This is a genomic window from Porphyromonas sp. oral taxon 279 str. F0450 (assembly GCF_000292995.1).
Lineage (GTDB): Bacteria > Bacteroidota > Bacteroidia > Bacteroidales > Porphyromonadaceae > Porphyromonas > Porphyromonas pasteri.
This window is the reverse complement of sequence record NZ_ALKJ01000016.1, coordinates 57,672-115,342: the sequence shown is the minus strand read 5'-3', so window position 1 is coordinate 115,342 and position 57,671 is coordinate 57,672. Positions and strand designations below refer to the sequence as shown.

Here is a 57,671-nt window from a genome sequence, read left to right as displayed (position 1 = left end):
CCGTCGCAGGACAGAGGACACGCTTCACGCTACGTGCGCCATCGAAGAGGTCATTGCCGACGCCGAGGCGCGACTTCTCGCCCTCGACGAAGAGCAGGTCACGATCCTTCCAGATCGCCTTCATACGCTCAATGTAGGCAGGATAGTCGCGGATATCATAGCGCCCCATATAGAAGCGGGTGAAGTTCGTATCGTAGAAGTCGTGTTCGCGGGTAAGCTTCTCCAGTGCGGGAAGGCGCATCAGAGCCTCACGCTCAAAGAAGATGCGGTTGTACCCGCGATGGGGGGAGGAGTCCTTGAAGGCGTAGGGCACGCAGTTCAGATGGCGCTCCGACGAGGGCACCTGCCACACCTCATAGAGGCGCTTACCGAGGGAGGCATCGTAGTGCTGGAAGGTATCCACCTCTTCGGCCGACGAAGGACGCTCCAGCTCGTCGAGATAGCGCTGCATGATCTGCAGCTCCCCGTCGCCAAAGCGGCTCACCGAGGCACCCGTACGGAGGATCTCATCGAGGGTCTCCCACGAATCATGCACACGCAGGGCACGACGGCGGTCGGCCGTAGCTCGATACTGCTGGCTATACTTACGTCCCTTCAGAAGCATCCAAAGCTGGACGCGCAGGGAGTCTTTGATCTGCTGCCAAGTCATATATTTCTTGTGGAAAGCTTATTGGTCTATAGGACAAAGATAGCGATATCTAAGGGGAAGCCTACGGAGGCGTGAGGACAGCTCCCTACGATTTACAAGAACGGACCTATATTGGTCGGCGGGTAAACCTCTATTAGGTCGTTGCTCCGCGTAGGGGTAAAAGTTGTGGACGAGTAGCAGATAAGTTTGGGCTACGTACGTGGCTCTAATATCTACGTACGTGGATATTTGGATTTACGTGCCTGGGCTTTAAGACCACGTGCGTAGACAGAGGAAGAGCACTATGGGAAAGCGCTTTTTTCTTCACGAGAATGGCATTTTTCCCTCCGCTGGATAAGAGGAATACGTGCGATCAGGCGAAGGGCTTGTGTGTCACTTCGGAGAGGCATATCGTGGGGCTGGGCATGCGAGGCCTTAGCACTCGAAATAGAGAACAGAACTCGCGGCAACAGTCTCCTATAGGTTCACCCGCCGACCCATATAGGTTCATATCACCCTCCCATACGGGGGCGAATCTTCCCCTTCAAGGATGGGCTATAAATGCATTCGGCTCCTCCACCCTACGTTGGGTGAAGGAGCCGAATGACTCGTATGGGGAGGAGGGACGTAGCCCTAAGGACTATTCCTCTTCGTTGGTGCGGGGCACGGAGGGCGTAGCGGGCTTCGCTGCGGACTCCTGGGCTTCACGCTGACGGGCAACAGCCTCTTCGTAGCTCATAGGACGAGCAGGACGCTCGGCAGGCTGAGCCACGGGGCGCTGCTCCTGCACTACGGGAGCGGGAGTAGCCGCTGGTGCAGGCGCGGGCTGTGGAGCTGGAGCAGGGGTAGCTGCGGGGGCTTCGGCAGGACGAGCTACGGGCGTCGCCTCCTGCTGGGGGCGCTGCTGGCGCTCCTGCTGACGGGGACGGCGATCCTCACGCTGCTGACCTTCGGCGGGCTGCTGCTGGCTACGCTCGGGGCGCTCCGTACGCTCAGCACGGGGCTGGCGCTCAGCGGGTGCTTCGGCAGGCGTCGTAGCTGCAGGTGCTACCTCAGGGGCAGGCTGCTGGGCAGCTTCATTGTTGCGCTCGGGACGCTCCTGACGCTCGGGGCGCTGACGGCGGTTGTTGCCGTTGTTATTGCCACCATTACCATTGTTGTTACCGCCGTTGTTGCCATTGCCACGACCTTCGCGAGCAGGGCGCTCGGACTGGTCGTTGCTACGCTCTTGGCGATTCTGCTCACGGCGTTCGCCGCGTTCCTGGCGGTCATTACGTTCTTGACGCTCACCACGCTCTTGACGCTGCTCACCGCGGTCATTGCGTTCGTTGCGCTCGCCACGCTCCTGACGGGGCTGACGACCACCACCCTGCTGACCTTGGCTGGGCTGCTTCTCCTGAGGCTGAGCAGGAGCTGCGGACTGGGAAGAAGCTTCCTTGCCCTCCTTATTGTCGCGGTTCTTCTTGCGCTTGCTGCGAGACTTCTCACGCTGGAGGGTCTCGTCATCGGGGCGCTGACGAAGTGAGCCACTGCGCTCACGACGGATGGACTGGAGGCTAAGGTTGAGGGCCTTCACCGAGATCTGGATCTCCCAGATGCAGACGCAGAGCGAGAGCGCCAGAAGAACCATACCGACGCCGAAGACGACGCCACCAGCGACGTTCCACTCCAGGTAGTAGAGGAACATAGCCACGAGCGAGACCAGCAGGCTCGACGCACCGAGCACCTGCATCCAGCGGATGAGGTCGAGACGGCGGTAGAGGTTCTCGATCTGCTTGAGGGAGGTAGGCTCACCTTCGGGGTTATTCTCATAGCGCTCCTTGAGGCTGCGCACCGTGGAGGCATAGGAGAGGAAGCGATTGGTATAAGCCAGGAGGATGAGAGAGATCGCCGAGAAAAGGAGTGCCGGTGTAGAGAGATTGAACTCAGTAGTCATAGGATATGATGTGAGTGATGGGGATGTAAAAGGGAGGGATTGGGAGGGGGGGGGGATTAGAAACGCGGAGGAAGGAGGGCCGCAAGACGACGATGGAGGATCGAAGCTAAGAGATGCTTAGCCACGGTGAAGTCCACCTCGTGACCCACTTCGCCAGCGATAGAGGCGACCTTGCCCTCCTTGAAGCCACAGGGATTGATGAGCTGGAAGGGAGCGAGGTCGGTGTTGACATTGAGGGCGAAGCCGTGCATCGTGACGTAGCGGCTGCTCTTCACGCCGATAGCACAGATCTTACGCTCGTGCTGGGGATCGCCGACATCGAGCCACACGCCCGTAGCGCCATCCTTCAGCCCCGCCTCGATCTTGAAGAAGGCGAGAAGCTCGATGACCGACTGCTCCAGCAGCTCGATATAAGCCTTCAGCCCAAGACCGAAGCGCTCCAGATCGAGGATGGGATAGCCGGTGATCTGCCCAGGGCCGTGGTAGGTGACATCGCCTCCGCGTTCGACGGAGAAGAAGTCGTAGCCATTCTCACGGAGGAAGTCCTCGCTCATCAGCATATTCGTCGCATCGGCATGGAGGCCCATGGTGAAGACGGGATTGTGCTCACAGAAGAGGAGGAAGGACTCCGTGGGGCGGTGCTCGTGCTTAGCCTTTAGCTGGGCTTCGAAGAGCTCCTTCTGCAGTGCCCACGCATCGGCATAGGCGATACGACCCATATCGCGGTAGCTATAGGGCTCTACATACTCTGGGAGGGGGAGGATACGGGGACCCGCTTCGTCGACCACGATATACTCTTGGTCGTAAGCAGGCTGCAGATCTTCGGGGAGCATCGCCTCCAGCTGGGCATGCGAAGGGGCATGGTGCGAGAGGTGCGTGAGAAGGGTCAGCTTGGGCCGAACGGCAAGCTCAGGTAGCAGGCGCTCGACATCCTCCACCGACTGGTGGCTGGGGTGCGGACGCTGATAGCGCAGGGCATTGATGACGAGGAGCTGTGAGCCACTGACCTTAGCCCATTCGCTGGGCTCGATGGTCTTCATATCAGTGATGTAGCTCACCTCGCCGATACGATAGCCTACGATAGGTAGCGAGCCATGCGCCAGAGAGATGGGCGTGACACGCTCACCGAAGAGCTCGAAGGAGGCATCACTCCCCTCCTCTATCGGGCAGAGGGTGAAGCGAGGCGTCCCTGGGTAGGGATGGTCACTGAAGACGTAGTGCATACGAGTACGCACCGAGTCGAGGACGCGCTGCTGGCCGTAGATGGGGATATCCTGACGCCACGCGATGGTACGCACATCGTCCAGACCGAACGTGTGGTCGTAGTGCTCGTGAGTCAAGAGGATCGCATCGATACGATCGATACCGAGACGTGTGGCTTGGTAGTGGAAGTCAGGGCCACAGTCGATGAGGATACGCTTCCCACCCTCGGTGATGATGAGGGCAGAGGTGCGCAGACGACGGTCACGAGCATCCGAGCTATGGCACACAGGGCAGCCACAGCCTACCTCGGGGATACCAGTGCTGGTGCCCGTACCGAGAAGAATTACCTTCATGTAAGTAGGAGGGAGAGCTACCACGGCAAAGAGATACCTTCTCTATCGAGTGAGAGAGGGTGCGTGGTAGAGCGAGTAGTTAGGTGAATAAGCAGCGAGGTGAAGGGTGGCTATCTAAGAGATGTACCTCACCTCAGGGGTGATCTGTAGGCCAAAGCGCTCTGCGACCTGCTCCTGCACATACTCTGCCAAGCGAGCGATGTCCTGCCCCGTAGCTTCGCCATCAGCATTGACGAGGACGAGTGCCTGACGCTCATAGACGGCGGCATGTCCGAGACGATAGCCCTTGAGACCACAGCGGTCGATGAGCCAGCCTGCAGGGACCTTCACTTGTCCGTCGGGGAGATCGTAGTGTGGCGCTTCGGGATAAGCTTCACGAAGGCGCTCAAAAGCCTCGGCCGAGATGATGGGGTTCATAAAGAAGCTACCAGCGTTGCCCAAGACCTTCGGGTCAGGGAGCTTCTCTTGGCGGATGCGGATGACCTCGTCACGTACATCACGGGCGGTAGGCGTCGCCGTACGAGCCTCCACGCGCTGACGGAGGTCAGCATAGTCGAGCTTCAGATGGGGGTGCTTGGAGAGGCGAAGGAGGACGTGCGTGACGATGTAGTCAGCCGCCTCGGGCTCCTTGAAGAAGCTATGGCGATAGCTGTAGTTGCACTCCTCGACAGCGAAGTGACGCACCTCACCCGTACGACGATGCACCGTGTGCACCTCGCGGATGACCTCGCAGATCTCAGCGCCATAGGCACCGATATTCTGCACAGCGGCAGCACCGACTTCGCCTGGGATGAGGGAGAGGTTCTCGACGCCGTAGAGCTCGGCTTCGGCCATCTGGGCTACGAAGTCGTCCCACTTGACGCCTGAGCCGACGAGGAGGTCGACCGTATCAGCCGTCTCAGCGAGACGCTCAATGCTTTGGATCACCGAGTGTAGTACGATCCCATGAAAATTGGTGAGGAAGAGCAGGTTGCTTCCCTCACCAATAGTGATACAGCGACACTCTTGGAAGTACTCGTCACGGCTCAATAGCTGTAAATCCTCGATGCTGGCGAAGGGGATGAACCAGTCTGCCTGGGCATCGATACAGAAGGTATTGTGCTCACGTAGCGAGTAGCTCTGTAGTATCTCCATATAGATATAGGTAGCCCCGCCCCAGGGATTGGGGCGGGGGCTATAAAGTCTGATTAGTTATCGTTTTCCAGGAGCCATGCATCCTTGAAGTCAGGAGCAAAGCGAGCCTTGATAGCGTCACGGCTTGCAACAGCTTCTTCGCGCGTATCGAAGCTGGCTACGATGACACGCAGCATACCTACGTCGTTGGTAGCGAGGACGGCGCTGTAGCCAGCCTGGACCATACGATCCTTGAGATTGCGAGCATTCGTAGGATTCTGGAAGCTACCTACGACTACGCTATAGCGCTTCAGACGGGTAGCATCTTCGCCCTGGTAAGTCGTGACACGCTCCTTGCGTACGGTCACGGGGACAGCAGGAGCAGCTGCAGGAGCTTCATACTGTACGGCTGGCGTGGTGCTCTGAGTAGCGACCTCACGCTGCTTAGCCTGCTCGTAGGCCTTACGATAAGCGCTCTTCTTCGCACCGCAGGAGCTCAGCGAAGCAACTGCCACAAGTGCCAGAGAGGCCAAGATGATCTTCTTCATAATTCTCATTCTATGATTATGGACGTGATACAATGTATTGTAGACCAATGGCTACAAAGATAACAATTTGTCAGGACTGGGTGGCGGGACGACGCAGCACATAGTGGCGCACGAGACCCCACACATAGAGGTAGTCTTCACGGGCAAAGAGGTAGACCAAGAGTAGATAGGTCAGCCCTAATACTGTACTCCCAATAGATAAACGCCAAAAGTCGGCAAGTGATGATAATGCATAGGTATCAAGTGCCCAGAGGACGCCACCAGCCGCAGCACTCATCAGCGCAAAGGGGAAGAGCTCAGCGAGCTGCTGACCGAGGGGATAGTCAATGAATCGCCCCGAGTAATGGCTATTGATAAAGAGGTAGATGACCTGCGTGATCGCCGTACTCCACAGTAGCCCGTAGATACCGAACTGCAAGCCGATGAAGGCTGCAGCGACCCCGATGATACGCCGAATAATCTCCAGACGGAGGTGCAGATCACTGCGGCCCTTTGCCTCAAGGAGATTGATATTATAGGAGTTGATGGGGAAGAGGATCCCACAGATACAGAGGATCTGGAAGTAAGGTGCAGCCGCCATCCACTTATCCCCGTAGAGGAAGTGATAGAAGGGGTTTGAGAGCACAATCAAAGCCACCATAATGGGGCAAGAAAGCTGGAAAAGGAAGCGCATCACACGACGATAAGTAGCCCGAAGGCGCTCCTTATCATTCTGGAAGCGGACCAGGATCGGAAATACGACCTTGTTGATGGGGTCTGCAAGGATCGAAACTGGGACAAGGTACAGGGCATTAGCATTCCCATAGAGCCCGAGAGTCCCCATCGAGAAGGAGCGCCCGATGATGATCGTCATCAGGTTATTGTACAGCGTCAGAAGTAGCCCAGCCCCGACCATACGAGAGCCGTAACCAAAATGAAGCTTGAGCTTCTCCATACTGAAGATCAGCTTAGGTCGCCAAGACGAAGAGCACCAGTAGCCGATGAGGCGCACGATGGAGTTTGCCAGTCCCATACCCACCAGCGACCAGTAGCCGAAGCCGAAGTAAGCCATCGCTACCCCAGTAAGCCCCGAGAGCACTCCCGAAGCGAGCTGGATGAGCATATCCTTTCGGAACTGCATCTGACGCCAGACCAAGATTCCCTGGATACCATACAGCGAGTTGATGACCACGCTCAGCGAGATCACACGCAGGACAGACACTAAGATGGGATTGCGGAAGTAGTCTGCGATCCACGGTGCTGCGATGAAGAGGATGAGGTAGAGCAGGCTACTCATCCCGATGTTGTAGTAGAAGATCGTCGAGAGGTCGGCATCATCGACACGCTCCGAGCGCGTCAGCGAGCTCCCGAAGCCAATGTCAGCTAGCTGAGTGGAGATAGCGAGGAAGATCCCCAGTACGGCGAGCGTACCGAAGTCCTCTGGCACGAGAAGGCGAGCCAAGGCGAGGTTCACCACAAAGGTGGTCACACGCCCGACGATCTGCTGGATCGTCGACCAGCCAAAGCCCGAGACGGACTTCGCCTTGAGCTCCGAGACGTCGTCAGGAAGTTGGCCTATAGCCTCCGGCTCAGGAGTGGGTATATTCTCTTCCATCTATTAATTAGGATATACTATTCTTCGGAATGGGTGGAGTCGGGGGCTTCGGGGAGAAGGGTCACCCCATAGAGTTGCTCCAGACGCGAGCGTAGCTCAGCGGCACAGCCCTGGCGCTGCTCAAGCTCGAGGAAGCAGGACTCTCGGAAGTCCTGCACGACGACGCGGGCCTCGGTCTCCTTGACTATACGCATCACGGACCCCATCAGCTCATAGCTGAAGGTCAGGCAAAGGCGCTCGGTGAGGATGCACTCACGGCGGGGCGCATCGGTGAGAGCCGCCAAGGCTGCTTCGCGATAAGCCTCGATGAGGCCACTCGTGCCGAGCTTCACGCCACCGAAGTAGCGCACGACAAGGACGATGACCTCCGTCAGCCCCAGCGAGACAAGGATACCATGAATGGGCTTACCTGCCGTCCCCGAGGGCTCGCCATCGTCATTCGCACGATAGGGCTCACCCGTAGGGCCCAGACGATAAGCCCAGCACACGTGGCGGGCATCGTAGTAGCGAGTACGTACTTCGCGCACACGCTCCAGCGCCTCCTCCTCGGTCGTCACGGGATAGGCGTAGGCGAGGAACTTACTTCTCTTCTCTGAGTACTCGCCTTCGCTGGGCTCGGCGAGCGTCCAATAGCTGTCGCTGATCTCTGTCGTCGGGCTCACTTAGGCAAAGAGGTGGGAGGCGTAGATGTCGAGAGCCTTGCGCGTCGAGTCAAGGCGCTCAGAGAGCTCGGGGCTCGCAGCGACCAAGGGCAGGCGCAGGCTATTGCTGTCGATGAGACGCATAAGGTAGAGCAGGGCCTTGATCCCGACGGGATTGCCCTCCTGGAAGAGCTGGGTATTGATGGCGCGCATCTCCGTCTGGATCATATCGGCCTCATTGATATGCCCCTCCATAGCCAGGTGCGTCAGGTGGGAGAAGAGGCGGGGATAGGCGTTGCCCACGACGGAGATGACGCCCACGGCTCCATTCTGGATAAAGGGCACGGTGAGCGCATCATCGCCCGAGAGGACGACGAAGTCCTCGGGCAGCTCACACGCGGTGATCTGTGCCGCCTGCTGGGGATAGCCCGAAGCCTCCTTGATCCCAATGATATTATCGAAGTCTCGCGCCAAGCGCACGGCGGTATCGGGCGCCATATTCACCCCGACACGCCCCGGCACGTTGTAGAGCACCAGCGGAAGTGGGCTCGCCTCGGCCAAGTGTGCGAAGTGGCGGTACATCCCCTCCTGCGAAGGCTTGTTGTAGTAGGGCACTACCGAGAGGACACCGGAGAGACCGCGGGGGTCAAGCTCCCGAAGGCGCTCTGCCGTCTCGCGGGTATTGTTACCCCCAAGGCCTATCATCAGCGGGCAGCGTCCTGCGACCTGCTCGACGACATGGTCGGTGACTCGCTGGCGCTCCTGACGCGTGAGGCAGGGCGACTCGCCCGTCGTCCCGTGGATGACGATAAAGTCCGTAGCCCCATCACGGAGCAGATGTTCGAGGAGGCGCTCCAGACTCTTGTAGTCGACCTCTTGCGATTCGGTGAAGGGCGTGACCAGCGCCACGCCCATCCCGCGGAAGGGATGCTTACTCATAGCTTATCGTTCTATGACAAATACGGGAGAGAGAAAAATTCCCTCACACAAAGTTAAGTATTTTACCTATCTATAAGTATGCAGCAGGCCCCGCACCCTAAGGAAGGGTGCGGTAGCGGTCTGAGGATCGACGAATGCACTTACCTCAGCATCGAGCTGGAGAGGCACATTGACGCGGGGGGCATTATCGACTGCCTCCGTATCGATTTTTTCCAACTGGGGTTCGTCCTTGGCGCAAGAGCCGAGAAGGAAGAGACCACAGAGCAGAGAAGTAACAGTGAGTAGATTAAACTTCATTTAGTCTGGGTCAAGAGGGTTTTAATTCAAAAATACGATGAAGAGAGGCGTCTTACTAGAGAGCTTCGCCTTCCTCGAAGTCATCAAAGTCTGCATCACTAGAGAACTGGACACAGATATCCATAGAAGCTGCAGAGATCTTGAAAGGATCAGCCACAGGGGCTTCGTAGGGGAGTTTGTTTACGTTCATATGATCTAATTTAGTTGAGCTAAAATTTGGTATTCGGAGCCTTCTCGTCTGCACTCGGCAAGCCTATAGAGTAGACCACTTGTCAGGAGGCAGAGGCTTTATATAGCATACATGGCCGAGGAACCATCCTAAAATTCGATGCAAAGACAGCAAAAAACACTAAATCATAATACCTACATAAATAAATTCGTCGTACGCATCATGCAGAGCTATTCTCTCCTCGCACAGAGGATTCAAACGCCTAATAACCAGCACCAGCCAGCCCACTGAGAGGGCATCGCAATGACTCTTGACACTCCGCGACTCACGCCCCGGAGCCTATGTACAATTTCACACAGCCCCCCCCCTTATATAGCTACCCGATTCACCCCTTTATGGAGGGAAAAAGTAACCTATATTGGTTCGCGCCGTGACCTATATTGGTCGCCGAGCCAACCTATATTGCTCCATTCTGCGACCTATATTGGTCCACGCGGCGACCAATATAGCTCCGACCAGCGACCAATATAGGTCGCAATACCATCCTCCAAAGATCCTCCTATCGCCCTCACGGAGAGCTCGATGCGAAGGGCCCGAAAAACAAGCAAATAGTGCAAACATCGGAAACCCCGCCGAGGCGAGCTTAGTCCCCAGCATAGCGCAAGGGAATCCAGCATAGAATCGTTATATTTGTAACAACGAGGGGAAGCTGACGCCCAGCCTCCCCGACTATCAAACAAATACCTATGGAACGGATCATCCCCCATGTCACCAACGAGACGGCTCGCCTACGAGCTGTCGTCCTCGGGCTCCCCGACAGTCTGGGCCCCATCCCCACCCTCCAAGAGACCTATGATGCCAAGAGCTACGAAGCCGTGAGCCGCGGGGTCTTCCCCAGCGAAGCCGATGTACGCCACGAGATGCAGTGCGTCCTCGACGTCCTCGATCGCTACGGCGTCCGCACGCTGCGCCCCGCCCCACTCACCGACTACAACCAGGTCTTCGCCCGTGACGTAGCCTTCACCATCGACGACACCCTCTTCATCTCCAATCTCATACCCGACCGCGAGCGGGAGACCGAAGCCTTTGCCAGCTCGATCTTCCCCCTCATCGACCCCGCACATATCGAGTCCCTCCCCGAGGCCGTCCACACTGAGGGTGGCGACGTACTCCTCTATGACGATATCCTCTTCGTCGGGGCGTACTTCGGCGACGACTACTCCAGCTTCAAGACCGCCCGCACGAACAGCTACGCTATCGACTTCTTCCGCGAGCGCTTCCCCCACAAGCGTGTCGTACCCATCGAGCTACGCAAGCACGACCGCGAGCCTGCTAAGTCCGTCCTCCACCTCGACTGCGCCTTCCAGCCCGTGAGCCGTGGCCGCGCACTCATCTATCGTGAGGGCTTCCTCCATGAGCGCGATGTCGCCCTCGTCGAGGAGATCTTCGGCCGTGACAACCTCTTCGGCGTCACCCCCGAAGAAGCTTACTATATGAGTACGAACGTCGTCTCCCTCTCGCCCGATGCCCTCATCAGCGACCGTCACTTCACCCGACTCAATGCCCACCTGCGTGAGGCGTGGGGTATGACCGTCGAAGAGGTGCCCTATCAGGAGATCTCGAAGATGGGTGGCCTCCTGCGCTGCTCGACGATGCCGCTCATCCGCGACTAAGCATCCGTAGCACCGCTCGCTACCCCACCCTACATACAGACAAAATGGCCGCCGCCCCGGCACTCCTCCGTCAAGAGGAGCACCGAGGCGGCGGCGCTTTTAGCTTAGAGCTATGCGGGTGGGCTTAGTTCTTCTTGTACTTAGACCAGTCGACGTTGCGCATATCACCCGAGGCTGCGATCTCCTGATGGAAGGCAAAGCAAGCATCAAGGCACTGAGGCGTCTGACCCTTCACACCGAGGTTGAGGTAGTCACGCAGCAGCTGCTTGTAGTCGGGGTGTACGCACTTCTCGATGATCTCCTCAGCACGCTGGCGGGGGCTCTTGCCACGGAGGTCAGCGATACCGTACTCGGTGATGATGATCTTCACAGAGTGCTCACTGTGGTCGAGGTGCGAGACCATAGGTACGAAGGCAGAGATCTTGCCGTCCTTAGCGGTAGAAGGCGTGGTGAAGATCGAGAGATAGCCATTGCGAGCGAAGTCGCCTGAGCCACCGAGACCATTCATCATACGCGTACCGTTGACGTGCGTCGAGTTGATGTTACCGAAGATATCAGCTTCGAGGGCGGTATTGATGGTGATGACACCGAGACGGCGCACGATCTCAGGATTGTTAGAGTATTCCTGGGGACGCAGCAGGAGCTTGTCCTTGAAGAAGTCGAGGTTGCCGTAGATCTCCTGGATGACAGGGCGCGTCACAGAGAGTGAGCAGCCGCTGGCGAACTTCACGCGACCCTTTTTCATCAGCTCGATGACAGCGTCCTGGATGACTTCGGTGTAGACCTCGAAGGCAGGGATCTGCTTGTTGTCTCCGAGAGCGCCGAGGACAGCGTTAGCCACGTTACCTACACCACTCTGCAGAGGGAGGAATTCCTTAGGCAGACGGCCAGCTTCCATCTCAGAGACGAGGAACTTAGCCACGTTGTCACCGATAGCCTTCGTGACATCATCGAGGGGAGCGAAGGCACCTTCGTCGTTGGGCTCGCTCGTACGGACGACACCGACGATCTTAGCAGGGTCGACCTTCACGAAGGGCTGACCGACGCGATCGCTGGGGCTATATACGGGCATATCACGGCGATGAGGAGGATCGAGAGGCTCAGCGATGTCGTGGATACCGCGGATTTCCTTGGGGTGCTTGTCGTTCAGCTCGACGATGATCTTGTCCGCCAGGCGGCAGATCGTGGGGAGGATACCGACACCAGAGGTGGGTACGATCTCACCGTCTTCGGTGACGTCAGCAGCTTCGACGATAGCGACGTCGATCTTGCCGAGGAAGCCATAGCGGAGCTCCTGAGCGAGCATCGAGAGGTGCATATCGAAGTAGGGGTGCTCACCGGCGTTGATGCCGTTGCGCATATCCTTGTTCGACTGGTAGGGCGTGCGGAACTTAACTGCACCTGCGCGAGCCAGTGCGCCGTCGAGACGGTCGCCCGTGCTGGCACCAGTGAACATACCTACCTTGAATGGGCGGCCTGCAGCGTGCTCTTCTTCGGCGCGCTTAGCGATAGCTCCAGGTACGACCTTGGGGCAACCTGCGGGGGTAAAGCCGCTGAAACCAATGTTGTCGCCGTCCTTTACGAGTGCGGCTGCTTCGTCAGCTGTGATAAACTTCAAAGCCATGATTCTTCGATTATAGTGTGTTATTTAGTGACTTATCTAAAGCGAAGCGACGGGCACACGAGAGGGTGCGGCCGCGGGCTTCCTACCCGAGGTCCCTCCGTAGTGACCCATCCTAAGGGCAAAATTAGGAATTAATTAGCTATTTCTCGTGCCCCAAGTGCTTCTTGTAGAGGTCGGGTCTCAGGCGCTTCGTACGCTCGAGGGCGCACTCCATCTTCCACGCTTCGATACGGGCGGCGTGTCCACTGAGGAGGACGTCGGGCACCTTCCACCCCTTGTAGTCGGCGGGGCGGGTGTAGATAGGTGGCGCGAGGAGGTCGTCCTGGAAGGTATCAGAGAGTGCACTCTCCGCGTCGCCGATGACGCCAGGCAGTAGGCGCACCACGGCATCCACCATGATAGCAGCTGGTAGCTCACCGCCCGTGAGGACGTAGTCCCCGACGGAGATCTCACGCGTGATGAGGTGCTCACGGATGCGCTGGTCGATGCCCTTGTAGTGGCCGCAGAGGATGATGAGGTTCTCCTGCAGGCTCATCTGGTTCGCGATGCCCTGATCGAAGGTCTCCCCATCGGGCGAAGTATAGATCACCTCATCGTAGTGGCGCTGGCTCTTGAGGTCGGCGATAGCGCGGTCGATCGGCTCGATCTGCAGGATCATCCCTGCCTCCCCCCCGAAGGGATAGTCATCGACACGGCGCCACTTATTCGTAGCGTAGTCACGGATATTGTGGACATGAAGCTCGAGGAAGCCCTGCTGCTGGGCACGGCCGACGATGGAGTGCTGGAGCGGGCTCTCGAGGAGCTCGGGCACGACGGTGAGGATATCTATTCGCACGTAGGGAATACTTATTTGATCGGGTTAGGCGGAGGGAAGGGGGATTAGTTCTTAGGTGTAGGGTCAGCGAAGTACGTATAGCTGATATTCGCCGTGTAGGTGGTCTTCGTCTTAGCGACACCCTTCTCGACGGTGACCTCCATCTTCGTGGGGAAGCCCTCGGTATTGGTCTGGGTATACTTCACCTCGTAGTAGTAGCGGTCGATGAGCTTGAGCAGGGGGAGCTTGTGCTCCTTGTCGGCATCATACTCAGCCTGCGTACGGGGGCCATGGGTCTCACGAAGCTCACGGACGATATCGCCCGTATCGCCATAGGTGTAGATCGAGACGGTAGCGCCATTGGGCTTCTTGAGATCCTGCTTAGCTACACCCACTGAGGTGTCGAAGGTGTGGATCTCTTCGAAGAGCTTACGCCCGTAGTAGTCCACACGCATACGCGCCTGCTCGTGGTAGAGCGCGCCCGTACCGCCGACAGCCTTGGGGTCGGTGACGAGGGTGAAGGTGCGGGACTCGATGATGGGATCCATGTAGGTGTAGTTCGTGCGCAGGACAGTCTCCTTGGGATTAGCCCCTCCAGCAGAATAATCATAGACGGTGCGGATGACACGGCTCAGGCGCGAGCCCTCGAGCTCATGCGTCACGTCAGCGACGAGACGACCTTGGGAGTCATATTCCTTGTAGTTGCTGACATAGCTGACCTGCGGGGAGAAGGGGCGATAAGTGTACTTCGTCTCGGTACGCTCCTTCGTGCCGGTGGCGGTGAGCTTCTCGACGACCTCACTGACGCGGTATCCCTGCTCATCGTAGGTATTCGTCGTCGTCTCGATGGGCTGCAGACTGCCCCCCGAAGCGGGGATGCCATAGACGACCTTCGTCAGAAGGCCACCCCTACGGCGGTAGACCTCTTCGGTGCGCTCCTCTTCGGTGCCTGCTGCAGAGAGACGGGTGATGACGCGCTTCTCTACCTTACCCGTGAGGGTGGAGAGGGGCTTGATTGATGGCACGTCGGGGGTGTTCTTTCCCTTACCAAGGCAGCTGGGCAGCATCAGAAGGGCTGCTGCCGACAGGGCGGTAAGGCGGCTGATGATTCTATTCATATCGGTCACATCATTGGGATAGGGATGCGGTGCTCTCGGGGAAAGGCTACACCCCTACATATTATACAATAGGTACTACAAAGCTAAGACAAAATGCACATATCGTCCTGTCACGCCCTCTGTGTGCAAAGCCCCCGAGCCACGGCTACTCTATGCAGGAAAAAGCGCTGCCTCACGATATGCGGGGAGACTTCGCGATAGCGAGCGAGGGGATAGCGAGCAGGCTTCGCTATCCCCTCGGCTCTATTTAGATGGAGTGTAAGGGCAGTATTCGTATTGAAGGGGTCGCGGGCAGAGAGCGTAGCACGTAGGTTGCCCATACGCTTGCTCACCGAAGCATCGATCCACCACTGGCGCTGGATGCGATAGAGCTCATAGAGCACTCCACTATAATAGGTCACACCGAGGTCGACCGTCCAATATGAGGGAGCACATTGCTGACACGCATGCTCCTTAACGCATTGAGTATGGCAAGTATGGTAACACCTACATCAGCAAACACGGCAGCCCACATGTTGACAACGCCCAACGCTCCCAACAGCAACATCAGGAGTTTGATGCCGATGGCGAATACGATGTTCTGTTTCACTATGCTTAACGTCTTGCGCGCTATCATCATCCCTTCGACGATATTCATGGGATTATCATTCATCAATACGATGTCGGCCGCTTCAATAGCGGCGTCACTGCCGACAGCCCCCATGGCAATGCCTATGTCAGCAAGTTTGATGACCGGAGCATCATTGATGCCGTCGCCGACAAAAGCGATGGGAGACCGAGCATGTTCTTTGCGCAGTGCTTCGACAAATCTCACCTTGTCTATCGGCAGCAGTTCGGCATGGAACTCATCTATGTTCACTTTTCCGGCAATATCTTTAGCCACATCACTACGGTCGCCTGTAAGCATGATTGTTTTTCCAACCCCGGAGGCTTTCAGCCTGGCGATGGTCTCGGCGGATTGCGGCTTTAGGTTATCGGAAACGACGATATGTCCCATATAAACGCTGTCTACGGCGACATGGACAATGGTGCCTATCTTTTCACATGACTGGGGGGGCACACCGGCACGCGACATAAGCTTTTCGTTTCCGGCATAAACCTTACGATTGTCGATGATTGCCATGACTCCTTCGCCTGCAATGTTCTCATAACCGGTCACTCTTGTTTTGTCCAATGGCAAATTGCAGGCATCCCGTATCGATGCCGACAAGGGATGGTCAGAAAAACTTTCCGCCAATGCAGCCAATTCTATAAGTTCATGCTCCGACATCATTTGGGAATATATGGCAGTGACCGAGAAATTGCCTTCTGTCAGAGTCCCGGTCTTGTCGAACACGACTGTTTTTATATGCGCCATCATTTCCAGATAGTTGGAGCTTTTTACGAGAATGCCCTTTCTTGATGCTCCACCTATTCCGCCAAAGAACGTCAGCGGGACAGACACGACCAGTGCGCAGGGGCAGGAAATCACCAGGAAAATCAGAGAGCGGTTTAACCAGACAAGCCATTCGCCGCCCACAATCAGCGGAGGAACCAAGGCGAGCAATGCAGCCACAGCCACGACAGCGGGTGTATAATAGCGTGCGAAACGGGTTATGAACTTTTCACTCTTCGCCTTGCCTGTATCCGCATTTTCTACCAAATCGAGGATTTTCGCAACGGTCGATTCTCCAAATGTCGCCGACGTACGGATATGCAGAACACCCGTGAGATTCAGGCTTCCGCTGATAACGGTATCGCCTTCGGAAACCTCACGCGGAAGGCTTTCACCGGTCAACGCCGCCGTGTCGAGAGTCGTACTTCCGGAGATTATCTTTCCGTCCAATGGTATTTTCTCTCCCGGTTTCACTACGATGATACTACCGACCGGGACATCCGATGGAGACACTCGTGTTAGACTTCCCTCTTTCTCGATATTAGCATAATCCGGACGGATATCCATCAATGCCGCAATCGAAGCCCGGCTTCGATCCACCGCTATATCGGAGAAAAGTTCCCCAATCTGATAGAACATCATCACTGCCACTGCTTCGGGGTATTCTCCGATGACAAATGCTCCGACGGTCGCAATAGTCATAAGGAAACTCTCACCCAAAAACTGCCCTTTGCACAAATTACGCAAGGCGGCATAAACGATGTCCGCACCGATTATGACATAGGCGATGGCACATAATCCGATGCGAATCTCTTCCGGAATAGCCGGAATATATGTCGCCATTAGCAAAACGATGCTCGCAATGATGCGTATCACTTTGATTTTTTGTTCTTTTTCCATAACCAATCATTTAATCCGCTGCAAAAGTACGGAATAAAAACTGCAACCAAGTTGCAAAGTCAGTCGTGTCGCTTGTTTCGGCAATCAGGGTAAAGACCTTTCAATAAATAATCGGCACTATACAACTCAAATCCTTTCGGATAATGCACCATCGGAATATAGGTATGGTCGAGACAGTATGTTTTATGGCAACTCTAACAGTAGAAATGACAATGTATTTTCCACTTGGAAGCGCAACACTTTGGTTGCAAATTCAGGTAGAAAACCTCGTGTGGCGTGTGGCAACCTAACTTCTTTCTCGGGCAGTTATTGAGGCTCCACTCAATCTCCTTAATCTCCTGCGCCGCCTCACGATATGCGGGGAGACTTCGGGATAGCGAGCGAGGGGATAGCGAGCAGGCTTCGCTATCCCCTCGGCTCTATTTAGATGGAGTGTAAGGGCGGTGTTTATACAGCTAATAGACTACTGAGCGGGGGTATTCATCCCTTCGCTTGCCCCCGTAGTGAGGCGCTTCAGGTCATCATACCGCGCACGCGTATCCTGCGCCTTGACGCTCTTCTTCCCCCAGCTGTAGGAGATGGTCAGCTCCAGGCGTGGGCTGTGCCAATTACGCTCGAAGGCCAGGCCGTTGACCTCCGGATTATAGCTCCCGCGCGCGATATTCGTATTGAAGGGGTCACGAGCGGAGAGCGTAGCACGTAGGTTGCCCATACGCTTGCTCACCGAAGCATCGACCCACCACTGGCGCTGGATGCGATAGAGCTCATAGAGCACTCCACTATAATAGGTCACACCGAGGTCGACCGTCCAATCCGCGGGGAGGCTGAAGCTATGGCGGTGCTGGACGAACTGGGTGTTGAGCGCGGCGCTGTAGTCGTTCGTCTCAATACGCCCCGCATCCCACTGGCGCTGGGCTGCTAGGATGGTGAGCGCCAGCCAGCTGAACTTCTTCTGGCTAACCAGCGGGAGGGGCAGGACCAGCAGTGCACGCAGCGTACGGCTGTAGTCGAGGTTGTACCGACGCAGGGTAATTCCACCCCCATACATCGGGGGTATAGCCTCTACGATGGGGTCCTCGGTATCGGTGTAGCTGAGCTCCAGCTGTGCCGCACGCATATAGGTATAGTTCAGACTCAGGCCCCTGCGATATGCTGTCCGCAGCTCAGAATTCCCCTTGCGCAGGAAGGCTGCCGAGGCTACGCTGGTATAGCCGAGGAGGTCACGGTAGCTCGGGCGCGTGTAGCTGGAGGAGTGGGTCAGGGAAAGCTCATGGTCGCGGGCAGGTGCGTAGCGGAGGGAGGCGGAGGTGAGAAGCTCAGAGCCTGAGCGGAAGAAGTCCCCCAAGCCACTGGCCAGGCTCCCCTTGCGGTCTTCGCCTGCGATGCGTAGACCCACAAAGCCAGAGACCTTAGGCAGACGGAAGCCCAGCTTCGTATAGCCCTCGATATTCCATTCTCTTAGCGTTAGCTCGTCCGCTCTACTGGTGAGGCGAGAGTCCACCGCTACACGGCTGACCTCGGCACCAGCGTAGAGAGTGAAGATGCTCGAGAGGCGATGCGCGAAGTCCAGGGCGATACGTGCGAAGCGGTTGTCATCCTTGGTCGCTACATCCATAGCTCCCTGATCTCGGCGCAGGTCGGAGCTCCCACGTGAGCCCTCGGCGGTCGTCTGTAGGCTCCAGCGACTGGCGCGGAAGGTATGGAAGAGCGTGGCGTAGAGGTTTGACCACTTTATGCGATTGCTCATCCCCTGCGAGAAGCGGAGACGCTCGTCGGCATAGTTCCCGAGGAATTGCGCCCCGAGGGAATGCCCCTTGCCCAGCGTGAGGTCCGTACCCAGACCGACCTGATGGGAGACTCTGGGATCGACACACAGGTCATCGACGACTCCCGAGGAGAGGGTCGTGGTCTCACGATAGCGCTTATTCCCCAGCGTGTAGGAGACGTAGGAGCGGCTGCGCCCATAGTTGAGATTGACCCGAGTGGAGAGCTGCTCGGAGAAGAGCTGATGGTAGGTACCGACCAGGCTGGTGAAGCCCTTGACCCCCTCGTCGGCTCGCGTCTTACGCTTGATATTCAGGATCGGCGTCGTCACTCCGCTGTACTCGACTCCTGGCTCACGGATGAGCTCGACCTGCGCGATTTCGCTCACAGACATCCCTTGCAGGAGGGCGATGACTTCGTCTTGTGACATACGCTGGGGACGACCATCGATGTAGACCGCCAGCGTGGAGATGCCGTAGAGCTTGAGCTTATTGGCGCCCTCTATCTGCAGGCCAGGGATGAGCTTCAGCCCGTCCAGCACACTACCCCCACGAGCTTTGGCGAAGGCGGCTTCACCGAAGATGAGGGTCGAGCCTTCGTAGCGCACAAGGGGAGTCTTCCCCTCTACGACGACCGCCTCCAGCTCGCGGGTCAGCTCTACGGGAAGCGTACCCAGCTGGAGCCGCCCCGCAGGGAGCTCCAGCGAAGGGCGAAGGATGATGGTCTGCTGGACGAAGGTGGCTGCAAGGCGATACGTACCCGTCGTAGCCTTGAGGAGAAAGTACCCCTTCTCATCGGTGATCGCACTAAAGGGCGTGTCCGCTCCGTCGGCGGTACGCAGTACGACGAAGGCATTCACCAGGGGAGTCTTGTCCGTCTTGCTGACGAGGGTCCCCTCCAGCCACGCCTCGTCGGGACTTTGGGCTCTGAGGACTCCTCCGAAGGCAAGGACGAGGAGGAGAAGTAGGATGTGTCTCATAGGCTTATCTTCTCTTTGCTTAATTCTCTTTCCCACGTGAAGCGTGGGCAGCGTGTGGATTTAGTTGATAGAGAGGACGCGTCCTCCCACGTGAAGAGCTTACGCTATGTAAAGGAACGAATAATCCACCATATATAGTAGGGCTCTCGCAAGAATCTGTGCGACAGCCCTCTGCAAGGTCAGTTTTTCGACCAGTACTGGTCGGTGAAGTGACCAGTACTACTTCACATCGCGACCAGTACTGGTTACCAGGGGTGACCAGTACTGGTTCGACCGCTGACCAGTACTGGTCGCTTTTGCCCCCTGCGGTACACAGCGGAGAGATAGCCCCTAAGCAGGTGCCTTTAAGTCGGAGCAATCCCCCTTACTACAACGACTAATACCCCCAAGCCGAGAGGGCTCAGTCTCCCCCCTCACGGAGAAGGGAGAAATGCCCCACCGCACCTCTTCGAGAGCAACCTATATTGGTCGGCGAGCTGACCTATATAGGTTCGCTTCGTGACCAATATAGGTACATACCATCGACCTATATAGGTCAGCCCGCCGACCAATATAGGTTCACACCACCCCCTCACGGAGGAAGGGCAAAAGGGCCTATACGACATAGCAGTTTGCCCTCAGCAAGAGACACAAAGAGACCACACGAAGAGGGCTCGACAGACAGCGCTTCGACCCCCACCGAAGTGGGCTGAAACGCCCTCCTTTTCTATAATATTTTAGGATGTCAAGCTGTATAGGTTAGTTCCGTAGAACTCCTTACCTTTGATGTGCAAGTACAGCTCACAAACTACATTAAAGCAACCAACATGAAGACAACTCCATTCACCGAGATCCACAAGGCCTTAGGTGCCAAGATGCACGAGTTCGCAGGCTATGATATGCCCATCGAGTATCCTACGGGGATCATCGAAGAGCACATGACCGTCGTCAAGGGTGTCGGCGTATTCGACGTCTCACACATGGGGGAATTCTGGGTCAAGGGCCCCAATGCCCTCCAGTTCATCCAAGATATCACCACCAACGACGCCTCTAAGCTCAAGGTCGGTGACATCCAGTACACCTGCTTCCCCAACGAACAGGGGGGTATCGTCGACGACCTCCTCGTCTACCACTACGAAGATGAGAAGTACCTCCTCGTCGTCAATGCCGCTAATATCGAGAAGGACTGGGCTTGGTGTCAGTCGCACAACGCCGCTGGCGCTATCCTCGAGAACAGCTGTGACAACGTCGGTCAGCTCGCCATCCAGGGCCCTCTGGCACAGCAGGTCCTGCAGCGCCTGACGGATGTAGACCTCTCTACCATCCCTTACTACACCTTCAAGGTCGGCACCTTCGCTGGCTGCCCTGAGGTCATCCTCTCCAACACGGGCTACACCGGTGCTGGTGGCTTCGAGATCTACTTCTATCCCCAGTACGGTGAGAAGATCTGGAACGCTATCTTCGAAGCAGGTAAGCCCGAAGGCATCCGCCCCATCGGTCTCGGCGCTCGCGACACGCTCCGCCTCGAAGTCGGCTTCTGCCTCTATGGCAACGATATCTGCGACACCACCTCTCCCCTCGAAGCTGGTCTCGGCTGGATCACGAAGCTCATCCCCGAGAAGAACTTCCCCAGCAAGGCATTCTTCGAGCAGCAGAAGGCCGAGGGCATCAAGCGCAAGCTCGTCGCCTTCAAGCTCTCTGACAAGGGTGTACCCCGCTCACACTACGAGATCGCTGACGCAGACGGCAACATCATCGGCGAGGTAACCTCCGGCACCATGTCCCCCACCCTCAAGACGGGTATCGGTATGGGCTATGTGAAGAAGGAATTCTCCGCTATCGGCACGCCTATCTACATCGTAGTACGTGGCCGTAAGCTCGCTGCCGAAGTCGTCAAGCCCCCCATGCGCCTCGTCGACTAAGCTCGCCCTCCCTTAGCCTGCACGGGATGTGGGCTACACGCAAAAGCCCCAGACGGCTCTCCCACCTCGCTCGGAGGTGCGATGAGCCGTCTGGGGCTTGTCTTTTGTCAGTCGGGGCTATCCCTTAGTGCTTGGGCTTCTCGCTCCGCCCGTCAGCATTCTTCTGCACGAAGTAGAGGACGCCGAGGAGGTTGATGACGCCGAGGCCTGCTGCCATACCGACGATCATACGCTGTGCCTCATTAAGGAAGAAGAGCGAGACGACCGCTGCGACGATGACGAGGATGATGAGCCCGATGATAATCTTCTTGATCAGCTGCATAGTGTGTCTATTAATTGTTGCACGGGCAAAGCTACGACAATTCTCCCGCACTGCCGCCCTCTCCCCGCGATAAAAAGGCTTCGCCCCCCGCTCACCCAAAGAGGCGAGCGGAGGGCGAAGTATCGAGAATTAAAAGAAGCGTCTACGATTAGTAGCGGCTGGCTACGACGTCCCAGTCGACGATAGCCCAGAGATCCTTGACGTGGTCAGCACGACGGTTCTGGTAGCTCAGGTAGTAAGCGTGCTCCCATACGTCGACACCGAAGAGAGGACGGAGACCCTGGACGACAGGGTTGCTACCGTTAGGCTCCTTCGTGATGACGAGTTCGCCGTCAGCCTTAGCAGCGAGCCAAGCCCAGCCCGAGCCGAAGAGCGTGGTGCAAGCCGTGAGGAATTCCTGCTGGAATGCCTCGAAGCTGCCCCACTTAGCTACGATAGCATCGAGGAGCTTACCCGTAGGCTGGCCACCCTTGTTGGGACCGAACTGCGTGAAGTAGAGGTTGTGATTCAGGAGCTGACCTGCGTTGTTGAAGATAGGGCCTTCGCTCTTGCGAACGAGTTCTTCAAGAGGGAGCTCAGCATATTCCGTGCCTTCGATGAGGCCATTCAGCGTATTGACATAGCCAGCGAGGTGCTTACCGTGGTGGAAAGAGAGGGTCTCAGCGCTGATAGCAGGCTCGAGGGCATTGGGAGCGTAAGGGAGTTGGATGAGTTCGTACTTCATCTGTGTAATTGTTTATTGGGCGTGATTAAATCGGACAAATGAGGGAGGGCATTCGCCCTGTCCTATACTGAACTAACCCAATTAAGTCCATTATTGTTTGCTTCGGGCCAGCGCACTATTGTAGTAGCGGGGATCGCCCGTCACCTCTTTGCCCACCCAGGGCGGTAGGTCGAAGGTCTCGTCTTCGCTCTTCAGCTCCAGCTCCGCCAGGCAGAATCCCTCGAGATGACCCGCAAAGAGGTCGACCTCCCACGTATGCCCGTGGTAAGGGACGAGGTAGCGCGTCTTCTTCAGACGGTGCCCTCCGCACAGCTCGAGAAGTGCCTCGGCATCCGCCAGAGGTATCTCATACTCGTACTCATCACGCACCAGCCCCTTGGCATCGGAGGGTGTCTTCAGCGTGAGGAAGCCCTGATCGCCACGGCGACGCACGCGCACCGTGGGCCGTGTCGAGTGGAGGTAGCCCTGATCAATATGCAGCGCATCGGTAGCCTCGGCGAGGAAAGCCAGCGAGGTCACGAGGAACTTACGTTCGATCTCTTTCATAGCCGCCGCTTAGCCGATAGTCACTTGCGTAGCGCCATAGCCGTACTCCTGGAAGGACGCATCCTGGAAGCGGCACGTGGGGTACTTGCGTCGTAGCTCACGCTCAATAGAAGCTCTGAGGACACCATCCCCCTTCCCATGGATGAAGACGATCTTACGCCCACGCTCCCGTATATGCTCCTGCATCGTGCGGTGGAAGTAGTCACGCTGATAGTCATGGATATCTGCGCTCGACATACCTGCCGTCGTCTCGAGGATCTCCGATGCATGGAGGTCGACGACGAGAGGCTCATCACGGCGAGGAGCAGAGGCCATAGCCTTTGAAGCAGGCTTCTTATCCTCCTTCTTCGTCTGCAGGGCAGAGGCCAAAGCAGATGTGTCCACCTCGGGCTGCGCCTGCTCAGCGCCACGCTCTACGATGGGGAGCATCAGCGCATCGTCGGTGAAGTAGTCGTTGGGGCGGAAGGAATGGAGCTTGAAGAACTTCGTCACTTCGAGCTTGAGGCGTACCGAAAGGGGGTTCTGCAGCTTCGTGATCACCCCGTCGTGGAAGGGAAGTATCTGTACGGCGAGCTGCTCAAGGTCATTGAGATCAGCCGGGGCAAACTCCTCTAGGAAGGCATCACCATGAGGCTCGATCGTACCCGTAGAGCGTACCTTATAGCCCGTACCCACGGCACTCAGATAGACGTAGTAGAGGGTGAAGCCGCTGTAGTTGACGAGGTAGGCTTCGTAGTTCGTCAGCCCGAGCTTAGCGCGATCCTGCGGGAGGAAAGCCAGCTGTACGGTCAGCTCATCTTCGCCAGCACGCAGGGGACGAGCAGGGCGAGGATCAGGAGCAGCGGGGCGACGCACCTCGCCGGGTGCGGGAGCAGCGGGCTCCGTACGCCCCTGACGGAGCTTCTCCTGAATGATCTTCGGAGGGCGAATCTCAGGGATGAAGGTGTCGCCCGCTTCGACGACGACGCAGTCCTTGAGCGGTGTGGGGATCTCGAAGCCGTCGGCATCTTCGACCCAAGCCGTATCAGCGGTGATGCGAGCCACACGCCCGCCCCCGACCGTATTGAGGAAGCGCACTTGGCTCCCTACCTGTACATTGTTAGGGTTATGCATAGAGGAGAGGAATAAGAGAAATGATAGAGCGCCTTAGCCTACCCGGCGAAAGAGCTCAAAGAACCCCAGCACATAGAGATACTGGCTGAGGAGCAGGACGAGGAGGATGGAGCGCAGGACGAGCGCCATACGCTGCGGGAGCATACCCATCCCTCGCGCGATGAGGAAGGCGATGGGTAGCAGGGTGAGCTGGAGGAGCGCAGCCGATTCGCCAGCCACGAAGGGCACAGCGAGAAGGAGGACGAGCGGATAGAGCTGCATCGTCGAGAAGAGGTCACGGTGCCGCACACTCTCCCGATAGTAGCGACGACGATAGAGCAGGTAGCCGACGAAGAAGGTGACGAGCACCACGGCATACGACGCGAGGGGCACAGCCTCAAAGCTCTTCAGCTCCTGGGGCATCGGGAGCGGGAAGGCTCTCAGCGCAAAAGCCCCATAGGCCTGCAGCGCCCCATTCCCCATCAAGAGAAGGACGGGCACGAAGAGCCACAGCGGGAGGATCACCCCGATGAGGAGCGCAATGATGGGTCGCCAAGCGATGGAGCGCAGGTGGTATTGGCCCCAGATGATGACGGGGACCAGTAGGAGGTAGACGGGAGAGACCAGCGAGAGGACACCTACGAGAAGCCCGATGAAGAGGCTGACGCGTGGCTGGTGCGTATCCTGATACGTGCCAAAGCTCAGGAGCAGGATGAGGAGCTGGAAGATAAGTGCCCCCGCCGAAAGGATACCTATAGAGGGCGTCGTCGTGAAGAGCGCCACCATGAAGAGTACCAGCAGTGGACGCTCCACACGCTCGATGAGCAGGAAGTATTCCCCGATATAGATAGCGAAGGCAGAGAAGCCAGCCAGTACCAAGAGCCCAGCCAGACGATAGGTCCATGCCGTCGCCACGGGAAGTAGCGGCACGAGGACACCCGCCCCTTCGCTTACCTCACCCGTAGCAGGTGGGAGGAGGTACACAAGGAGGAAGGTGAGGAGCCATAGAGTGAACTCCAGCCAATTGGTACGCTGTCGCGAAGAGGTGAAGCGAGACATATCAAGGGGATAGCTGGTGGGAGGGCAGAGATACCCTCACGAGGAGAGGGTAAAGAAATGCCTACGAGAAGGGGCTACCCGTTAGTAGTCATCCTTCTCATAGGCATCTTTATCTGTGGGAGCTACGAAAGCTTCAGGAGGTCTTGACCGATATCACGACGAAGCGTCTTACCGGTGTACTGCACGCGATCAGCGAGCTGGTAGCAGCGCTCCAACGCTTCGGCAAGGGTTGAGCCAAGACAGCTGGCGGTGAGGATACGCCCACCCGAGGTAACGAGATGACCCGAGTCATCGCACGAGGTACCGGCATGGAAGAGCAGCGAGTCGAAGGTCGGTGCGTGGGGATAACTGATGGGGATCCCCTTAGCATAGCTCTCGGGATAGCCCTCGGAGACGAGGACCACGGTAGCAGCATACTGAGAGGACTCCTCGAGCTGATAGTCGCCGAGATGGCCACGAGCCATACGCTCCAGGAGCTCAACGAAGTCAGAGTCAATACGCAGCATCACCGACTCGGTCTCGGGGTCGCCCATACGGCAGTTGTACTCGATGACGTAGGGGTCGCCACCTACGTTCATCAGCCCAGCGAAGATGAAGCCACGATAGTCGATGCCTTCGGCACGCAGCCCTTCGATAGTGGGGCGGATGACACGCTCCTCGACGCGCTGCATGAAGGCTTCGTCAGCGAAGACCACGGGAGAGACGGAGCCCATACCACCGGTATTCAAGCCCGTATCGCCCTCGCCAATGCGCTTGTAGTCCTTAGCAACAGGGAGCACGCGCCAGTCACTACCGTCCGTAGCGATGAAGACCGAGCACTCGATACCATGGAGGTACTCCTCGATGACGACACGCGTGCTGGCAGATCCAAAGCGCCCCGAGAGGAGCCCACGCAGCTCCCGCTCGGCTTCCTCGAGGCTCTCGCTGATGATGACGCCCTTACCAGCCGCCAGACCGTCAGCCTTCAGCACGTAGGGAGGCTGGAGGGTCTTGAGGTAGTCGATGGCCTCACTGAGAGTAGACTTATCAAAGGTACGGTAGGCCGCAGTGGGGATACCGTAGCGCTGCATGAACGCCTTGCTAAAGTCTTTACTTCCCTCGAGCTGAGCTCCCTTGGCATCGGGCCCCACAATAAGGAGGTCCGTCAGACCTGCTTCGCCATGCAGATAATCGACGATCCCCTCGACCAAGGGGACCTCGGGCCCTACGACGAGGAGCTCAATATGCTCCCGACGGATCAGGGCCGCGATGGCAGCGAAGTCCGTCACCCCGATACGCGGCATACACGTACCGTAGAGTGACATACCCGGATTGCCTGGCGCGATGAAGAGCTGCGAGAGACGGGGACTGCGAGCGATGCGCCATGCCAGGGCATGCTCACGCCCCCCCGAGCCCAATAGAAGAATGTTCATACAACTGATAAGATAATAAGTAGGATGATGGCGAGTGGACGACTACAGGTGATCCATGAAGTAGCGCGCCATCGTATAATTGAGGTGGACACGATCGACCCCGAGGACGTTGTGCTTATGTTCGGGGTAAATCATGTAGTCTGGATACGTCCCAGCCTTGACACAGGCATCGACGAAGAGCTGCGTGTGCTGCCAGACGACCGTGGGGTCAATGGTACCATGGATGAGGAGCAGGCGGCCCTTGAGGTTGCCCGCACGCAGGGAGAGGTTCGTCTCCTTGTAGCCCTCGGGGTTGTCCTGCGGGCTATCCATATAGCGCTCCCCGTACATGATCTCGTAGCGAGCCCAGTCGGTGACGGCACCACCAGCAGAGCCTACCTTGAAGACATCGGGGTAGGTCAGCATGAGGTTTGTCGTCATGAAGCCACCATAGCTCCAGCCAGCCACACCGATGCGGTCGGCATCGACGTAGGGCAGGCTCTTGAGGAAGTCTACGCCCTTCATCTGGTCGGCCATCTCATTCTTCCCGAGGTGGCGGTGGATGACCTGCTCGAAGGCTGCCCCACGGTGGGCTGAGCCTCGGCCGTCAACGGTGAAGATGACGAAGCCCTTGGTAGCCATATAGAGGTCCCAGCCGAGGCAACCTGCGTGGAAGCGGTTCTGCACGAGCTGAGCGTGAGGGCCATTGTAGACGTAGACGATCGTGGGATACTTCTTCGCAGGGTCGAAGTTCGTAGGCTTGAGGAGGCGGTAGTGGAGGTCCGTCACGCCGTCAGCAGCCTTGATCGTACCGAATGTGATCTCAGGATTGATGAAGCCAGCTTCGGGATCCTTCGACTGGTAGAGGGTAGCGATAGGCTTGCCCGTAGCGACAGAGAGGAGGCGGTTCTCCGTGGGGTTCTTCAGCGACTCATACGTATCGAGGAGGTACTTCCCATCCGAAGAGAGCTGACCGACGTGCCAGCCAGCCTGTGGGGTGAGGATGCGCATCTTGCGACCGTCGATGCTGACCGAGGCGATGACACGGTCAATGGGGCTCAGCTGCGTGGAGCTGTAGACGATGGTCTTACCGCCGTCAGCGAAGCCGAGGAAGTCAGTGATCTCCCACTCGCCACGGGTGATCTGCCCGAGGAGCTTCCCATCGACATTGTAGCGATAGAGGTGCGTGTAGCCGTCACGGCGCGTCTGCCAGACGAACTCCTTATCACGCCCAGGGATGAAGCGCATGGGCCACTGGGGCTCGATGTACTTATCGTTGTGCTCCGAGAAGAGGGTCTTGATGTAGTCACCCGTAGCAGGGTCGTAGGCCTTGAGGTCCATGTGATTCTGCTCACGGTTGACCTCTGCGATATAGACCGTCTTACTGTCGGGAGCCCAAGAGATATTCGTCAGGTACTTCTCCTTAGGCTCACCCGTCTTGATGTAAGTGGTCTTCCCCGAAGCCACGTCATAGATCCCGAGGGTCACGTGGTGGCTGGGCATACCAGCCATGGGGTAATAGAGCTTCTCCTCGGTAGCCTTGCGGGTATTGATATGAACGAGGGGATAAGGAGTCACCATGCTCTGGTCCATGCGATAGAAGGCCAAGCGGCTCCCGTCGGGGCTCCAGAAGAGCCCGCCATTGATCCCGAACTCATTCTGATGCACGCTCTGCCCGTAGACGAGTGTGGGCGTGCCATCGGTCGTCAGCTGCTTCGACGAGCCATCGGGGAGGAGGAGGAAGAGGTTGTTGTCTCGTACAGCCACAGCGTGCTTAGCACGAGGAGCCAGAGCGAAGGCCTGCTCAGCACGGCCAGCGCGCTCAAAGGCTGCGAGCTGCTTCTTCGTCTGTGGATCGATGAGGTAATGCTTCTTGCCGAAGGGGATAAGGAGCCCCTCATCTACGACGGAGAAGGGCGTGAAGTACTTAGCCCCCGCGCCCTTTGTTGCCTCGCCGATGATCGCGAGGAACTCATCCTGACTCAGCAGGGTCTTCTCTGGGTGAGCGGCTGTCGGCGTGCCGATCATGAGGCGCGTGCTATCGATGTACACATAGTCGCTACCGAGCCAGCGAAGGGAGCGGAGTGAGGTACGACGGAGCGCCTTGGGCGAGCCGAGCGTATATTCTTCGAGGGTGGGGCTACGGTGCTGCTCCTGCGCGGGAAGCTCAGTCACCGCGAGGGTGGTGGTCGCCATAGCAAGTAAAGCTAACGTACGGATGTTCATCATTGCTTAGTTATAGTGTGAGTAGTAGTCGATCCTATCTACAAAGATAGTCAATGTCCCGGCTTCTCTGGGGCACTAAAGCTGATAGGAAGCGGAGCACTTACGGGTCTCCTCGACGCGGCATGCCTCGAGTGTAATCCCTGTCCCCTCGAGCTGCTGAGGCCCGACGACGGAGACCAGGTGCATGGCGATCTGCTCAGCCGTAGGATTGAAGGGGACGACGCACAGATCCTCAGGTACCAGACGGCGTAGCTCGGGGAGCAGTGGGTCTTCAGCCCAAAGCACCATCTTGTGGTCCCAATTCTCCTCAAGCCACTGACACAGACGCTCCTTGATCTCGGAGAAGTCAATGACGCGCCCTACCCCATCCAGCTCGGGAGCCGTGCAGATGAAGTGGATGCGATAGTTGTGCCCGTGCAGATGACGGCACTTGCTCTCGTGCCCGACGACACGGTGGCCCATACTGATATCGTGGTAGCGCTCTACTGTGATCATATCTATCCTATTAGCTATACAAAGATACGGCATCTTGCCCATAGCCTAAAGGGCGAAGACCACCCAGAGGCAGGGCACCTCGGCCCCTATAATGGCGCACGGGCACGACATCTCCGAGGGAGACATCGTGCCCGTGGCTAATCAGTAGGTCGGACCTATGCTTACTTAGCCATAGAGTCAACAGCAGCCTTAGCTGCAGAAGCAGCTGAGTCGATAGCTGCGCCAGCAACGCCAGCAGCGCTGTCAACCGTAGAAACTACGCTTTCAACCATCGTAGCGCTGTCCATAGCCGTAGAGTCCTGAGCGTTCTGCTCGTTGTTACCTGCACATGAAGCAAAAGCAGCTGCTACAGCTACAAATGCGAATGCGAAAAACTTCTTCATCTTTCTTTCTTACGTTAATTAGTTATTGATTTCGAATTCGTAATGAATAACACTGCAAATATACGGCAACAATCCGTTTCGGCAATAAACCAAGACGTCTGAGCTACCGTGATCGCAGGGGATTTCTTCCGTTATCCACCCGCTGACAAGCGTCGTTGAGGGCCTTTTTCTCATTAGGCAACCTCCTGTGCGCCTTCGCAGTATTATACAGACAAGGGGCTGTGAAGCACCCTCAGAGCTGCGTGGAGTATAGCGGACTCGAACCGCTCACCTCGACACTGCCAGTGTCGCGCTCTAGCCAGATGAGCTAATACCCCATATAATATATAAGTGTGACGAGATCCGCTTGATCTTCATTGTCGGTGCAAAGGTAGTAAATATTTTATTTCAAAGTATCTTTGCCCCAATAAGAGAGCGAAAAAAAAATCTCGCACTCACCACCCTCTTTCCCCACAACGATCCCGATGATCCTATACAATACGACCTTCGTCCTTGCCCCTCAGACTCAGCAGGCTTTCCTGGCGTTCATGCGCGAGGTTTACCTCCCTGCACTCCATGCTGATAGCCTCGTACAGCACCCCCGCCTGCACCGCATCGTACCCCACGAAGAGCACCCCGAGGCACTCTCCTATGCCCTGCACTTCTACGCCGAGGGAGAGGTACACCTGCAGGACATCCTCTCGAATACGGGGCTCCGCCTGGCCGATCTCCTCACCAAGCAGTTCGGCGAAGCGGTCTTAGGCTTCAGCACGATCATGCATGTGGTCGACTAATCACCTGCCACCGAACTATACCTTATATAAGGAGTAGCTATGTCAGAGCGCATCATCATGGGCATCGACCCCGGGACCATCGTCATGGGCTACGGCCTCATCGAGGTCCGTGGGCAGGAGGCACGTCTTTTGGCTCTCGGGGTCATCAGCCTCAGCAAGTACGAGGACCATTACCTACGCCTCAAGCGCATCTTCGAGCGGGTGCAGGGCCTCATCGATGAATTCCACCCTGACGAGCTGGCTATCGAAGCCCCCTTCTTCGGGAAGAACGTCCAGAGTATGCTCAAGCTCGGCCGCGCCCAAGGTGTGGCGATGGCGGCAGCCCTCACGCGCGATATCCCCATCACCGAATACGTCCCTATGCGTATCAAGCAGGCCATCACAGGGAACGGCGCTGCCTCCAAGGAGCAAGTCGCGGGCATGGTACAGCGCTACCTGAAGATCCCTCAGGATCAGATGCCCCGCGAACTTGACGCCACCGACGGCCTCGCAGCCGCTCTCTGCCACCACTTCCTCACCTCCTCTCCCCTACGCTCCGCCTCTGCAGGCGCCACGAAGAACTGGGCAGACTTCGTCAAACAGAATCCCTCCCGCATCAAGGGGCTGAAGAAATAGCCACGCCCCCAATCCTCTCCCCCGAGAACACCACCAGCTCTGCGCCCAGCCTACCAGCGCAAAGCGCCACGCACAATCCCCCCCCACACACATACGCGTCACACCGCCCCTCGAGAAGGGTGTGGTGCGACCTATATTGGTCGATGAGCGAACCTATATAGGTCACCAATAGTAAGCTATATTGCTTCGCGCGCGGACCTATATAGGTTCACCCGCTGACCAATATAGGTTACTCCTACTCCCCTGCACAAAGGCATATACCTCCATCGCATAGAGCCCCGAAAACAAGGGCTATTTACCCTTAGAAAAGCACGAGTGAGAAGGGGGGACTCCAAGGAGCTCCCATCCCTTCACAATAGAAAAGCCCAACTCCATCCATTCGATGAAGCTGGGACACCCTTCGCTAAATATTTTAGTATTTTCCGAGCAAAACATCGCCCTATCTCGCTGATGCAAAGCGTAAAAAAGGATGGAGATACCCCATCCTTTTTACTATTAAACCCGCCTTTTTCTGGTTATCCGTGGGGACACTTGTAAAGGGAGATTAAAGTTTTTCGGCGGCGCGAAATTGCTTGTTTTTGCGCAAGAAACTTCACACCTTTGTTATACCAATTCGAAGCAATCTTATCGTGCCTCAAATCTAACGGTCACCTCACCGGACCAGCGCCTGACAAATACACATGGATTGTACGGCCTCAGCTCTTCCTCCTTCCGAGCTGAGGCCGCTTTCTATCTATAACGTCCACACTCATCATCTGGTTCATCCCCACCACTCATAGAGCGAAGCCCCGCACCACAGCTGATGCTGAGTGCGGGGCTTATACTTTACTCGGATGAATATGGGCAGCTACAGATGCGCCTCATGCGAACGGGTGACGACTGGCCTCACATGCACGACCGAGCGCAGGTCGCGCTCCTCAGTCAGGGGGCGCTGATCCTTCGACAGGTCAGGGGGCAGTGCTGAGCCAGGGCGCAGGATGCGTGTCAGGTGGATGCGGTACTCATTGCCACGCACCAGCCCGTAGCGCCCATGCGCTGTCTTCTCGGGAGCTTCGCTATCATCGAAGTGGCGGATGGGGATCGTATAGTAGCAGTAGCCACGATGATGGAAGCTAATCCCATGAGACTCAAAGGGTGCAGACAGCGAGCCCTCCGTCAGCGCAGCCTCTTGGACAGCCTGCTGGAGACGTGCATTATCCGCCTTCCCCGTCTTGATGATTTGGCGTAGCTCATGCTCTGCATAGTACAAGCCATCGAAGCTGAACCAGCCTTCATCGCCCTGCAGGCTAAGCCCCGCAGGGATATAGGGGAAGCGCAGGATGACCGTGGGGACACCTCCGACGAGGTAGGCCGTAGGAGGCACGGTCGTCTCGCGGATGTAATAAGGCTGACTCTTACGTGCCGCATCGAAGGCAGCTTCATTCGCGAGGAAGGCAGCACGTGGGAGCACCACCGCGGTCTTCCCGAGCACCATATCCTGAGTATAGTGAGCGAGGTACTCGCCGAAGTTCGTCGGGGCTGCGGTCGACCACTTCTCATAGAGGTAACTCGAGGGATAGCGGTCTGCAGCAGCCGAGCCATCGCCCGCCGTCTCCTTGACGCCCGAGCGCAGAAGTCCCAGCGGACGGAGTGGTGCCGTATAGCGCGTGACACCCGTCACCAGATAGTCCGCAGGAGCACTCCCCCGTGTGACACCCGAGGGGAGCTCGGGCTCACCATAGACGAAGACGCGTGCGAGAGCTGGCTCCAGAGTCACCTGCAGCTGAGGGGTCGACGCTCCGAAGGCGGAGGCAGGCACCGAGATCGCCCCCTGCTCATTGAGCTGGGAGACGGTGAGCTTAGAGCCCGAAGCAGTAGAGAGCCCATCTACAAAGAGGGTCATGTAGCCCGTGACGGCGCTCAGCGGACGGCCGATAGCTATCTGCTCCAGCAGCGGGCGGGTGGCATTCGCCACGACGACGAGCTTATAAGCCCCCTCGGGCAGAGAGAGATTGATGTCCTTCAGCTGCTCGGTAGAGGTAACCTTGACCTCACGAAGCTGAGTGGAGAGCTGAGTCGCCTCCGAATAGAAGGCAAAGTGAAGCGTGGAGATCTGGAGCATCGGATCCTCTTCGTCAAGTCCGCGCAGGGCAATGCTCCGTGGTGCACGTACCGAGAGGTGCAGGGTCGACGAGCCTTCTTTAGGCTGGGGATTAGGCAGAGGCAAGCCATTATCTCGGGCGCTACAGGCAGCGAGAAGCAGAAGGGAGAGGGACAAGGAAAGGGCACGCCGTATGGGCGCACCAAGGGGTAATGTGTAGCTCATGATGGATGTGTTTTGGTGTGGTAGAAGGAGGGAAAGCAATAGCCCCCGAAGAACTCCCAGGAGGGAAGGCTTCGGGGGCTGGTGCGAAAGGGAGGGGCAGTCTCTTAGACGAGCTCGTGGATGATGAGGCCTGAGCGGAGCTTAGGCTCGAACCACGTCGTCTTAGGAGGCATGATATTGCCCGAGTCAGCGATATCGATCAGCTGCTTCATAGAGACAGGGTAGAGTGCGAGAGCAAACTTCATCTCACCGCTATCGACGCGCTTCTTCAGCTCGCCAAGGCCACGGATACCGCCGACGAAGTCAATACGCTTGTCAGAGCGGAGGTCCTTGATGCCGAGGATCTCATCGAGGATGAGGTTAGAAGAGATCGTCACGTCAAGCACGCCGATGGGGTCGTTGTCATCGTACGTACCGGGCTTAGCCGTGAGTGAATACCAGTGATCCCCGAGGTAGAGGGAGAAGTTGTGCAGCCCCTTAGGCGTGTAGATTTCCGTACCCTTGTCCTCGACGATGAAGTTCTTCTCCAGCTTCTGGAGGAGTTCTTCCTTCGTCAGGCCATTGAGGTCCTTGACTACGCGGTTGTAGTCGATGATCGTCAGCTGGTCATCGGGGAAGCACACAGCCATGAAGTAGTTGTACTCTTCGTTACCCGTGTGGTTGGGGTTCTGCTTACGCTTCTCATCACCTACGAGGGCAGCAGCCGCAGAGCGGTGGTGGCCGTCAGCGATGTAGAGAGCGGGCATCTCGGCGAAGAGCTCCGTGATGCGCTGGATGTCGGCAGCATCATCGATGATCCAGAACTCGTGACCGAAGCCATCGAGAGGAGCGATGAAGCTGTAGACGGGCGTTTCCTTGGTGTACTTAGCGACGATCTTATTGATCTCATCCTTCGCGGGATAGGCGAAGAAGACGGGCTCGATGTTAGCGTTGTTCACGCGGACATGCTTCATGCGGTCTTCTTCCTTGTCGCGGCGGGTAAGCTCGTGCTTCTTGATGACACCGTTCATATAGTCTTCTACAGCGGCGCAGACGACGAGACCGTACTGCGTCTTGCCATTCATCGTCTGGGCATAGACGTAGTAGTTCTCCTTAGCGTCCTGTACGAGCCAGCCCTTCTCACGGAAGAGGCGGAAGTTCTCAGCAGCCTTCTGGTAGACCTTCTCTTCGTGCTCATCGGTGCCCACGGGGAAGTCAATCTCGGGGCGGATGATATGATAGAGAGACATCTCATTGCCTTCAGCCTCAGCACGGGCTTCTTCGCTGTTGAGTACGTCGTATGGACGAGAAGCTACACGCTCTACAAGGTCCTGTGGAGGACGGATACCACGGAAAGGTTTGATGATAGCCATGGAGGTAAGTCTTATCTAAGGTGGGAAGATAGTGACGTAAGGTAGTCGGACTACTTATTCAGACGGAAGCGTTCGTTGCCTTCCTTGATGAAGCCGACGATCTGACGAGCAGCAGCCAGACCAGCGTTGGTGTTGGCTTCAGACGTCTGAGCACCCATCTTCTTGGGGGTCGAGAAGTAGCGCTCGCCAGCAGCAGCTTCGAATTCTTCGTGAGCGCCTGGACGGATATCAGCGAAGTAGCGGAGGTCTTCGCGTTCCTTGAGGAGGGCGATGAGCTCGGGTTCGTTGATGACTTCCTTACGAGCGGTATTCACGAGGATACCCTTCTTAGGCATGAGGCTCACGAGTTCGCGGCCGATAGAGCCCTTAGTCTCAGGTGTAGCGGGGATGTGGAGGGAGACGATGTCGCAGGTAGAGAAGAGCTCCTTCTGGCTGGCGACAGCGTGTACACCTTCCTTCTCGATGACTTCGGCAGGCGTGAAGGGGTCGTAAGCATAGATATCCATGCCGAAGCCCTTAGCGATGCGAGCTACGTTGCGGCCCGTGTTACCGTAAGCGAGGAGACCAAGCTTCTTGTCCTTGAGCTCAGTACCAGAGGTGCCGTTGAAGCGGTTGCGTACGCCGAAGAGGAGCATAGCGAAGACGAGCTCAGCGACAGCGTTAGCGTTCTGTCCAGGAGTGTTCATCACGCATACGCCGTGAGCGGTAGCGGACTCGAGGTCTACGTTGTCGTAGCCAGCACCAGCGCGGACGACGATCTTGAGCTGCTTAGCAGCGTCGAAGACCTCGGCATCTATGATGTCGCTACGGATGATGATTGCTTCGACGTCGGCGACAGCTGCGAGGAGCTCGGCCTTAGTCGTGTACTTTTCGAGGAGGACTACTTCGAAGCCAGCTTCGGTGAGGATTTGCTTGATACCAGCTACTGCGGGAGCAGCGAAGGGTTTTTCGGTGGCAATAAGAACCTTTGACATGATGTATAGATGTGTATTTGAAGCGTGTGAGATGGGGTAGAGATAAGCGACGGCACAGACCACTCTTCGCCCACAGCGATGAGGGTCGGGGGTGGTCTGTGCCGTTACGTTTATCTTCTTAAAGCGAGAGGGAAGCTTAGTGCTTACGTTCGAATTCCTTCATCAGGTCGATGAGGAACTGGACGCTGCTCTTAGGCAGAGCGTTGTAGAGAGAAGCACGGAAGCCACCTACAGAGCGGTGACCCTTGAAGCTGTATGCACCGCGAGAGACAGCGAAGTCGTAGAATTCCTGTTCGAGCTCCTTGTACTCGTCGTTGAGGACGAAGCATACGTTCATGATCGAGCGGTCTTCGGCATTGACGGTACCGCGGAAGAGGCGGTTGCGGTCAATTTCATCGTAGAGCATGCCAGCCTTTTCGAGGTTCATCTGCTCGAGGACCTTGACACCACCGAGTTCCTTGTACCACTTCATCGTCTGCAGAGCTACATAGACGGGGAAGACAGGAGGCGTGTTGTACATAGAGTCCTTGAAGTGTACATCATACTTCAGCATGGTGGGGATGATGCGGTTGTCTTCGATGTGACCGACAGCGTCGCGACGTACGATGACGAAGGTAGCCCCCGCTGGAGCGATGTTCTTCTGAGCACCGCCATAGATGAGGTCGTACTTAGATACATCGACAGGGCGGGTGAAGATGTCAGAAGACATATCCCCTACGAGACGGACCTTTACATCTGGATCGTAGCGAAGTTCGGTACCATAGACCGTGTTATTACTCGTGATGTGGAGGTAGTCAACATCTTCGGGCACTTCGTTCTTTTCCCATGGCTTTGGATACCAGATGTAGTTGTCGTCCTTAGAAGAGAAGGTGACAACTTCCCCAAAGGCCTTAGCTTCCTTAGCAGCCTTATTTGCCCACGTACCTGAATCGACGTAGGCAGCCTTCTTCTTGAGGAGGTTCATAGGAACCTGTGCAAACTGCAGGCTGGCACCACCACCGAGGAAGAGCACTTCGTACCCCTCGGGTACATCGAGCAGTTCCTTCATGAGGTTACGTGCTTCCTCCATCGTTGCAGAGAATTCCTTAGCACGGTGAGAAACTTCGAGGATAGAGAGGCCAGTGCCCTGGTAGTTAAGGACTGCACCAGCAGCATCTCTGATTACGCTCTCGTCGAGGATCGATGGCCCAGCCGAGAAATTGTGCTTCTTCATAAGAGCAGATATTTGTGGATGAATATTTATAGGAGCATCTATATGCGAGCAGCTGGCGACCTGCACGCTGCGATCATCGCCTCTGCTCGTAGCAAAGTTATCAATAAAAAGATGAATAGCAAGCCCTTCGCTTAGCTTTTATTTACCCCTTCGGAAGTGCCTCAGATAAAGCATTAGAAGATAGCTTAATAAAATACTTAATGATGCGCACTCGCACCCTCCTTCCCTGCCACTTCGGTGTGTGATATTGACAGGATAAGCGCTACCCTATCCCCATATCGCACCTACAAATCAAGACAAACGACAGAGAACACCCCCCTCTCGGCAGCTCACTTTCGCACGAAGCGAAGTCGGCTGATCGCATCAACCGCCCCCTTCTTCGCGCCCTTAGTTCGGCCCTTCGAGCCACTTGAGACTGTTGCCGCGAGTCCTGCCCTCTACTTAGGGTGCTAAGGCATCGCACGCCCAGCTCCCCGATATGCCTCTCCGAAGTGATACATAAGCCCTTCTCCTTATCGCGAGTATTCCTTATCCAGCGGAGAGAAAAGTGCTGTTCCCGTGAAGGAAAAAGCGCCTTCACGTAGTGCTTTTCATCTGTCTATGCACGTAGTCTTAAAGACCAGGCATGTAAATCCAAATATCCACGTACGTAGATTTATCGTCCACGCACGTAGCCCAAACTTATCTGCCACGCGTCCACAACTTTTATCCCTACGCGGAGCAACAACCCAATATAGGTCACTTCACAATGCTATATAGCTTTCTTCGCCATCCTAATATAGCTCGACACACACCCGACAGGCATAAATAAAAGCACCCAGCAGATAGGCCTCATCGTGGCTACCTGCTGGGTGCTTTTTATTTCTCCTATGGATATGCGAGGCGAAGGGCTTAGCCTAAGACAAATGTCCAGTCGCGATCGGTCGACTCCTCGGGAGCGAAGACGAAGCCCTCGGGAGTGAGCATACGCAGGGCTTCCTCATCCTCGAGGCGCTGACGAATGACTTCGCCCGCCATCGCCCCACGCGCCATCTTCGTGTAGACGACGATTTGCTTGAGGCGTCCCGTAGGCTGGCGCACGAGGAAGGACGGCGTGATGACACGCACGGCACGCTCGACCTCCGCCCAGTGGAAGAGCCCACGCATCTCGTCACTCGCCAGGAAGAGGAGCGTACCGCCAGCACGCTTCACCGCCTCGATGAGGTAGGGCGTCAGGCGGTCACGCCAGTAGTCGAAGAGCCGCCCATCGAAGAGATCGGGTAGCTGTACCGCACCCTCCATACGGTCGTAGCGAATAGCCGTTTCGGGCGAGAGCAGCCCGTAGACGAAGGAGGTAATGTGTAGATGCTCGGCCGCATAAGCCCAGTCCTCCGCTGTGAACGTAGAGGGCGAGAGCTTACGGAAGACCATCCCCGTATAGCTCAGCGCGGCGGGCATCTCTGTGACCTCGGGATCGAAGAAGGTGCGCAGACGGGCATAGACCTCGTCACGGAGCTTGGGGCTGAGCTGGAGCATCGAGGCAAGCTCCTCACGGCTGAGGCGAAGAACAGAGGCCATGATCGTGCGCGCCTCCTCGAGGAAGCGGGGCGAGGTCATCGTGAGGTCACGAGGTACTTTAGCCTTTGTCGCAAAAGTCTTGGCGGGGGAGATAAGTAGGAACATACGCAGGACAAGCGGAGGGATAGTAAGAGAGAAGGATATAAGAGGCTACCTCGGCACACGAGCACGTAGCACCTCACGCTTCCCAGGAGGACCAGGGAGGCGATCGACGAGGAAGCCCGCACGCTGGAGACGACGGCGTACCTCGCCCTTGGCGCAGTAGGTCGTGAGTACGGCTTCGGGGAGGGCGACAGCGAAGAGACGAGCGAAGAGCTCCTCTGCCCATAACTCCGGCTGGCTATCGGGGGAGAAGGCATCGTAATAGATGACTGACAGGCCCTCGGGGAAGGTGCATTCGGTGAGGTCGCTGTGGAGCTTCTCGATGGTGAAGAAGGGACTAAGCGCCACTGCCTCGCCCCACGGAGCGGCATGGAGTGCACGCAGAGCTTCGGCAGGATCCAGTGGCCCCGTCACGCCCTCATAGTGGAGGGCTTCGTAGACCTCGGAGCCGACGGGATATTTCTCTATGGAATAGTAATGTACGGGCCTGCGCTCTGCCTCGGCTCGCTGCCAAGTGAGGAGCGCATTAAGCCCCGTGCCGAAGCCCACCTCGAAGAGTCTGAGGGGCTCCGTCGCACCTCGCTCCGCACGGAGACGCTCCTCGAGCGCCATACCTATATATATATGTAGGCTCTCCTGCACGGCGCCATGCGTCGAATGATAGTGTTCGCCAAAGGTCGGGGCAAAGAGCGTGAGGCTTCCGTCCTCGGTCGTCTCGACAAGGGGCGTAGCGTCGTGACTCATCGGCTGAGTGTGGGGAGCAAAGGTGCAGCGAGCTGCCAGAGGGCGATACCTGCTGCGACGCTGACATTCAGGGAGTGCTTCGTGCCGTGCTGGGGGATCTCCAGCGAGGTCGTGACCTCAGCCATCACCTCATCACGCACACCGCGCACCTCATTACCTAAGACAAGGGCATAGTGCACCCCAGGCTGTGGGGCGAAGGTCTCCAGCGACACGCTGTCGTGAGCCTGCTCCAGCGCCAGGACTTCGTAGCCCGCAGCACGAAGCTCGCGGACCGCCTCGACGCTGTCGGCAGCATAAGTCCAAGCGACCGAATCCTCAGCACCGAGGGCAGTCTTGTGAATATCGGGATGGGGAGGACGAGCCGTGATCCCGCAGAGGACGAGCCCCTCCAGACGGAAGGCATCAGCGGTGCGGAAGACCGACCCGACATTATTCATGCTCCGCACATCATCAAGGACGACGACGATAGGGAGCTTCGTTTCACGACGGAAGGCCTCTGTCGTGAGGCGCTCCATCTCCGTGACCTTTAGCTTCTTCATTGCCTGCAAAAGTAGTGAACTCCCACGTATCTCTCCCCCTATACGACGAAGCACCATGCAGCCGGGAGGGGTGCATGGTGCTTCGTCGTAGTCTTATGGGAGTGGAAGGGCGCGGCTTATTCGTCCAGCTCTTCGGCTCCACTCTTGAGCTCTCGGACGAAGGCGGGATCCGTCATCAGCGGAGCCAATGCCGCCTCAGTCTCCGCCTTGTAGACGAGGAAGCTCTGGAGCTTCACTGCGCGCAGGAGGGCAGCCTTCGCCTCTTCGTGACGTGAGAGACGGGTGAGACAGATCGCCTTGAGGTACTCGACCTTGCCGTTGGCACCGAGCTGATTGAGCACCATCAGGGCACGCTCATCTTCCTCCATACCAGCCAGCGCCAGTGCGCCATTATAGTCGGGGTACTTACGGAGGTACTCGAGGGCACCACGGTAGTCACGGGCGGCCATACGCTCCAGACCGAGCTTGTACTCGGCAGCCGCCTCGGGCTTCTCGTTGAGGCGATCGATGAGGGTAGCATCGACGAGGTCATTGATCCCCGAGATGACGAAGGTCAGGGTATCGACACCACGCTGCATCCACGTGCTCTGGTCGATAGCCGAGATACGCGAGTCGACGATGACCTTCATACGCTTCTTCATCTGTGGGGTCACCTCGAGGTCACGGCTATAGAGATAGACGAAGTCCTTGTCAGGGGTGACGCCAGCTTCATACTGCGTCTCCTCGATGAGGGGGAAGTGGACGATGTGGCGACGGTAGGTATCGGCGTTCGTGCGACGGCTCTCGTTGTGAGCGATAGCACGGAAGTTGTACGTATGCTGGGCTACCTCAAGGGAGTCCTTCTCGGTGAAGGACTTATTCTCAATGGAGTCCATCGTCCAGCCACGCTCGAAGAGCATACGGAACTTCCCAGGGACGTTCGTGCTGTCGAGCTGACGCTCGCCACGTGCCAGATAGGCGGCACGGCGCTCGGGACTATAGAGCATATCGAAGCCCTTACGCTGGCCGACGCTGTCGCGACCTGAGAGTTCGTCGCGGTAGGCCGCCCCGAGCATATCGAGGGCCTTCGCGTGGTACTTGGTGTCATAAGCCCCTGCACGAGCGGCATTGGCATTGAGGTAGCGCTCCTCCATGATACGGCGCCAGCGCTCATAAGCCAGCTGCAGGGAGAACTGACGACGGTAAGCCGAATAGTAGTCCTGCTGCAGACGCCCCATGAATGAGCGATGGGCCTTGCGATTGAAGAAGACGCTATCATACTTCGAGGGATCGACGATGCTCTCTTGGAAGACCTGCAGAGCCTTCTGCTCCTTGTCCTGAGCCGCCTTAAATTCACGCCCCTTCAGTACGACAGGGGGCAGCGTCATCGTCGTGTCCTCGGTGAGGAGGCGCGGGGAGAGGACGACCTGATAGCGCTCGTCCATCAGCGCACGAGGCACGGTGACGAGGAAGGTGAGGTTGATACGACCCTTACGCAGGGTGGAGATCTTCACACGGGGGCGCTCAGCGGTGACGGTCACCGCCTCGATGACCTGCGTCTTGATGCCGTCGTCCTTGGGCTTCTCATCGCCCTTGGTGGCACGGCGTATCGTGTCGGCCTTCTGCGAATAGGTGACGATCTCGGAGAGCATACCTGTGCGGCCGGCCTTCTCCTCCTTGTCGGTAGGCAGGTAGGCATGGGGGCGTGCCGAGGTGAAGTAAACTTTCTTCGTCAGCGGCTGAGCACACGAGCCGAGGACGAGCCCCGCCAAGAGGACGGAGGCAAGGGTATATATTTTCGTTCGATTCATCTATCTGGAGATTGCGTTAGAAGACATAGGCCAGGCTCAGGCCGATACGTGAGGGCAGGACCAGGACGCGACTCTTATCTGCCGTACGCACCTGCTTAGCGCTGTAGCGCTCATCGTAGCGAGTCCATACACCAGCCAGACCGACCTCTGCCTCGAGGTTCCAGTGGGGCGCGAGCTCATAGCAGTAGCCGACAGAGCCCCCAGCACCGACGAGGAAGCCCTCAGAGTACGTCCTGGAGAGACTGCCCCCGCCAAAGCGGTAGACCATCCCGAGAGCATGCCCCGAGACGAAGAAGCCACGGTTGTAGACGCCCTTCGTCCAATAGCGCAGGGCTGGGCTGAAGGCCGCCATCTCGGCGTGCTCTACCGAGCCCCACTTCAGGCGCTCGCTGAAGCCGACATTACCCAGATGACCGTAGAGGGTATTGATAAGCCCGACGGGCATGGGGAGCTTGAAGAGGCCTGGACGAGCCGAGAAGGAGAGCTGGAGCGAGGTGCGGTCACCGAGCGCCACCGACGGCTCCACACTGATGGTCCCCGTAAGTAGGGCGGGGAGGTTGGCGCTCACGGCGAAGCGCTGTGCATGTAATCCCTCAGTCGCACCCACGAAGGCGAGGACGAGTAGGAGGGCTATTCGTCTGATCATTTGCTGAACGTTCTGATAAAATTTCATTGGGAGTGAGCTACTTCCAAGAGGATGGACAGCTCAGGAGTCATACCAAATTGGGTGCAAAGATACGCAATATCATTTTTTCACACATTCACACTTCATTCCGAATTATCACAGTTCCCTGTCACCACACCCAAAGAGGGGTGGAGTAAATGGGCGAATTTGGCACAAATCGAATGAGAAGAATGGGGGAAGAAGAGGCGCACCGAGCGGGTGCGAAGCACTATGCGGATGCGTCACCGCCCCATAGTGCTCTGACGCTGAACCCATAGAGTTCAGGGCACAAGCCAATAGATGAACGGACGACCGCCCCCGATTGGTACACTCCCCACCCCACACGGATTACCCCACACGAAGCAGACGAGCAAAAATAAAAAGCACCCGAGGCAAGCCACCCGCCAGCGCGAATAAATAAAATAGCTGGCGAATAAAAAGAGTGTGGGGCAGTATTCAAATCTCTGAATACTGCCCCACACTTGAGGTAAGATTCGCCTATAAGGCTATGCTGTAGGCTATATCCAGCAGGAAGGGAGCATCACTAAGACGATGCGTCTTCTCCCAATAGGACTGTCCCGCATAATAGGAGTCTCCCGCATAGCTATGCTTAGAGCGATAGAAGAGGAAACCAAATCCCAGACGCAGGGCGCTCTTCTCACTCAAAGGGAAGCTCCAGCCGAAGGTCGGAGCCATCCCCAACGTGTAATGAGACTTCACATTACTCTCTCGGACGGCCTTGCTGGGGAAGAGCGTCCAGTCGTCAATCTGAGCTCCCAGACGAAGAGAAAGATACCCTCCTTTGTAAAAGAGTCGATCTCCTTCCTGTCGAGAGAAATAATAACGTGGAGCCAGCTCAAGCAGCGGAGTCAAGCCATCAAATTGGAAGGACTTCGATGAGCCACCATAGCCAAGACCGAGTCCGAAGGCGGCTCTTCCCCCAAGCTCAAGATGGTTGGTCAGCGCATAATCATAGCTCACGCCATTCATCCCCCCGAGCAATATCCCGAGGCGACCTCGTGAGACTTCTTGCCCCTGGAGGCTATTCCCCCAGACGAGCATCATAAGACCAAAAAGTAGAGATCGTACATTCATATTTTTACCATGTTAAGTTATCACCATGTGAGTAGAGAGCGCAGTCGTCAGCATCCAGATTTCTGATGGGCAGGTACACGACTTTACTAGAGCTGAAGCGGACATCCCCTCCGCTGGAGGGGGAGCTGTCCGTGCGCCCACAAAGATATACAACTAATCCTATAAAAGTGGAGGGAGTAGCTTCCCGCAACCGAAGCCCGTACACCGCCCCTCAAGTGCCAGCCAAATAGCACCGCCTCACACAGAGAAGCAACAACCTATTATACAGCAAGACACCTTCCCCTCAAGAGAACTTACAAAAACCTCTCGCAAGGGGAGCTAAAACGAACCAGTACTGGTCACCGATCGGAGCAGTACTGGTCGCGCCTTCGACCAGTACTGGTTACTATCACTGATCAGTACTGGTCACATCGGCGACCAGTACTGGTTGATTTTCTCCTCCCGCGTAGAATACCGCGAGTGCAGCTCATCCCGATGCAGTTATTCACCCTTGAGCTCTGGTGAATTCCAACTGTGTATGATGCGTCAACCCTGAGGTCGGGAGAGCGACCTATATTGGTCAGCGGGCGAACCTATATAGGTCGTCATCGTGACCTATATTGGTCGGGGCGTCAACCTATATAGGTCAGCTCAGCGACCAATATAGGTTCATACCACCCCTCTATGTAGGCTCAAGGGTAGACTACACACAAAGCCTACTCAGAAGCGAGGAGAAAAGCCTGTGGGAGGGAATAGGGCGGGATGCAGTACATTTGCAGGAAAAGACAGAAGCAAGATATGAATCAACTTGATCTCTTCCTGGGGGCAGTCGTCCTGCTCTTCGCCCTCGGGGGACTCTTCGGTGGCGCTGTACGCCGCGTCATCCAGATAGCTGCACTCATCATCGCCTTCCGCGAAGCGTGGCGCTTGGCCCCTTGGGTCGAGAGTGTGCTGGGCGGAGGTGACGGGCAGAGCATCGGGGGCTGGGGCTTCATCGTCCCCCTCATCGCCTTCGCCCTCATATATATCGGTATCCGCCTCGTGGGGAACTGGTTCAGCTCGCTCACCAAGGGCACGTTCCTCTCCGTCATTGACCGCATCGTCGGCCTCGTGCTGGGCCTTCTCGTTGGGGTCTACCTCATGGGCTACGCCTGCCTGCTCTTCGAGGGCATCTTCCCCATGGAGCAGTACAACGCCAGCAGCTCCACGCCCCCGACAACGCGCCAGTCCTCCTACCTCTACCCCCGCCTCATGCAGTCGGTAGAGGATATTCGCCATGCTAAGTCCCTCCTCTTCGGAGGCGGCGACAGCAAGGCCACCGACACCGAAGCTCCCGCAGAAGTAGCCCCCGCAAGCAAATGATAGACACCCTCGCCATCATCCATCGCTACTACCCCGAGGGTAGCGACATCGAGCGCGTACTGCGCCAGCACGCCGAGGACGTCACGGGCCTGGCCCTCGAGCTCGTCGATGCGCACCCCGAGATGGGGCTCGACCGTGAGTTCGTCGCTGAGGCGGCAATGCTCCACGACATCGGGATCTATCAGACGAGTGCGCCCGAGATCTTCTGCACAGGCGAAGCTCCCTACATCCTACACGGCTACCTCGGCGCCGAGCTCCTGCGCTCGCTGGGTCTGCCTCGTCACGCTTGGGTCGCTGAGCGCCACACGGGTAGCGGCCTTACTGCCGAGGAGATCACTGCACGCGCCATTCCCCTCCCCCCAGGCATCTACACCCCACAGTGCCCCGAGGAGGAGCTGATCTGCTACGCGGATAAGTTCTACTCCAAGACCAAGCTGGGGCAGCGCAAGGCGCTGGAGCGCGTACGTAGCGGATTCAGCAAGCACGGGGAGGCCGCTCTGGCACGCTTCGATGCGCTGCACCAGAAGTACGGCCTTTAGCCCCAGGCATCTCCCCATATTTTCCTATTTTTGTACTCAAGCAAAAACAATCTCTAATCAATATTTATATGGCTACTACAGCAGACTTCCGTAATGGTATGTGCCTCGACATCGACGGGCAGTACTACTTCATCGTCGAATTCCTCCACGTCAAGCCCGGTAAGGGTCCCGCTTTCGTTCGCTCAAAGCTCAAGAACGTCGCTACGGGTCGCGTGCTCGATAAGACATGGAATAGCGGGGTGAAGGTCGAAGAAGTACGCATCGAGCGTCGTCCCTATCAGTACCTCTACAAGGACGAGATGGGCCTGAACTTCATGCACCCTGAGACCTTCGAGCAGATCTCCATCCCCGAAGCTGTCATCGATGGCGTCCAGTTCCTCAAGGAAGGCGATATCGTCGAAGCAATGGTGCATGCAGCCTCCGAGACGGTGCTGACGTGCGAGCTCCCCGCTCACGTCGACCTGCGCGTCACCTACACCGAGCCCGGCCTCAAGGGTGACACCGCTACCAACACCCTCAAGCCCGCTACCGTCGAGACGGGTGCAGAGGTACGCGTACCCCTCTTCATCAACGAAGGCGAACTCATCACCATCGACACGCGTGATGGCTCGTACGTAGGTCGTGTGAAGGAAGCCTAAGCGCACCCCTTCGCCCTTACAGCAATAAAGATCCCGCCCCGACTTCTCTTGATGGGAGAAGTCGGGGCGGGATCTTTTGTATCCTTATATATGCTGGCGCCTTAGTCGAGAAGCGAGGTGAGGTGCTCCGCGTAAGCGTCCCAGTCGGTGATCGTGTGGCGCGCTACCCCACTCTCGATAGCGGCGCGAGCCACAGCCGTAGAGACCTCGACGATGAGACGACGGTCGACGGGCTTCGGGATGAAGTAGTCTGGACCGAAAGTGAGGCCCGTCGTCCCGTAGGCTTCGTTCACATAGTCGGGCACGGGCTGCTTAGCCAGCGCAGCGATAGCGCGCGTAGCGGCCAGCTCCATAGCGCCGTTGATAGCCGTAGCGTGCGTGTCGAGTGCCCCACGGAAGATGTAGGGGAAGGCCAGCACATTGTTGATCTGATTGGGGTAGTCGGTGCGCCCCGTGCTCATCAGCACCTCGGGGTTAGCAGCCTTCGCCTCCTCGTAGGAGATCTCAGGCGTGGGGTTCGCCAGCGCGAAGATAATAGGGCGTGCAGCCATCGAGCGCACCATCTCCTGCGAGACCATACCGCCCTTGGAGAGCCCGACGAGTACGTCAGCCCCACGCATCGCATCGGCGAGCGTACGGAGCTCAGTGCGTGTGGTAGCGAACTCACGCTTCATATCATTCAGGTCGGTGCGGTCGACCGTGATGACGCCCTTCGAGTCGGTCATCACGATGTTCTCGTGCTTGGCACCCAGATCGCAGTAGAGCTTAGCGCAAGCGATGGCGGCAGCACCAGCACCGCTGACGACGATACGCACGTCTTCTATGGGCTTGCCGACGAGCTCCAGCGCATTCAGCAGGCCTGCACCCGAGATGATAGCCGTACCGTGCTGGTCGTCGTGCATCACGGGGATAGAGAGCTCAGCCTTCAGACGGCGCTCGATCTCAAAGCACTCAGGCGCCTTGATATCCTCGAGGTTGATAGCACCGAAGGTGGGAGCGATAGCCTTGACCGCAGCGATGAACGCCTCGGGCTCAGTGGCATCCACCTCGATATCGAAGGCGTCTACACCCGAATAAATCTTGAAGAGCAGTGCCTTACCCTCCATAACGGGCTTGCTGGCGTCGGCACCGATATTGCCCAGTCCGAGGACGGCAGTCCCGTTAGAGATGACACCGACGAGGTTACCCTTCGCCGTATAGCGATAGGCAGCGCTGGCGTCTTCGGCGATAGCCAAGCAAGGCTCAGCTACCCCAGGGGAGTAAGCCAGAGAGAGGTCATAGGCCGAGCTGTGCGGCTTGGTAGGGACGATAGCGATCTTGCCGGGGCGTCCCTCTTCGTGGTAGCGCAGCGCGGCTTCTTTCGTAATCTCGGTGGGCATATATTCGGATGGATAAGAATTATTAGACTTGTGAAACTACAACAAGCTAAGTGGGAGAATGTTCCGCATTCATTAGCTCAACAAAGATACGGATAGAAAATCACGCAGACGACTGGCCGATGAGGGAGCCGACGCCCTCCTCCGCTCCCATCGCCCTGTAAAAGCACACCCATTCCACTCACCGCTGACGCCATCTCCCCCGACACGACACAGCCTTAGTGGAGCCTCACGAGTGACTCGCAAGACTCCACTAAGGCTGTGACAAAAGAGCTTAGCTCAGAGCGATACAGGAGAAGGGCTAATCATCTTGCTCTGTCTCTGGAGACAGAGCTAAAGGGCATTCCTTCCTCGCTAGATATCCTGGCACATGCTGGATCAAATCACGGAGGAAATAGCCATCCAGCCCTCTAAAATAGATTGGCTTAGGAGATGTCCCATCCTTATTAACAACTAAGCTATCTCCTTGAGGAGCATAGGAAATAACCTTTTCATGAGGGATACGTATAGCCTTCGTTGCCGACTGAAAGTAGAAAGACTTCGTTGTAACTACAACAGTTCCAGTCGCCAGAGGCTTCTTCACTGTTTTAGAAATGACCTTACCACGCGAGCTTCCACTATGCAAGGTCAGTCCTTTAGCTATGCGTACACTTTGTCCTCTATGTCCACTATGATACTCCCGTTCAATACGTTCCTCACTATACTCGACATTTGGGAAGCTCCATAAGACCTCTTCATTACGCTGAAGATTAAGAGCACCACTCCCTCGCTTAGAATCCACCCTTGATGGCAACCGCCCCATCTTCATATAACGAAAGACTAAGAGCTTAAGAAAGTCTTCATACTGTGGAAGTGAGTAGATTGCTTTTGAAGGTAATGCGAGAGCACCAAGGTAAGATTCAATACTTTGATCCAAGATAAGAAGCTCCTCAGGGTGCGTCTTCACATGAAATAAGGCTTCTTCAAAGGCGATAGCCGCTAAAAGCCTTTGCTCCTTTTCTTGCCTCTGCCCCCACTGATCCAGTTCTTCTAAGGATAGCAACCGACCAGAGAGAAGGTTCTCATAGAGTACTTGTTTAAAGGGATCAAGAGAAAGAGACATACGCAGTTTTTTCTCCATCTCATCAGCGTGCAGCCTCCTGAGTGCAACCGCAAAAGAAAAGAAAAAGAACAGTCCTATAAGGGATAAGATTACTGTCCATACCGAGAGATCAGCTATAAATAGAGCGAGGGAACCTATTCCCCAAACCCACATTGTAATCTTTCCACCTAAGGTAAAGGAGTTATAGAAAGTAGTTATTGTTTTCATAGGCATTGTCCTTATATTATACAGAGAGGTCCTACTCTTAAGCGGAACTTAAAGAGCAGGACCTCTATCCTTGTGGAATATGTCCTAAGGCTTACTTTACCTTAGCGACGATAGCCTTGAAGGCTTCGGGATGGTTGACAGCGAGGTCAGCGAGGACCTTGCGGTTGATCTCGATACCCTGAGCGTGGAGAGCGCCCATCAGGCGAGAGTAAGAGAGACCCTCTAGACGAGCAGCAGCGTTGATACGCTGGATCCACAGAGCACGGAAGTTACGCTTCTTGTTCTTACGATCGCGGAAGGCGTAGGTCAGACCCTTTTCCCAAGTATTCTTGGCTACGGTCCAGACGTTCTTGCGAGCACCATAGTACCCACGCGTGAGCTTAAGGATGCGCTTGCGCTTAGCGCGAGAAGCTACATGATTGACTGATCTTGGCATGATGTTTCTTCTTTGTGATTGGTAGCGATCTGCCTCTCTCCCGAGAGAGCGGAGAGCAGATACTTGATTGGCTTACCTCTCTGTTACTGAAATAATCGTTGTGCTAACTTGCCGTTTAGCGGAGGCGGAGAAGTTCCTTGACTTCGCGTACGTCTACCTTGTCCACAGTGGTGAAGTAGGTGAGGTTACGCTTCTGCTTCTTCGTCTTCTTCGTGAGGATGTGACTCTTGAAGGCATGTTTGCGCTTGATCTTACCAGAGCCAGTGAGCGCGAAACGCTTCTTAGCACTGGAGTTTGTCTTCAGCTTAGGCATTTTCTTTCTTGTTTATATAAGTTATTCATTGACCCAGCTCCACTGACGCAGCCTATGCGCGAGGTGCTGGGATGGGGGATACGTTGATTAGTCTTCGTCGGAGGCGTCTGCAGCCTCTTCCTTAGCGCCCTTCTTGGGGGCAGGAGTGGCCTTCTTAGGGGCGAGCATGATGGTCATGCGCTTCCCTTCGAGGACGGGCATACTCTCTACGCGACCGTAGTCTTCGAGGTCATTAGCGAAGCGCAGGAGGAGCACTTCACCCTGATCCTTGAAGAGGATGGATCGACCACGGAAGAAGACGTAAGCCTTAACCTTCGAGCCTTCGCTGAGGAAGCCCTTAGCGTGCTTGAGCTTGAAGTTGTAGTCGTGGTCATCGGTCTGAGGTCCGAAGCGGATCTCCTTGACGACGACCTTGACGCTCTTAGCCTTCTGTTCCTTCTGCTTCTTCTTAAGCTGGAAGATGAACTTCTGGTAGTCGACGACGCGACATACTGGAGGATTGACATTGGGAGAGATCTCCACGAGGTCAAGCTCTTGGTCGTTAGCGATACGGAGAGCTTGCTGTATCGTATATACTCCCTGCTCTACATTGTCCCCGACGAGGCGCACTTCCTTTACGCGGATAGCCTCGTTGATGCGGTACTGGAACTTTTGTTTGTTGTCTACTGCCATTCAGTATGTGTTGATTGTATGCTTAGCGAGTGAGGTGGACTACTTAGCTTCGGTCTGCCAGGCGTTGAGCTGACGGTGTACCTCCTCGGCAATTTGCTCGGCAAAGGTAGCAATTTTCACTGAACCCTTATCACCCTCACCTTGCACGCGTACAGATACTTCGCCTTCCTGGGCTTCCTTTTCCCCGACGATAAGCATGTAGGGGATACGCTTGAGCTCATTGTCACGGATCTTACGGCCGATCTTCTCGTTGCGGTCGTCGACCTGCGTACGGATATCCTGTGCGTTGAGCGTGGCAGCTACCTCGTGAGCGTAGTCGTTGAACTTCTCACTGATAGGCAGCACGACGACCTGGTCAGGCGTGAGCCAGAGGGGGAAGTGCCCTGCGGTGTGCTCGATGAGGACAGCGACGAAGCGCTCCATAGAGCCGAAGGGTGCACGGTGGATCATCACTGGGCGGTGCTTCTTGTTGTCGGCACCCGTGTATTCGAGGTCGAAGCGCTCAGGCAGGTTGTAGTCTACCTGGATCGTACCGAGCTGCCAGCGGCGGCCGAGGGCGTCCTTAACCATGAAGTCCAGCTTAGGCCCGTAGAAGGCGGCTTCGCCGTACTCGATCTTGGCGGGAAGGCCCTTCTCAGCGCAAGCCTCGATGATAGCCTGCTCGGCGCGCTCCCAGTTCTCTTCGCTCCCGATGTACTTCTCGCGGTTCACCTGATCGCGCAGGGAGATCTGAGCCTCGAAGTTCTCGAAGTTCAGCGCCTTGAAGATGATGAAGATGATATCCATCACCTTGCAGAATTCTTCCTTGATCTGGTCGGGTCGGCAGAAGAGGTGCGCGTCGTCCTGCGTGAAGCCACGTACACGCGTCAGCCCGTGGAGCTCACCGCTCTGCTCGTAGCGATAGACCGTACCGAACTCAGCCAGACGCTGGGGCAGGTCACGATAGGAGTGAGGGCCGAGAGCCTTGAAGATCTCACAGTGGTGAGGGCAGTTCATAGGCTTGAGCATAAACTCTTCACCCTCCTGAGGCGTAGTGATGGGGCGGAAGGAGTCCGCACCGTACTTAGCCCAGTGACCCGAGGTGACGTAGAGCTGCTTCGAGCCGATATGTGGGGAGATGACCTGCTGATAGCCGAACTGCTTCTGGATCTGCTTGAGGAAGTCCTCCAGACGCAGGCGGAGCTGCGTACCGCGAGGCAGCCACAGGGGCAGCCCTGAGCCGACATTCTGCGAGAAGGAGAAGAGCCCGAGCTCCTTACCGATCTTACGGTGGTCGCGCTTCTTGGCTTCCTCCAGCATCGTCAGATACTCATCGAGCATCTTCTTCTTGGGGAAGGTGATCCCGTAGAGACGCGTGAGCTGCTTGCGCTTCTCGTCACCGCGCCAGTAGGCACCAGCTACGCTCAGCAGCTTGATGGCCTTGATATAGCCCGTATTAGGCACGTGAGGGCCACGGCACAGGTCCGTGAAGTCGCCCTGCGAATAAGTCGTGATCGACCCGTCGGGGAGGTCTGCGATGAGCTCCAGCTTGTACTCGTCACCCTTCTCTTCGAAGAACTTCGTCACCTCAGCCTTCGTGATGTCACGGCGGATGATAGGCTCCTTGCGGGCAGCGAACTCCGCCATCTTAGCCTCTATGGCTGCGAGGTCGGCGTCGCGAAGCTGCACCCCTTCGCCCAGGTCAATATCGTAGTAGAAGCCATTCTCAATGGCAGGACCGATACCGAACTTCACCCCAGGATAGAGCGCCTGAAGGGCTTCGGCCATGAGGTGCGCACTGGAGTGCCAGTAGGCATACTTCCCTTCGGGATCTTCCCACTTATAGAGCTTCAGCTCGGTGTCCTCCTTGAGGGGACGCATGAGGTCCCAGATCTGGCCATTGACACCAGCGGCCAGCACATCCTGCTGCAGGCGGGGGCTGATGCTGCCAGCTATATCCCACGAGGTCGTACCCACAGGGTACTCACGCTGACTGCCGTCAGGGAACGTGACTTTTATCATTGAGCTCATTCTTATACAGATTGATTACTTAGTTTGTCGTGCAAAGGTACGATAAATACGATAAATAAAGGGACTTATCCACGAGGAGCGCCAGGCACATCGCCTGCGCCCTCCACACCCTGCCGACAAAAAGAAAGCGGGTATCACTTCGAGAGAAGCAATACCCGCTTGACTGGTGACCCCGGTGAGGCTCGAACTCACGACCCAGTGATTAAGAGTCACTTGCTCTACCAACTGAGCTACAGAGTCATTCCGATATCGGCCGTTTTCCTCGCCTTGGTGAGCGACGGCTTTTGATTTCGGCTACAAAGGTAAGGCAAACTTTTTATTTGTGCAAATACCCCACCCCATACGCTTGCGACAAAGAGCCTCATACGAGGGGACTCCCCCGCCTTAGGCTGAACTAAGACGGGGGAGCACCATGAGTGGAGCAGCTAAGCGCTGAAGGCCGAGGTTAGATACCTACATGACCGCCTGCACCGGGATCGCCTGCGCCAGGAGTCCCTTCGGCAGGGTGGCCGCCTTCCTTAGGCTGCGCGCCCTTACCCTTCTTCCCCTTGGCCTTCTTCTCCAGGGCGATGCGCTCGAAGGCTACATCATCCAGACGGAAGAACTTAGGATTGGGGCGAAGGCGCACACGTGCCCTCGTGATATGCGTCATCGCATTGAACTCATCACCCTGGGCTACGGCCTTACTGCGGAGCGTGGGTGAGAGGCTCCCCAGACGCCCGAAGTTCACGGACTCCCCGCCTGCGACGAGACTACGCGCCGTGTCAGCTGCGAGGTTGAGGATAGCGGCGACCTCCATATAGTTGAAGGTCGTGTGCCCTGCCACCATATCGCAGAAGCGCATGAAGGATACGTGCCCTCGAGCGCGGGCGGTAGCGACGGTGACGGTCTTGCCGGCGAACTTGCCGATCTTCATCTCGACATCACGGAGCATGTAGCCGAGAGCTTGCTTTGTGGTTCCCATAATGGATACGAATAAAAGTGAATAAAACTTACTTGCGCCTCCTATCTCTTGGAGGACACTGCAAAGGTAGAGCGCTCAGCGACGGAGGTGAGACGAACTCCGTCCACTTTGGTTCACTTACTGCTTTCACGGGATTACTTCGACCACTATTCAGGGGATTCACGGCTACTCCATACCTTTACATATAATAGGTATGGGCAAGGCATCAAGAGCGGTGCCGAGGGGAGGAATAGCAACCTATACAGGTCGGCGGGCTGACCAATATAGGTCGTCACGTGGACCTATATTGGTCGGAGAAGCGACCTATATAGGTTCATAGCACCCCCTTTCGGGAGGAGGGGCGCAGAAGAAATTTGGCGGGGAGAATAAACCTTCGCGGGGGACGGGACTCTATACATAGCGAAGCAAAGCTCCTAATATAATATAATAGGTACGCGCGAGGGAGAGCGGGCAAATGCTCCACCACACCCATCCGAAGCGAGGCTCATAGCCCAGGGAAAAGCCAGACGGCTGACACTGCGAGCTGAGAATTGGAGTATCTTTGCAGAATTCTACCCGCCCCACTTGCCTCTGCCCTTCTGGCGGTGACGAAGTGGCGGGAAGTCCCTTTCTACAGCCCTCATCTGCGGGGCACTCTTCATCAAAAGACAAACCAACAATACAACCCCACAAGAATTATGACGCATCGACGCCTTACCGTCTCGTGCCTTAGCCTCCTGCTCCTCACCGCAGGGATCACGCTCCTGCCCGCCTGCTCCAGCCAGTCGACCCAGCAGGGACAAGCCCAAGGCCCCCAGGAACTCCCCGTACGCACCCTCTCCGCAGGCGACTTCTCCGCCTACAACAGTTACCCCGCCGTCATCCGAGGCGAGTTTGATGCCGAGATTCGCCCCAAGGTCTCGGGGGTCATCACCAAGGTATTTGTAGACGAAGGTCAGCGAGTCAAAGCAGGGCAACCCCTCTTCCAGCTCGAAGATGTCACCTATCGAGCCGCCGTCGCACAAGCTACCGCCAGCCTCTCCGCCGCACAGGCCTCGCTCGCCACGGCACAGCTCAACCAGCGCAATAGCCAGGATCTCTTAGCCAAGAACATCATCAGCCAGAGCAACTACGAAGAGGTCGCCAACGCCCTGAAGAGCGCTGAGGCCAATGTCGCCGTCGCCAAGGCAGCCCTCGTCTCGGCTCGCGAGAACCTCTCCTACTGCACCGTCACCAGCCCCGTCTCGGGGGTGGTCGGCCTAATCAACTATAGCGCAGGGAATCTCGTGAATCCCCAGAGCACCTATCCTCTCACTCAAGTCTCCGACACGCGTCTGACCTACGTCTACTTCTCCGTCTCTGAGCAAGAGTACCAAACCCTTATAGGCGGCAACGATGCTACCACCGCTAAGAGCCTTCCCAAGGTGCGTCTGCGCCTCTCCGACGGCAGCGAATATCCCATCGAGGGCACGATCCAGGGCATCAGCGGCGTCGTCGACAAGACCACGGGCGCTATCGCGCTGCGTGTCGACTTCCCCAACGCTGAGGGCAAGCTCCGTAGCGGCTCGGTAGGTACGGTCCTCGTCCCCACCCAGACGGCAGGGGCCATCCTCGTACCCCAGAGCGCGACGGTCGAGATGCTCCACAAGAAGTTCGTCTACACCGTCGACAAGGACGGCAAGCTGACCTTCACCGAGATCTCCGTCAGCCCCGTCGATGATGGGCAGAGCTACACCGTCACCAGTGGCCTCAAGGCTGGCGACCGCATCCTCGTCGCCGGCACCACGGGCGTCAAGGAGGGTGAGGTCATCAAGCCCCTCACCGAAGAAGCCTATGCCAAGCAGCAGGAGGCGATACGCCAGCAGATGATGGGCAAGGGCGGCGCTGCTGAGAAGCACTAAGCCCCCACCGCCTTAACCGGAAGCATATAGAGCAATGAATTTCGATAGATTTATTACCCGCCCCGTGCTCTCGACGGTGATCTCCATCATCATCGTCATCCTCGGGGTCATCGGGCTCATACAGCTGCCTATCGAGCAGTACCCCAACCTCGCACCGCCTACCGTACAGGTCTCCACAGCCTACGCAGGTGCGGACGCCCAGACGGTGCTCAACTCCGTCATCATCCCCCTCGAAGAGCAGATCAACGGGGTCGAAGGCATGACCTACATGACCTCTACCGCCACGAACTCGGGTGGCGCCTCCATCACCGTCTACTTCAAGGAAGGTACCGACCCCGACATGGCAGCGGTGAACGTGCAGAACCGCGTGCAGCAGGCCCAGTCCCTCCTCCCCGCTGACGTAGTGCGCGTCGGGGTGACGACGCAGAAGCGCCAGTCAAGCATGCTCCTCGTCTATTCGCTGACGAGCGAAGACGGGAGATACGATGCACAGTTCCTCGCGAACTACGCCGACATCAACATCCTGCCCGCGCTGAAGCGTGTACCTGGTGTCGGCTCGGCAAACACCTTCAGCCAAGACACCTACGCCATGCGCCTCTGGCTCGACCCCGACAAGATGCGCGCCTACTCCCTCGTCCCCAGCGACGTCTCAGGCATCCTCTCGGCGCAGAACTTCGAGGCCGCCCCAGGGAGCCTCGGCGAGTCGGGTGACCGCACCTATGAATATTCGCTCCGCTACAAGGGACGTCTGAAGAGCATCCCCGAGTACGAGAACATCATCATCAAGTCCGACGATGCGGGCAACATCATCCGCCTCAAGGACGTGGCGAAGATCGAGCTGGGCTCCCTCAGCTACAGCAGTAACTCCCTCTCCGATGGCAATCCCGCCGTCACGGGGATGGTCTCGCAGATCGCAGGCTCCAACGCTAACGATATCGTCACCGCCATCAAGGCCGAGATCAAGGAGCTGGAGAAGGACTTCCCTCCTGGCATGAAGATGACCTACGTCCTCGACGTCACGGACTTCCTCTACGCCTCTATCTGGCACGTCATCCAGACGCTCCTCGAGGCCTTCCTCCTCGTCTTCATCGTCGTCTACCTCTTCCTGCAGGACTTCCGCAGCACGCTCATCCCCGCCATCGCGGTGCCCGTGTCGCTCGTCGGTACGTTCTTCTTCCTCCAGATCTTCGGCTTCTCGCTGAACCTCCTCACGCTCTCGGCACTGGTGCTGGCGATCGCTATCGTCGTGGATGACGCCATCGTCGTCGTCGAGGCCGTGCACGCCAAGCTGGACGAGGGCTACGACTCCGCCCGCACGGCCAGTATGGACGCTATGCATGAGATCTCGGGCGCTATCATCTCCATCACGCTCGTCATGGCTGCGGTCTTCGTGCCCGTGTCGTTCATCTCGGGGATCAGCGGTACGTTCTACCGTGAGTTCGGGGTCACGATGGCCGTCTCTATCGTCATCTCGGCCGTCAACGCTCTGACGCTTAGCCCCACGCTCTGCGCCCTACTGCTCAAGCCTCACAAGGGTCACGAGGGGAAGAAGCTCAGCTTCATCGACCGCTTCCATCTGGCCTTCAACGCCGTGTATGAGAATCGCGTCCTGCGCCCCTACCGCAAGGGTGTCGAGTTCTTCGTGCGCCATCGCGTCACCTCGGGCCTCATCGTGCTGGTAAGTATCGTCATCATGGTCGTCCTGATGAAGTTCAACAGTAGCGAGCTCGTGCCTCAGGAAGATACGGGTACGGTGATGGTCACTGTCGCCACACCTCCAGGTACCAGCCGCGAGAAGACGGAGAAGGTGCTCAAGGATATCGCCGACGTAGCGAAGGCACAGGACGGTGTCGAGCAGGCGATGAGCATCTCGGGCTTCAGCCTCATAGGTGGCTCGGGCTCGAACTACGGCTCGATGTTCATCCGTATGAAGCCCTTCGGTGAGCGTAAGACGACGACGAGTGAGATCGCAGGCAAGCTCTTCGCCTATGGCGCTACCATCAAGGATGCCTCCGTACTGGCGATGACCCCACCGATGGTCCCGGGCTATGGTATGGCCTCGGGCGTATCGCTGACGATGCTCGACAAGACGGGGGGCGAGCTGGATAAGTTCTTCGCCGAGACGCAGAAGTTCCTCGCCGCACTCAATGCACGTCCCGAGGTCGCCTATGCGATGACGCAGTACAACCCCAGCTTCCCCCAGTACGTCATCGACGTCGACGTAGCCGCTACGATGCGTGCCGGGACGACACCGCAGACCGTCCTCTCCACCCTGCAGGGCTACTTCGGGGGGATGTACGTGGCGAACTTCAATAGCTACGGTAAGCTCTACCGCGTGCTCCTGCAGTCCGCCCCCGAGCAGCGCCTCGACATCAACGCCCTGAGCAATATCTATGTGCGTACCGGCACGGGTGAGATGGCACCTATCACCTCCTTCATCACCACGGAGAAGGTCTACGGCCCTGCGAGTGTGAACCGCTTCAACCTCTACACCTCTATCGACGTGATGGCCTCCCCCGCCCCAGGCTATGCCACGGGGGACGTACTGAAGGCCGTCTCCGAGGTCGCCAGCTCGACGCTCTCGGCAGGCTACAGCTACGACTACGCGGGTCTGACGCGTGAGGAGCAGGGCTCATCAGATACGACAGCGCTCATCTTCGGCC

49 protein-coding genes, 2 tRNA genes and 3 pseudogenes (2 of these 54 cut by a window edge) are annotated in these 57,671 nt (G+C 57.0%); 9 read left to right on the top strand and 45 right to left on the bottom strand.

Annotated features, from left to right (window positions below):
- The 11 genes and pseudogenes from HMPREF1323_RS03410 to HMPREF1323_RS09320 form a co-directional block, all read right to left on the bottom strand.
- A protein-coding gene (locus HMPREF1323_RS03410; RefSeq protein WP_009432726.1) for a GT-D fold domain-containing glycosyltransferase crosses the window boundary here: on the bottom strand, positions 1-649 show its 5' portion. It extends 548 nt beyond the left edge of the window; 649 of the gene's 1,197 nt are visible here — the first part of the coding sequence; the start codon lies at positions 647-649; the stop codon falls past the left edge of the window.
- Between the two features lie 1,522 nt (positions 650-2,171).
- Positions 2,172-2,564, bottom strand: a pseudogene (locus tag HMPREF1323_RS09280) (DUF2721 domain-containing protein); the annotation flags it as partial.
- A 56-nt stretch (positions 2,565-2,620) separates the two neighbouring features.
- The gene (lipB, locus tag HMPREF1323_RS09345) at positions 2,621-3,283 is read right to left on the bottom strand and encodes a lipoyl(octanoyl) transferase LipB (protein WP_052312353.1); all 663 of its coding nucleotides are present in this window, start codon (positions 3,281-3,283) and stop codon (positions 2,621-2,623) included.
- Between the two features lie 165 nt (positions 3,284-3,448).
- Positions 3,449-4,120 (bottom strand): annotated as a pseudogene (locus tag HMPREF1323_RS09340) (MBL fold metallo-hydrolase); the annotation flags it as partial.
- Positions 4,121-4,234: 114 nt separating this feature from the next.
- Positions 4,235-5,254: a UDP-N-acetylmuramate dehydrogenase gene (gene murB / locus HMPREF1323_RS03395; protein WP_009432692.1), complete on the bottom strand. Its 1,020-nt coding sequence runs from the start codon at positions 5,252-5,254 to the stop codon at positions 4,235-4,237.
- Positions 5,255-5,307: 53 nt separating this feature from the next.
- Positions 5,308-5,781, bottom strand: a complete 474-nt coding sequence (locus tag HMPREF1323_RS03390) for an SPOR domain-containing protein (RefSeq protein WP_009432762.1) — start codon at positions 5,779-5,781, stop codon at positions 5,308-5,310.
- 70 nt (positions 5,782-5,851) lie between these two features.
- Positions 5,852-7,375 (bottom strand): lipopolysaccharide biosynthesis protein, encoded by a 1,524-nt coding sequence (locus HMPREF1323_RS03385; RefSeq protein WP_009432810.1) that lies wholly within the window; start codon positions 7,373-7,375, stop codon positions 5,852-5,854.
- 17 nt (positions 7,376-7,392) lie between these two features.
- Complete coding sequence (locus HMPREF1323_RS03380) at positions 7,393-8,037, bottom strand: IMPACT family protein (protein WP_009432774.1); 645 nt, start codon at positions 8,035-8,037, stop codon at positions 7,393-7,395.
- Positions 8,038-8,955, bottom strand: coding sequence for a 4-hydroxy-tetrahydrodipicolinate synthase (gene dapA / locus HMPREF1323_RS03375; protein ID WP_009432689.1), 918 nt, complete (start codon positions 8,953-8,955; stop codon positions 8,038-8,040). It lies immediately after the preceding gene.
- Positions 8,956-9,021: 66 nt separating this feature from the next.
- Positions 9,022-9,252 (bottom strand): hypothetical protein, encoded by a 231-nt coding sequence (locus HMPREF1323_RS09170; protein WP_009432782.1) that lies wholly within the window; start codon positions 9,250-9,252, stop codon positions 9,022-9,024.
- A gap of 55 nt (positions 9,253-9,307) precedes the next feature.
- Positions 9,308-9,442, bottom strand: a complete 135-nt coding sequence (locus HMPREF1323_RS09320; protein ID WP_255344660.1) for a hypothetical protein — start codon at positions 9,440-9,442, stop codon at positions 9,308-9,310.
- Positions 9,443-10,167: 725 nt separating this feature from the next.
- Between HMPREF1323_RS09320 and HMPREF1323_RS03365 the strand changes: the two genes are divergently transcribed.
- Positions 10,168-11,094, top strand: a complete 927-nt coding sequence (locus HMPREF1323_RS03365) for a dimethylarginine dimethylaminohydrolase family protein (RefSeq protein WP_009432743.1) — start codon at positions 10,168-10,170, stop codon at positions 11,092-11,094.
- Positions 11,095-11,218: 124 nt separating this feature from the next.
- Here HMPREF1323_RS03365 and HMPREF1323_RS03360 read toward each other — a convergent pair whose 3' ends face one another.
- From HMPREF1323_RS03360 to HMPREF1323_RS03335, 6 genes are all read right to left on the bottom strand, one after another.
- A complete protein-coding gene (locus HMPREF1323_RS03360) occupies positions 11,219-12,718 on the bottom strand; it encodes an acetyl-CoA hydrolase/transferase family protein (protein WP_009432804.1) in 1,500 nt (499 codons plus the stop codon).
- 139 nt (positions 12,719-12,857) lie between these two features.
- Positions 12,858-13,553, bottom strand: a complete 696-nt coding sequence (trmD, locus tag HMPREF1323_RS03355; protein ID WP_009432815.1) for a tRNA (guanosine(37)-N1)-methyltransferase TrmD — start codon at positions 13,551-13,553, stop codon at positions 12,858-12,860.
- Positions 13,554-13,597: 44 nt separating this feature from the next.
- Positions 13,598-14,650: a hypothetical protein gene (locus HMPREF1323_RS03350; protein ID WP_009432740.1), complete on the bottom strand. Its 1,053-nt coding sequence runs from the start codon at positions 14,648-14,650 to the stop codon at positions 13,598-13,600.
- Positions 14,651-14,760: 110 nt separating this feature from the next.
- Positions 14,761-15,051 (bottom strand): hypothetical protein, encoded by a 291-nt coding sequence (locus tag HMPREF1323_RS03345; protein WP_156795190.1) that lies wholly within the window; start codon positions 15,049-15,051, stop codon positions 14,761-14,763.
- Positions 15,048-16,925, bottom strand: a complete 1,878-nt coding sequence (locus HMPREF1323_RS03340; protein WP_009432720.1) for a heavy metal translocating P-type ATPase — start codon at positions 16,923-16,925, stop codon at positions 15,048-15,050. The genes HMPREF1323_RS03345 and HMPREF1323_RS03340 overlap by 4 nt, the downstream gene beginning before the upstream one ends.
- A 463-nt stretch (positions 16,926-17,388) precedes the next feature.
- Positions 17,389-19,668, bottom strand: a complete 2,280-nt coding sequence (locus HMPREF1323_RS03335) for an outer membrane beta-barrel protein (protein ID WP_009432811.1) — start codon at positions 19,666-19,668, stop codon at positions 17,389-17,391.
- A gap of 806 nt (positions 19,669-20,474) precedes the next feature.
- Between HMPREF1323_RS03335 and gcvT the strand changes: the two genes are divergently transcribed.
- Complete coding sequence (gene gcvT / locus HMPREF1323_RS03330) at positions 20,475-21,569, top strand: glycine cleavage system aminomethyltransferase GcvT (RefSeq protein ID WP_009432771.1); 1,095 nt, start codon at positions 20,475-20,477, stop codon at positions 21,567-21,569.
- A 124-nt stretch (positions 21,570-21,693) separates the two neighbouring features.
- Here gcvT and HMPREF1323_RS03325 read toward each other — a convergent pair whose 3' ends face one another.
- The 10 genes from HMPREF1323_RS03325 to HMPREF1323_RS03280 form a co-directional block, all read right to left on the bottom strand.
- Entirely contained in the window at positions 21,694-21,891 is a 198-nt protein-coding gene (locus tag HMPREF1323_RS03325; protein ID WP_009432806.1) for a hypothetical protein, read from the bottom strand.
- Between the two features lie 148 nt (positions 21,892-22,039).
- Complete coding sequence (locus HMPREF1323_RS03320) at positions 22,040-22,615, bottom strand: superoxide dismutase (RefSeq protein WP_009432751.1); 576 nt, start codon at positions 22,613-22,615, stop codon at positions 22,040-22,042.
- A 90-nt stretch (positions 22,616-22,705) separates the two neighbouring features.
- Positions 22,706-23,161, bottom strand: a complete 456-nt coding sequence (locus HMPREF1323_RS03315) for a CYTH domain-containing protein (protein WP_009432680.1) — start codon at positions 23,159-23,161, stop codon at positions 22,706-22,708.
- A gap of 9 nt (positions 23,162-23,170) precedes the next feature.
- Positions 23,171-24,274 carry a Smr/MutS family protein gene (locus HMPREF1323_RS03310; RefSeq protein ID WP_009432757.1) on the bottom strand — a complete coding sequence of 368 codons (1,104 nt, stop codon included), beginning with the start codon at positions 24,272-24,274 and terminating at the stop codon, positions 23,171-23,173.
- Between the two features lie 33 nt (positions 24,275-24,307).
- Positions 24,308-25,312, bottom strand: coding sequence for a DUF6427 family protein (locus tag HMPREF1323_RS03305; RefSeq protein WP_009432694.1), 1,005 nt, complete (start codon positions 25,310-25,312; stop codon positions 24,308-24,310).
- 122 nt (positions 25,313-25,434) lie between these two features.
- Complete coding sequence (purD, locus tag HMPREF1323_RS03300) at positions 25,435-26,724, bottom strand: phosphoribosylamine--glycine ligase (RefSeq protein WP_009432767.1); 1,290 nt, start codon at positions 26,722-26,724, stop codon at positions 25,435-25,437.
- 42 nt (positions 26,725-26,766) lie between these two features.
- A complete protein-coding gene (locus HMPREF1323_RS03295) occupies positions 26,767-28,929 on the bottom strand; it encodes a S9 family peptidase (protein ID WP_009432766.1) in 2,163 nt (720 codons plus the stop codon).
- 75 nt (positions 28,930-29,004) lie between these two features.
- Positions 29,005-29,424 carry a 6-pyruvoyl trahydropterin synthase family protein gene (locus HMPREF1323_RS03290; RefSeq protein ID WP_009432776.1) on the bottom strand — a complete coding sequence of 140 codons (420 nt, stop codon included), beginning with the start codon at positions 29,422-29,424 and terminating at the stop codon, positions 29,005-29,007.
- A gap of 161 nt (positions 29,425-29,585) precedes the next feature.
- Positions 29,586-29,807 (bottom strand): hypothetical protein, encoded by a 222-nt coding sequence (locus tag HMPREF1323_RS03285; RefSeq protein ID WP_009432701.1) that lies wholly within the window; start codon positions 29,805-29,807, stop codon positions 29,586-29,588.
- 243 nt (positions 29,808-30,050) lie between these two features.
- Positions 30,051-30,124, bottom strand: a tRNA-Ala gene (locus HMPREF1323_RS03280).
- Between the two features lie 147 nt (positions 30,125-30,271).
- Between HMPREF1323_RS03280 and HMPREF1323_RS03275 the strand changes: the two genes are divergently transcribed.
- On the top strand, positions 30,272-30,580 hold the full coding sequence (locus HMPREF1323_RS03275; protein WP_009432713.1) for a DUF4286 family protein: 309 nt from the start codon (positions 30,272-30,274) through the stop codon (positions 30,578-30,580).
- A gap of 39 nt (positions 30,581-30,619) precedes the next feature.
- Positions 30,620-31,195, top strand: a complete 576-nt coding sequence (gene ruvC, locus HMPREF1323_RS03270) for a crossover junction endodeoxyribonuclease RuvC (RefSeq protein WP_009432818.1) — start codon at positions 30,620-30,622, stop codon at positions 31,193-31,195.
- Positions 31,196-32,042: 847 nt separating this feature from the next.
- Here ruvC and HMPREF1323_RS03265 read toward each other — a convergent pair.
- The 10 genes from HMPREF1323_RS03265 to HMPREF1323_RS03220 all read right to left on the bottom strand — a co-directional run bounded on the left by HMPREF1323_RS03265 (position 32,043) and on the right by HMPREF1323_RS03220 (position 43,530).
- The gene (locus tag HMPREF1323_RS03265) at positions 32,043-33,500 is read right to left on the bottom strand and encodes a fimbria major subunit (RefSeq protein WP_083845345.1); all 1,458 of its coding nucleotides are present in this window, start codon (positions 33,498-33,500) and stop codon (positions 32,043-32,045) included.
- A 104-nt stretch (positions 33,501-33,604) separates the two neighbouring features.
- Positions 33,605-34,852, bottom strand: a complete 1,248-nt coding sequence (locus HMPREF1323_RS03260; protein ID WP_009432714.1) for a DUF1015 domain-containing protein — start codon at positions 34,850-34,852, stop codon at positions 33,605-33,607.
- A gap of 50 nt (positions 34,853-34,902) precedes the next feature.
- Entirely contained in the window at positions 34,903-35,826 is a 924-nt protein-coding gene (locus HMPREF1323_RS03255) for an NAD(P)-dependent oxidoreductase (protein WP_009432685.1), read from the bottom strand.
- 136 nt (positions 35,827-35,962) lie between these two features.
- Complete coding sequence (gene serC, locus HMPREF1323_RS03250) at positions 35,963-37,039, bottom strand: 3-phosphoserine/phosphohydroxythreonine transaminase (protein WP_009432793.1); 1,077 nt, start codon at positions 37,037-37,039, stop codon at positions 35,963-35,965.
- An 891-nt stretch (positions 37,040-37,930) separates the two neighbouring features.
- A complete protein-coding gene (locus tag HMPREF1323_RS03245; RefSeq protein ID WP_009432820.1) occupies positions 37,931-38,701 on the bottom strand; it encodes a YaaA family protein in 771 nt (256 codons plus the stop codon).
- A 45-nt stretch (positions 38,702-38,746) separates the two neighbouring features.
- Positions 38,747-39,442 (bottom strand): tRNA (5-methylaminomethyl-2-thiouridine)(34)-methyltransferase MnmD, encoded by a 696-nt coding sequence (mnmD, locus tag HMPREF1323_RS03240; RefSeq protein WP_009432775.1) that lies wholly within the window; start codon positions 39,440-39,442, stop codon positions 38,747-38,749.
- Positions 39,439-39,981, bottom strand: a complete 543-nt coding sequence (locus HMPREF1323_RS03235; protein WP_009432702.1) for an RNA methyltransferase — start codon at positions 39,979-39,981, stop codon at positions 39,439-39,441. Before HMPREF1323_RS03235 ends, mnmD begins: the two co-directional genes overlap by 4 nt.
- A 116-nt stretch (positions 39,982-40,097) precedes the next feature.
- Positions 40,098-41,771, bottom strand: coding sequence for a hypothetical protein (locus HMPREF1323_RS03230; RefSeq protein WP_009432717.1), 1,674 nt, complete (start codon positions 41,769-41,771; stop codon positions 40,098-40,100).
- A 16-nt stretch (positions 41,772-41,787) separates the two neighbouring features.
- A complete protein-coding gene (locus tag HMPREF1323_RS08960; RefSeq protein ID WP_009432816.1) occupies positions 41,788-42,417 on the bottom strand; it encodes a DUF3575 domain-containing protein in 630 nt (209 codons plus the stop codon).
- A gap of 516 nt (positions 42,418-42,933) precedes the next feature.
- Positions 42,934-43,530: a hypothetical protein gene (locus HMPREF1323_RS03220; RefSeq protein WP_156795189.1), complete on the bottom strand. Its 597-nt coding sequence runs from the start codon at positions 43,528-43,530 to the stop codon at positions 42,934-42,936.
- Positions 43,531-44,307: 777 nt separating this feature from the next.
- Between HMPREF1323_RS03220 and HMPREF1323_RS03215 the strand changes: the two genes are divergently transcribed.
- The 3 genes from HMPREF1323_RS03215 (at position 44,308) to efp (ending at position 46,048) form a co-directional block, all read left to right on the top strand.
- On the top strand, positions 44,308-44,871 hold the full coding sequence (locus HMPREF1323_RS03215) for a CvpA family protein (RefSeq protein WP_009432729.1): 564 nt from the start codon (positions 44,308-44,310) through the stop codon (positions 44,869-44,871).
- Complete coding sequence (locus HMPREF1323_RS03210; protein ID WP_009432795.1) at positions 44,868-45,410, top strand: HD domain-containing protein; 543 nt, start codon at positions 44,868-44,870, stop codon at positions 45,408-45,410. The genes HMPREF1323_RS03215 and HMPREF1323_RS03210 overlap by 4 nt, the downstream gene beginning before the upstream one ends.
- Before the next feature lie 68 nt (positions 45,411-45,478).
- Entirely contained in the window at positions 45,479-46,048 is a 570-nt protein-coding gene (efp, locus tag HMPREF1323_RS03205; RefSeq protein WP_009432739.1) for an elongation factor P, read from the top strand.
- A 107-nt stretch (positions 46,049-46,155) separates the two neighbouring features.
- On the opposite strand, the pseudogene HMPREF1323_RS03200 reads toward efp, so the two are convergent.
- The 8 genes and pseudogenes from HMPREF1323_RS03200 to HMPREF1323_RS03165 form a co-directional block, all read right to left on the bottom strand.
- A pseudogene (locus HMPREF1323_RS03200) lies at positions 46,156-47,427 on the bottom strand (malic enzyme-like NAD(P)-binding protein); the annotation flags it as partial.
- A 298-nt stretch (positions 47,428-47,725) separates the two neighbouring features.
- Positions 47,726-48,733: a hypothetical protein gene (locus HMPREF1323_RS03195; protein ID WP_156795188.1), complete on the bottom strand. Its 1,008-nt coding sequence runs from the start codon at positions 48,731-48,733 to the stop codon at positions 47,726-47,728.
- Between the two features lie 91 nt (positions 48,734-48,824).
- Positions 48,825-49,169: a 50S ribosomal protein L20 gene (gene rplT, locus HMPREF1323_RS03190; protein ID WP_009432755.1), complete on the bottom strand. Its 345-nt coding sequence runs from the start codon at positions 49,167-49,169 to the stop codon at positions 48,825-48,827.
- A gap of 115 nt (positions 49,170-49,284) precedes the next feature.
- On the bottom strand, positions 49,285-49,482 hold the full coding sequence (gene rpmI / locus HMPREF1323_RS03185) for a 50S ribosomal protein L35 (protein WP_009432744.1): 198 nt from the start codon (positions 49,480-49,482) through the stop codon (positions 49,285-49,287).
- A gap of 87 nt (positions 49,483-49,569) precedes the next feature.
- Complete coding sequence (gene infC, locus HMPREF1323_RS03180) at positions 49,570-50,154, bottom strand: translation initiation factor IF-3 (RefSeq protein ID WP_009432823.1); 585 nt, start codon at positions 50,152-50,154, stop codon at positions 49,570-49,572.
- Positions 50,155-50,193: 39 nt separating this feature from the next.
- Positions 50,194-52,155, bottom strand: coding sequence for a threonine--tRNA ligase (gene thrS / locus HMPREF1323_RS03175; protein WP_009432734.1), 1,962 nt, complete (start codon positions 52,153-52,155; stop codon positions 50,194-50,196).
- A 173-nt stretch (positions 52,156-52,328) separates the two neighbouring features.
- Positions 52,329-52,404, bottom strand: a tRNA-Lys gene (locus tag HMPREF1323_RS03170).
- A gap of 205 nt (positions 52,405-52,609) precedes the next feature.
- Entirely contained in the window at positions 52,610-53,128 is a 519-nt protein-coding gene (locus HMPREF1323_RS03165) for an HU family DNA-binding protein (RefSeq protein ID WP_009432750.1), read from the bottom strand.
- 677 nt (positions 53,129-53,805) lie between these two features.
- Between HMPREF1323_RS03165 and HMPREF1323_RS03160 the strand changes: the two genes are divergently transcribed.
- Together HMPREF1323_RS03160 and HMPREF1323_RS03155 are read left to right on the top strand one after the other, a co-directional pair.
- The gene (locus HMPREF1323_RS03160; RefSeq protein WP_009432732.1) at positions 53,806-55,008 is read left to right on the top strand and encodes an efflux RND transporter periplasmic adaptor subunit; all 1,203 of its coding nucleotides are present in this window, start codon (positions 53,806-53,808) and stop codon (positions 55,006-55,008) included.
- 34 nt (positions 55,009-55,042) lie between these two features.
- On the top strand, positions 55,043-57,671 hold the 5' portion of the coding sequence (locus HMPREF1323_RS03155; RefSeq protein WP_009432789.1) for an efflux RND transporter permease subunit. 575 nt of this gene lie beyond the right edge of the window; 2,629 of the gene's 3,204 nt are visible here — the first part of the coding sequence; it begins with the start codon at positions 55,043-55,045; its stop codon lies beyond the right edge, outside the window.

Bases quoted from the DNA above. Each gene is read 5' to 3' on its own strand.
- HMPREF1323_RS03260 (WP_009432714.1), bottom strand. From the start codon at position 34,852: ATGGCTATCATCAAACCTTTCCGTGGTATCCGTCCTCCACAGGACCTT.
- murB (WP_009432692.1), bottom strand. From the start codon at position 5,254: ATGGAGATACTACAGAGCTACTCGCTACGTGAGCACAATACCTTCTGT.
- HMPREF1323_RS03390 (WP_009432762.1), bottom strand. From the start codon at position 5,781: ATGAAGAAGATCATCTTGGCCTCTCTGGCACTTGTGGCAGTTGCTTCG.
- rplT (WP_009432755.1), bottom strand. From the start codon at position 49,169: ATGCCAAGATCAGTCAATCATGTAGCTTCTCGCGCTAAGCGCAAGCGC.
- HMPREF1323_RS03265 (WP_083845345.1), bottom strand. From the start codon at position 33,500: ATGAGCTACACATTACCCCTTGGTGCGCCCATACGGCGTGCCCTTTCC.
- HMPREF1323_RS03320 (WP_009432751.1), bottom strand. From the start codon at position 22,615: ATGAAGTACGAACTCATCCAACTCCCTTACGCTCCCAATGCCCTCGAG.
- thrS (WP_009432734.1), bottom strand. From the start codon at position 52,155: ATGATAAAAGTCACGTTCCCTGACGGCAGTCAGCGTGAGTACCCTGTG.
- rpmI (WP_009432744.1), bottom strand. From the start codon at position 49,482: ATGCCTAAGCTGAAGACAAACTCCAGTGCTAAGAAGCGTTTCGCGCTC.
- HMPREF1323_RS03165 (WP_009432750.1), bottom strand. From the start codon at position 53,128: ATGGGAACCACAAAGCAAGCTCTCGGCTACATGCTCCGTGATGTCGAG.
- HMPREF1323_RS03305 (WP_009432694.1), bottom strand. From the start codon at position 25,312: ATGTCTCGCTTCACCTCTTCGCGACAGCGTACCAATTGGCTGGAGTTC.
- HMPREF1323_RS03285 (WP_009432701.1), bottom strand. From the start codon at position 29,807: ATGAAGAAGTTTTTCGCATTCGCATTTGTAGCTGTAGCAGCTGCTTTT.
- HMPREF1323_RS03160 (WP_009432732.1), top strand. From the start codon at position 53,806: ATGACGCATCGACGCCTTACCGTCTCGTGCCTTAGCCTCCTGCTCCTC.
- HMPREF1323_RS03365 (WP_009432743.1), top strand. From the start codon at position 10,168: ATGGAACGGATCATCCCCCATGTCACCAACGAGACGGCTCGCCTACGA.
- HMPREF1323_RS09170 (WP_009432782.1), bottom strand. From the start codon at position 9,252: ATGAAGTTTAATCTACTCACTGTTACTTCTCTGCTCTGTGGTCTCTTC.
- HMPREF1323_RS03385 (WP_009432810.1), bottom strand. From the start codon at position 7,375: ATGGAAGAGAATATACCCACTCCTGAGCCGGAGGCTATAGGCCAACTT.
- HMPREF1323_RS03295 (WP_009432766.1), bottom strand. From the start codon at position 28,929: ATGAACATCCGTACGTTAGCTTTACTTGCTATGGCGACCACCACCCTC.
- HMPREF1323_RS09320 (WP_255344660.1), bottom strand. From the start codon at position 9,442: ATGAACGTAAACAAACTCCCCTACGAAGCCCCTGTGGCTGATCCTTTC.
- infC (WP_009432823.1), bottom strand. From the start codon at position 50,154: ATGGCAGTAGACAACAAACAAAAGTTCCAGTACCGCATCAACGAGGCT.
- HMPREF1323_RS08960 (WP_009432816.1), bottom strand. From the start codon at position 42,417: ATGATCAGACGAATAGCCCTCCTACTCGTCCTCGCCTTCGTGGGTGCG.
- HMPREF1323_RS03275 (WP_009432713.1), top strand. From the start codon at position 30,272: ATGATCCTATACAATACGACCTTCGTCCTTGCCCCTCAGACTCAGCAG.
- HMPREF1323_RS03290 (WP_009432776.1), bottom strand. From the start codon at position 29,424: ATGATCACAGTAGAGCGCTACCACGATATCAGTATGGGCCACCGTGTC.
- HMPREF1323_RS03335 (WP_009432811.1), bottom strand. From the start codon at position 19,668: ATGAGACACATCCTACTTCTCCTCCTCGTCCTTGCCTTCGGAGGAGTC.
- HMPREF1323_RS03215 (WP_009432729.1), top strand. From the start codon at position 44,308: ATGAATCAACTTGATCTCTTCCTGGGGGCAGTCGTCCTGCTCTTCGCC.
- HMPREF1323_RS03310 (WP_009432757.1), bottom strand. From the start codon at position 24,274: ATGCATAACCCTAACAATGTACAGGTAGGGAGCCAAGTGCGCTTCCTC.
- purD (WP_009432767.1), bottom strand. From the start codon at position 26,724: ATGAACATTCTTCTATTGGGCTCGGGGGGGCGTGAGCATGCCCTGGCA.
- mnmD (WP_009432775.1), bottom strand. From the start codon at position 39,442: ATGAGTCACGACGCTACGCCCCTTGTCGAGACGACCGAGGACGGAAGC.
- HMPREF1323_RS03245 (WP_009432820.1), bottom strand. From the start codon at position 38,701: ATGTTCCTACTTATCTCCCCCGCCAAGACTTTTGCGACAAAGGCTAAA.
- serC (WP_009432793.1), bottom strand. From the start codon at position 37,039: ATGAAGAAGCACAATTTCTCGGCTGGGCCATCGATCCTCGACGAGAGC.
- HMPREF1323_RS03255 (WP_009432685.1), bottom strand. From the start codon at position 35,826: ATGTCAAAGGTTCTTATTGCCACCGAAAAACCCTTCGCTGCTCCCGCA.
- HMPREF1323_RS03230 (WP_009432717.1), bottom strand. From the start codon at position 41,771: ATGAATCGAACGAAAATATATACCCTTGCCTCCGTCCTCTTGGCGGGG.
- HMPREF1323_RS03210 (WP_009432795.1), top strand. From the start codon at position 44,868: ATGATAGACACCCTCGCCATCATCCATCGCTACTACCCCGAGGGTAGC.
- HMPREF1323_RS03360 (WP_009432804.1), bottom strand. From the start codon at position 12,718: ATGGCTTTGAAGTTTATCACAGCTGACGAAGCAGCCGCACTCGTAAAG.
- gcvT (WP_009432771.1), top strand. From the start codon at position 20,475: ATGAAGACAACTCCATTCACCGAGATCCACAAGGCCTTAGGTGCCAAG.
- efp (WP_009432739.1), top strand. From the start codon at position 45,479: ATGGCTACTACAGCAGACTTCCGTAATGGTATGTGCCTCGACATCGAC.
- HMPREF1323_RS03325 (WP_009432806.1), bottom strand. From the start codon at position 21,891: ATGCAGCTGATCAAGAAGATTATCATCGGGCTCATCATCCTCGTCATC.
- HMPREF1323_RS03340 (WP_009432720.1), bottom strand. From the start codon at position 16,925: ATGGAAAAAGAACAAAAAATCAAAGTGATACGCATCATTGCGAGCATC.
- HMPREF1323_RS03235 (WP_009432702.1), bottom strand. From the start codon at position 39,981: ATGAAGAAGCTAAAGGTCACGGAGATGGAGCGCCTCACGACAGAGGCC.
- HMPREF1323_RS03220 (WP_156795189.1), bottom strand. From the start codon at position 43,530: ATGAATGTACGATCTCTACTTTTTGGTCTTATGATGCTCGTCTGGGGG.
- HMPREF1323_RS03350 (WP_009432740.1), bottom strand. From the start codon at position 14,650: ATGAATAGAATCATCAGCCGCCTTACCGCCCTGTCGGCAGCAGCCCTT.
- lipB (WP_052312353.1), bottom strand. From the start codon at position 3,283: ATGGGTCGTATCGCCTATGCCGATGCGTGGGCACTGCAGAAGGAGCTC.
- HMPREF1323_RS03315 (WP_009432680.1), bottom strand. From the start codon at position 23,161: ATGAAAGAGATCGAACGTAAGTTCCTCGTGACCTCGCTGGCTTTCCTC.
- ruvC (WP_009432818.1), top strand. From the start codon at position 30,620: ATGTCAGAGCGCATCATCATGGGCATCGACCCCGGGACCATCGTCATG.
- dapA (WP_009432689.1), bottom strand. From the start codon at position 8,955: ATGAGTAAGCATCCCTTCCGCGGGATGGGCGTGGCGCTGGTCACGCCC.
- HMPREF1323_RS03195 (WP_156795188.1), bottom strand. From the start codon at position 48,733: ATGAAAACAATAACTACTTTCTATAACTCCTTTACCTTAGGTGGAAAG.